This window comes from Gemmobacter sp. (genome assembly GCF_046292685.1).
In the GTDB taxonomy this organism is placed as follows: Bacteria; Pseudomonadota; Alphaproteobacteria; order Rhodobacterales; family Rhodobacteraceae; genus Wagnerdoeblera.
On the sequence record NZ_JBKBQM010000030.1, the window covers coordinates 1 to 42037 of the forward strand.

Here is a 42037-nt window from a genome sequence, read left to right on the forward strand (position 1 = left end):
GACGAGGGGTGGCATCGGGCACCCATACCTCGCCTCGACCAGCACGACGCTCACCGCTGCCGCCCAAACAGAGGGAAAACTGTTCCGCCTCGTGGACTTCTTCAGCAGCCTGCTAGAGGCCAGCGGCGAAGCGGGGGCCAGCCCCCGCACCCCCGGGATATTTGAGGACAGAAAATGTGCATCGTCTCACCCCGGATCGCGCGGTTGCGGGCGGGTGGGTATTTCCATCAGCAGCCCGCCCACGCCCATGCGCTGGATGTCGGCGGCGCCCACCGGCACGCCGCAGGCCAGCCGTTCCAGCACCCAGTCGGCGCCGTTCAGCGCGGGCGAACGCGCGCAGCCCGGCAGGCCGATCAGCGGTTGCCCGCGAAACCGGCCCAGAAACAGCAGGTTGCCCGGGTCCACCGGCATTCCGACATGCTCGACCTGCCCGCCTGCCGCCCGCACCGCTGCGGGGGCCACATCCTGGGGGTCCGAGGTGGCCGACCCGGTCAGGATCAGCACCATCCCCGCCGCCGGCGCCGCGGCCAGCGCGGCCGCCAGGGCCGGCACCCGGTGCGGCACCGCGGCATGATGCGCCAGCCGCAGCCCCAGCCGCGCCAGCCGCTGTTCGGTCGCCTTGCGCCCCTTGGGCAAGGGCGCGGCCCCGCCGATGGTGGTTTCGACCAGCACGGCATCGGCCAGCACCGGCGGGCAATGCGCCAGCGCCCCGGCCGCCGCCGCACAGGCCCGCGCCAGCGCCGCCCCCGCCACCGCCCAGGCGATGATCTTGACCGTGGCCACCATCGTGCCTTCGGCCACCCGCTGCCATTCCGGCACGGTGGCGATGGTCACCATCGGGTCCACGGCATTGGCGGCATGGATGGCGGCAGCGTCGATGCGCACCACGCCGGGGCCGGTCGCGTGGATGTTCACCCGCCCGGTGCCCACCGGCGCCAGCCGCAAGCCCGCCCCGCCCGCCACCAGCGCCTGCGCCAGCGCCAGCGCCGCGGCATCCTCGGCCACGTCGCCGGGGTCCAGCCGCGCCACCGTCACCTCGGCCAGACCGGCCGCGGCCAGCGCCGCGAGGTCGGCCGGGTCCAGCACCCGGCCCTTGCGCAGCCGGCCGCCAGGCACGTCCTGCGAATGCGCCAGCACGGACCCTGCCGCCTTGGCCACAGGCTCGGGCCCGAAGCGCATCAGCCGCCGCGCCGCAGCACTTGGGTGATCTGCGCCAGCACCGATACGGCGATTTCCGCCGGGGTCCTGGCCCCGATGTCGAGGCCCACGGGCGCATGGATGCGGGCGATCTGCGCCTCGCTCACCCCGGCGGCGCGCAACCGCTCCAGCCGTTTGGCATGGGTGCGGGTCGAACCGAGGCAGCCGAGGTAAAAGCAGTCCGAGGCCAGCGCCGCGAGGATCGCGGGGTCGTCCAGCTTGGTGTCATGCGTCAGCGTCACCACCGCGGTGCGCGCATCGGGCGCCAGTGCGGCCATCGCCTCGTCGGGCCAGTCGTGCAGGATGGTTTCGCCGGGGAACCGCGGCCCCGAGCCGAAAGCCTCGCGCGGGTCGATCAGGGTGGGGTCGTAACCCGCCAGCCGCGCCATGGGCAACAGCGCCTGCGCGATGTGCACCGCCCCCACCACGATCAGCCGCAAGGCCGGGTTGTGGATGGCGACGAAGGTATCGCCCTCCACCCCCGACTTGTCGGCGCGCAGCCGGTCGCGCACCGGCGCGGGCGCGGCCTCGGGCGCGATCAGGCGGCGCGACCAGTCGGACAGGTTCACCGCATAGGCCCGCGCCACCCGGCCCGCCCGTGCCGCGACCAGTTCGGCCAGCAGCGATTCGGGCAGGCCCTGCGCGCCGCCCACGGGCTCCACCAGCACCCGGATGGTGCCGCCGCAGGCCAGCCCGACGCTGAAGGCGGTTTCGTCGCTGACCCCGAAGGTCAGCACCCGGCTGTGGCCGTCGGCCAGCGCCTCCAGCGCCTCGGTCACCACCGCGCCTTCGACGCAACCGCCCGAGACCGAGCCCATGATCTCGCCCGCGCCCGACACCGCCAGCTGGCTGCCCGCCTGGCGCGGGGCGGACCCCCAGGTTTCCATCACCGTGGCCAGCACGGCACCGCGCCCGGCGCGGTGCCAGTCCAGCGCGATTTCGGGAATGCGGTCGTGATTTGCGGTTTCGGTCATCGGGGCCCCCTCCTGCCGGGGGCAGTATGGCACGCCCGGGCGGCGGCAGGCCAGTGCGACCTTGGCGGCAGTCGGCCAGCGAAAAGGCGCCGCAGGCGGGACAACCTGCGGCGCCGGAAAGACCGCCCGCGGGATCCGGGCGTTCGGCCGCCGTGCCGGCACCGGGGAGACGATGCCGCCACGCCGCAGCCGGGAAACAACGGCCGCGCGGCTGCACAAGACATGGGAAGGCCCCCCCGGCGTTGCAAGCCCGGCCCCTGCGTCAGCCCGCCGCAGGCACGCGCAACAGCGCCATCAGCCGCGCCTTTTCGCCGTGGTCCGACGGGTCGGACACCGCCGCCGCCAGCGATTCCAGCGAGGCGACGGAATGCGCGGCGCGAAAGGCATCGACATGCGGCAGCATGGCGGCGATGCCGCGGGCGCGTGGGGCAAAACCATCCCAGCGCAGCAGGGGGTTGAGCCAGATCAGCCGCCGGCACGACAGGTGCAGCCGCTCCATCTCGCGCGTCAGCACCGCGGTATCGTCGCGGTCGAGCCCATCGGTGATGACCAGCACCACCGCCCCCTGCCCCAGCACCCGGCGCGACCAGTCGCGGTTGAAGGCGTGCAGGCAGGCGCCGATCCGCGTGCCGCCTTGCCAGTCCTGCGCCTGCCGGCCGGCCGCGGCCAGCGCCGCATCGACATCGCGGGTCTTGAGGTGGCGGGTGATGTTCGTCAGCCGCGTGCCGAAGGTAAAGGCATGCACCTTTGCCCAGCCTTGCCCCTGCCGGTTGGCCACGGCGTGGACGAAATGCAGCACCATGCGGGAATACTGGCTCATCGACCCCGAAATGTCGCAAAGCACGACAAGATTGGGCCAGCGCGTGGCCGGGGCGCGGCGGGCGATGCGGGCGATCTCGCCGCCTTGGCGGACGGCGGCGCGCAAGGTGCGGCGCCAGTCGGGGCGGCGGCCCAGCGGATCGGCCGCGAGGCGCCGGGTCGGGATCGGCGCCACCGGCAGCGACAGGCGCGCCAGCATGCGCCGCGCCGCGGCCGCCTCCTCGGTCGACATCTGCTCGAAGTCGAGGGTCTTGAGCCGCTCGGTCGCCGAGGCGGTCTGGCTGGCGTCGATTTCCACCCGCTCGTCGCCGCCGTCCTCCTCAGGCGCATCGGGCGCCTGCGGCCGGTCGGCACCGTCCAGCAACGCCTCGGCCGCGCGCCGGGCGGCGGCGGCGGCGGCCTGTTCCTCCTGCACGCCGCGCACGGCCGGCAGCATCAGCGCCATCATGTGTTCCATGTAGCGCGGATCGCGCCAGAACAGGCGGAACACCTGGTCGAAGACGGTGCGCTGTTCGGGCCGGTTCACGAAGACCGCGTGCAGCGACCAGTAGAAATCGGCCTTGTTGGTAAAGCCCGCCGCCGCCACCGCCTCGATCGCCACCAGCACGCGCCCCGGACCCACCGGCAACCCCGCCTTGCGCAGCGCGCGGGCGAAATGGGCGATGTTGTGGGCCAGCTTGCCGTCTTCGGGGATGTCGAGGGGGGGGTATTCGGGCATTCCGGGCCTTTGCGCCTGGGGCTGGCCCCGGGGGTTTTGCACCCCCGGACCCCCGCAGGATATTTGAGGACAGAAAATGGTCAGGCGGGTTGCAGCGACTTGCGCGCCTCGTCCAGCAGGCGCCTGGCTTCGGAGCCTTGCAGGCGGGCGATGTCGTCTTGATACTTCAGGATCGCGCCCAGCGTGTCGGCGATGATTTCGGGGCTGAGCGTCAGAACATCGAGCGCGAGCAGGCATTTCGCCCAGTCGATGGTTTCGGCGACGCCGGGTTTCTTGAACAGGTCTTCGGTGCGCAGCCGCTGGACGAAGGCCACCACCTCGCGCGAGAGGGTTGCGGAGGCTTGCGGGGCGCGGGCGTGCAGGATTTCGATTTCGCGGTCGAAGGCGGGGTAATCGACCCAGTGATAAAGGCAGCGCCGTTTCAGCGCATCGTGCACCTCGCGCGTGCGGTTGGAGGTGAGGATGACGATGGGCGGCTCGGGCGCCTTGACGGTGCCGAGTTCGGGGATGGTGACCTGGAAATCCGACAGCGCCTCGAGCAGGAAGGCTTCGAAGGGTTCGTCGGTGCGGTCGATCTCGTCGATCAGCAGCACGGGGGCGCCGCCGGGCTGCGGGCGCATGGCCTGCAGCAGCGGGCGTTCGATCAGGTAGTCGGGGCCGAACAGGCCCGCGCGCAGGTGGTCGGTGTCGGCGGCGGCCTCGGCGGCGCGGATGGCGACCATCTGCGCGGCGAAGTTCCATTCGTAGACTGCCGAGGCGGCATCGAGCCCTTCGTAGCATTGCAGCCGGATCAGCCGCCGGCCAAGCGCCGCGGCCAGGGCCTTGGCGATTTCGGTCTTGCCGGTGCCGGCCTCGCCTTCCAGAAACAGCGGCCGGCCCAAGCGCAGGGCCAGAAAGGTGACCGTGGCCAGCGGGCGGCCGCAGACATAATCCTGGGCCGCCAGCATCTGCTGCACGGCGTCGATCGAGGCGATGGCGGTCACGGTATCCCTCCCCTTTGCGCGGTCAGCCTGCGGCGGCGGCGGGGGCGCGGTCAAGCGCCGGCGCGGCGCGTGCGACCAATGGACTAGGGCGAAGGCCTGCGTCGGGGCCAGCCGCAGGCAAGGGCGCGGCGAAGGCCGGTGTTTCGGCGGCGCTGCGGCGGCGCCCGCGGCCTCAGCTGGCGCTGCGCCGCGCCTCCTGTGCCAAGGTCTCGGCGCGGGCCTTGAGGCCTGCGTTGGCGCGTTCGAACTCGGCACGGAAGGGCTGCACGTCCATCACCCACAGCAGCACGCCGCGAAAGCCTTCGCCCTGGATCAGGCGCGTGCCGCCGTTTTCGGCCGCCAGCAGGAAGTAGTGTTCGCCATCGAACAGCCGCGGCAGGTAGAGCCGGCCCAGCCAGCGCAGCTCGCGGCCCTGGTCGGCCACCAGCACCTCGGGGCGAAAGGTGATTTCGCCGCCCGACGGCGTGCCCATCGTCAGGCTGACCCGCTCGCCTTGGGCAAAGCGGCCCGCGACGCGGTGCATGTTCGGGCTCCAGGCCTGATGCTCGGCCGGGTCGGTCAGCAGCGCCCAGACGGTTTCGGGCGGGGCGTCGATGAAGACCTGGGTTTCGAACCCGTCGCGCGGGGCAAGGGCGACAGCGGCGCCCAAGGCAAGCGCGACGGCGGCGGCGGCGGTGGCAAGGATGGGGGGCATGGCGGGTTTCCTCTGGTGGGGGTGTGGCGCCGGAATACGCCTGGCCCGCCCATTCGGGAATTGCGTAAAGCTCTGCATTGGTTATAGAGAAATGCATGAGCACCGGGCCGATCCAGTGGGAGCACTGGCGCAGTTTCATCGCCGTGGCCGAAGAAGGCAGCCTGTCGGGCGCCGCCCGCGCGCTGCGGCTGACGCAGCCGACCCTGGGCCGGCACATCGACCTTCTGGAACAGGCGGTCGGCGCCGCGCTGTTCTTGCGCGCGCCGCAGGGGATGGCGCTGACCGACCTTGGCCGCGATCTCTTGCCCGAGGCGCGGGCGATGGCGGCGGCGGCGGCGGCGCTGGAACGCACGGCCTCGGCCCCGCTCGACGCCGGGCGGGGCGTGGTGCGCCTGAGCGCAAGCGAGGTGGTGGGCGCCGAGGTGCTGCCCGGCGTGCTGGCGCCGCTCATGGCCGCGCATCCGGGGCTGGAGGTGGAACTGGTCCTGTCGAACCGCAACGAGGATCTCTTGCGGCGCGAGGCCGACCTGGCGGTGCGCATGCTGCGCCCGGTGCAGACCGGGCTTGTGGCGCGCAAGGTCGCCGAGGTGCGGATCGGGCTTTATGCCCATGCGCGCTATCTGGCCGCGCAAGGCGTGCCGCAGACGCCTGCGGACCTGGCCGGGCACATCCTGATCGGGCCGGACCGCGACGCGGGCACACTGGCGGCGATGGCGGCGGCGGGGCTGGACCGGCGGATGCTGCGCCTGCGCTGCGACCGCGAGGCGGCGCAGCTGAACGCCTTGCGCGCAGGCCTCGGCATCGGCGCGGCGCAGGCGGGGGTGGCGCGCGCCTGCCCCGACCTGCGGCCGGTGCTGGCCGGGCATTTCGCCTTTCGGCTGGAATGCTGGCTGGCGATGCACGAGGATCTGCGGGCCAGCGCCCGGGTGCGGCTGGTGTTCGACCACCTCGCCGCGCATCTGCCCGCCGCGCTGGCCGGCTGAGCTCAGCGCCGCAGCAGCGGGAAGGCGGCAAAGGCGATCTGGCCGGCCAGGCCCAGCAGATGCGCGGGCTATGCATAAAGTGCCAGGTGCCCGGCCAGCGTCCGCCCGGAGAGCCCGACCGAGAGCCCCGCCTCGGCCAGCATCAGGAGCCCGAAGGCCACGGCCCCCATCGCCACCGCCTGTGCCGCGCCCAGGCGCCGCCCCCGCAGCAGCCGCCCGCAGATCGCCCAGGCCGCGGTCAGGATCACCGGCAGTTCCACCAGCACCGCGCCAAGCTCGCCAATCCGCGGGATCAGGACCAGCGTGCGGACCGTGCCCAACACGAAGCCCACCGCAAAGACCGCGGCGAAGTAGACAAGGCCAAGGCGCAGCGCCGCCGTCACCGGACCGCCCCCGCCACCCCGGCCGGCCGGGCCCCCGGCCTCCGCCCTCCGGCGCCCGGACCTGTCGCGGCGCGCGCCACACCGGGGCGCCGCCGGGGCGCGCCCAGGCCCACCCCGCCGCACCGGGGCATGCCGGCGCCGGGCCCTTGCAACCGGAACGGGATCGATGTGATCTGCATCAAGGCATTTCCTGTGGCCTTCGCCAGGAAAAGCGATAGCTTGGCGATGGGTCAATGCCCATCCTGACCGGTTTTCGCCGGGAACGGCCACAGGACGAACGCTTGTCGATCATGCCCGAACATTCCTCGCCCCAGGCCATGCCCGCGCAATCCGGGGCACAACCGGACAAGACCACCCTGCCCTCCGTGGTTGCCGCACCAAGGCCGGCGTCGCCCGGCCGCCGGGGGCCCGCGCGCCGCCTGTGGCTGTGGGCCGGCGCGGGTCTGTTCGGCGCGGCCGCCGGCCTTGCCCTGATCCTGCAGCCCTGGGCGCCGCGCGCTGTTCCCGTGGCGGTCGAGACCGCGGCCCTTGCGCCGGCCACGCGGGTTCTGGCCGTCAACGGCCGGATCGCGGCGGAACATTCGGTCGGGGTGCGGCCGCTTGTCAGCGGCCGGATCGCCCGGGTGCAGGTCGCCGAAGGCGACACGGTGCGCCCCGGCGACGAGCTGGTGCAGATCGACGCCAGCGCCCCGCAGGCCGCCTTGCGCCAGGCGGTTGCAGGTCTGGATGCCGCGCTGGTGGCCCAGGCCCAGGCGCAGGCCACGCTGGAACGCAGCCGCGCGCTCGGGCCCAACGTCGCGCGCACCACGCTCGAAACCGCCGAAGCGGCCGCGCGCACGGCCGCGCAGGAGGTGGCACGCATGACCGCGCTGGTCGATCAGGCGCAGATCCAGCTTGCGAACTTCACGGTCCGTGCGCCGATGGCCGGCACGGTGCTGTCGCTGAACGCCGCACCGGGCCAGAGCGTGGACCCCTCGACCCTGCTGATGACGCTGGCCGATCTGGGCCGGCTGGTCGTCGAAACGGACGTGGACGAGGCCTATGCCACGCAGATCCGCGAGGACATGCCCGCCGTCCTGCAACTTGTCGGCGAAACGGCCACCCGCGCCGGCCGCGTGCGCCTTGTCTCGCAACGGGTGGATGCGGCGACGGGCGGCCTTGCGGTCAAGCTGGCCTTCGACGCGCCGGTAACCGCCCCGGTCGGGCTGACGGTCGCGGTCAACATCGTCATCGAGCGGCGCGATGCCGCGCTGACCGTTCCCCGCGCCGCCCTGCGCACCGAGGATGGCCGGCCCGGCGTGCTGGTGGTAACCGACGGGGTGGCCCGGTTGCGCCCGGTGTCCGTGATCGACTGGCCGGCGCCCCGCCTGATCGTGACCGAAGGGCTCGTCCCCGGCGACGTGGTGATCCGCGACGCGACCGGCATCGCCGACGGGCAGCCCGTGCGGGTGGAGCAGCCCTGATGCTCTACGGCCTCAAGATCGCCCTGCGCTACCTGACCGCCAGCAAGGCGCAGACCGCGCTGCTGGTGCTGGGCGTCGCGGCAGGCGTGTTCATCTTCATCTTCATGTCGGCGCTGATCGGCGGGCTGGCGGATTTCATCACGGCGCGCACGGTGGGCGACATCAGCCATGTCACCATCAAGGCCGAAGACGCCGATCCGCCGATCCTGATTGCGCCGGACGGGCATGTGCTGGCCGTCGCCGAACGGGCGCGCACCCGCACCGCCACGCTGGCCGACGCCGCCACCTGGGTTCCGCTGATCGAAACGGTGCCCGGCGTCGTTGCGGTTTCGCCGCAGATCACCGGCGCGGGGTTCCTGGCCCGCGGGGCGCAGTCGGTGCAGGTCAGCGTGACCGGGGTCGAACCCGGGCGCGAATCCGCCATCCTGAACCTCGAACGCTACATGGTCCAGGGGTCGGCCCGGCTGGGGTCGGGGCTGATCGTGCTGGGCCAGACGCTGGCCGACGACCTGTCGCTGCGGCTCGGCCAGACGCTGCGGGTGCAATCCTCGCAAGGCGTGTCGATGGTGCTGACCCTGAGCGGCATCTACAAGACCGGCAACGGCATGATCGACCGCAGCAGCGTCCATGTCGGCCTGTCCACCGCGCGCACGCTGTTTGCCCTGCCCCAGGGCGTGACCCGCATCGAGATCAAGCTGAGCGACCTGAACGCGGCCGATGCCACGGCGCTGCGCATCCGGGCGCTGACGGGACTCGATGCCGTGTCCTGGACCGAAGGCGCCGAACAGCTGATGGAGGCGCTGGATGCGCAGGCCCAGACCGGGTATTTCCTCAAGTCCTTCGCCCTCATCACCATCGTGATCGGGGTGGCCTCGGCGCTGCTCTTGTCCACCTACCGGCGCCGGCCGGAAATCGGGATCATGCGCGCGATGGGCGCCGGGCGCGGCTTCGTGGTCTTCGTGTTCGTGACCCAGGGGGCGCTGGTCGGGCTGTTCGGCGGGGTGACGGGGGCGGCCCTGGGCTATCTGGCGCTGCTGCCCTTTCCCCCGCGCGATGCGTTCCGGCCCGGCACCCTGCCGATGGACATCACGCAAGGCTCCTACGGGCTGGCCATCGCGCTGACCGTCCTCGGCGCGGTTCTGGCCTCGATCCTGCCGGCGCGGGCGGCGGCGCGGGTCGATCCGGTTTCGGCGATCGGGCAATGAGCGCGCTGGTCGAGGTGGCAGGGCTGGTCAAGACCTTCGGCTCGGACGAGGCCGAGACGCGGGTGCTGCGCGGCCTTTCGCTGACGCTGCAAGCCGGCGAGCTGACCGCGCTGCTGGGGCCTTCCGGCTCGGGCAAGAGCACGCTCCTGACGATTCTCGGCACGCTGATGAAGCCCACGTCGGGCAGCCACCGGATGCTTGGGGTCGATCTGGTCGCGGCCGACGACCGGGCGCTGACGGACTTCCGCAACCGGCACATCGGCTTCGTGTTCCAGTTCCACAACCTGCTGCCCGACTTCACGGCGCTGGAAAACGTGATCTTTCCAAGCGCCGTGCGCGCCGGGCGCGAGACGGCCGCCGCGCGGGCCCGCGGGCGCGACCTGCTGGCCCGCATGGGGCTGGCCGACCGGATCGACTTTCCCACCGCCAAGCTTTCGGGCGGCCAGAAACAGCGCGTGGCCGTGGCGCGCGCGCTGATGAACCGGCCCGAACTGGTGCTGGCCGACGAACCCACGGGCAATCTCGACCGTGTTTCGGCGATGCAGGTCATGGCGCTGGTCGCCGAAATCAACCGCGACGAGGGCACGACCTTCCTGATCTCGACGCATGACGACAAGATCGCGGGCTTTTGCCGGCGCCAGGTCGTGGTGGGCGACGGGCTGGTCACCGGCTAGGATGCCGCTGGCCCCTCGGGCGGTTCTGCCGGGTGCCGGTTTCCCCCGTCGCGGGCCCCTGTCGCGGGCCCGGGGCCTGCGCCTTATCGCTTCGGGCCCTGCAGGGCTTCGGCCGCCAGCGTCTTGCGCTCCATCGGCAGCCGGGCGCGAGCTCGGCGCCCTGCCGGCGGATTTCGCCGCCCTGACCGAAGCCCTCAAGGTCGTGCAGGATCTGCGCCCCCGGCTCGACGGGATCGAGGCGAGGGTCAAGCGGAATGTCCGCACCCCTGACCTGGCTTGCGCTCGCGCTCGGCGCGCTGCCGCGCCGCAGCGCCCGCAAGGCGGCACGGCGCCGGCCCCACCCGGGATCCCCGCCCAGGCGCCCTAAGGCGCCGGCCCCACCCGGGCCGCACGCCCGCCGCGGCGGCGGGGGGCAGCCCCCGGGGCCAGCGCCGCGGTCAGCAGCCGGCTCATCGGGTGGTCGGGCCGGCCTTCGGCATGGCGCACCAGCAGCACGCGCAGCGCCTCGGTCTGGTCCACCCCGGCGCGCAGCGACAGCGCCCAGTCGATCAGGATCGACCGGCACTCGGCATCGCCGATGCCAGCGATGTTGTAGGCTTCGCGGATCAGCCCCTTGGGGTCGGCATCGGTCAGGTCCATCAGGCGGCGTCCCATGTGGTTATCCGGCAAGTGCAGCAGAGATGATCCGATCGGCCTCGGCGGCAAGGGTTTCCAGCCGCGCGGCCAGCGCCTCGGCGCTGTCGGCGCCCGTTTCCCGCAGGACGAAGGCCCGCCCGCCCAGCCCCATGCGCGACGGGTCGGGCACGGCCAGCGACAACAGCCGCCCCGCCGCCTGCACCTGCCACAACAGGCGCAAGGCAGCGGCCAGGGCGGCCTCCTCGGCCTTGCCGATCACGCCGGCGCGCAAGCCCGCGCGCAGCTGCGCCTCGGTGCGGCGCGCCGGGTCGCCGGCGATCAGGGCGCAGGTCTGGGCCATCAGCTCGATGTCCAGCAGCCGGCCGGGGCCGGCCTTGGCCTCCCACCCGCCGCCGGGCTTGTGCGCCAGCAGGCGGGCGCGCATGTCGGCCACGTCGGGGCGCACCTGCGCGCCCTTGCCCTTGGCTGCCAGCACCGCGCGCCGGACTGCCTCGACCGCCTCGGCCAGCGCGGGGTTGCCGGCCAGCGGGCGCGCGCGGGTCAGCGCCAGATGTTCCCAGGTCCAGGCTTCGGTTTCCTGATAGTCGCGGAACGCGGCCAGCGCGGTGGCCACCGGCCCTTGCCGCCCCGAAGGCCGCAGGCGCATGTCCACCTCGTAAAGCCGCCCGGCCGGCATCGGCGCCGACAGCGCGGTGACCAGCGCCTGCGTCAGCCGGGCGTAATAGGCCCGCGTCGCCAGCGGCCGCGGCCCGGCCGACTGGTCCACCCCCGCCGGGTCGTAGATCACGATCAGGTCGAGGTCCGACCCTGCGTTCAGCCGCCCGGCGCCCAGGCTGCCCATGCCCACCACCACCGCGCCCGCCCCCGGCAAGGGCCCGTGCTTGCGGCCGAATTCCTCCACCACCACCGGCCAGACGGCGGCCAGCACCGCCTCGGCCAGGTCGGCATATTGCTTGCCGGCCTCGAAGGCGTCGATCAGCCCGCGCAAGTGGTGCACGCCGATGCGGAAATGCCATTCCTTCATCCAGACCCGCGCCAGGTCCAGGCGCTTTTCGTAATCGGCCGCTCCCGCCATCTGTGCCGCCAGCCCCTGCGCCAGCCCCGCCACCCCCGGCCAGGGTGCAAAGAAGCTGCCGCCGATCACCGCGTCCAGCACGGCCGAATTGCGGCTCAGGTGGCGCGCCAGTTCCGGCGCGGTGGCGGCGATATCGACGATCAGGTCGATCAGCGTGGGGTTGGCCTCGAACAGCGAAAACACCTGCACCCCGGCGGGCAGGCCGGCCAGAAAGCCGTCGAAGGCGGCCAGCGCCTCCTCGGGGTTGGCCGCGCGCATCATCCGGGTCAGAATCTGCGGGCGCAGGCGTTTCCAGATTTCCACCGCCCGGGTCGAGCGCAGCGCCGGATAGCTGCGCCAGCCTTCGACCGTTTCGGCCATGCGCGGGGTCAGCTCGGGGCCTTCCTCGGCCTTGCCGGGGGCAAAGAAGCTTTCGGTCAGCTCGGCCACGCGCATCAGCCGGGCCAGCAGCTCGCGCCGGAACCGCGCCGGGTCGGCCTCGCCGCAAAAGCTGGCGATGCGCGCGATGCCTTCGGCGCTGGCGGGCATGCGGTGGGTCTGGGCATCCTGCACCATTTGCAGGCGGTGCTCGATCTCGCGGTGCGCGCGGTAAAGCGCGGTCAGCTCGGCCGCCACCTCGGCCGGCACCCAGCCCTTGGCCGCCAGCGCCGCCAGCCCCCCCACCGTGGTGCGGTCGCGCAACGACGGGTCGCGCCCGCCGGCGATCAGCTGCCGGGTCTGGGTGAAGAACTCGATCTCCCGGATGCCGCCGATGCCCAGCTTCATGTCGTGATCCTCGACCACCACCGGCCCTGCCAGGCCCTTGTGGTCGCGGATGCGCAGCCGCATGTCGTGGGCGTCCTGGATGGCGGCGTAATCCAGGTGCCGGCGCCAGACGAAGGGGGTCAGCGTTTTCAGGAACCGCGCCCCTGCCGCCAGGTCGCCGCCGCAGGGGCGCGCCTTGATATAGGCCGCGCGTTCCCAGGTGCGGCCGACCGATTCGTAATACTGTTCCGCCGCCGCCATCGAAATGCACACCGGCGTGACGCTGGCATCGGGGCGCAGCCGCAGGTCGGTGCGAAAGACATAGCCTTCGCCGGTGATGTCCGACAACAGCGCCGTCAGCTTGCGCGTGACGCGGATGAAGGCGGCGCGCGCCTCGTGTTCCTGCCCGGGATAGCGGGTTTCGTCGAACAGGCAGATCAGGTCGATGTCCGAGGAATAGTTCAGCTCGCCCGCGCCGGTCTTGCCCATCGCCAGCACCACCATGCCGGCCGCGGTGGCGGCATCCTCGGGCACCGCGCCCGGCACCTTGCCGCGGCGGATCTCCTCGGCCACCAGCGCCTGCAGGCCCAGATCCACCGCCCGGTCCGACAGCGCGGTCAAGGCGCCGGTCACCGCCTCCAGCGGCCAGGCCCCGCCCAGGTCGGCCAGCGCGGCAAACAGCGCCACCCGCCGCTTGGCGCGGCGCAAGGCATCGGCCAGATCGCCCGGCGCCACCTCGGCCAGGGGGCACAGCACCCCCGGCACCACTGTTTCGGGCTCGGCCGCCAGGGCTGTGCGCAGCCATTCCGCCTCGCGCCCCATCAGGCCCTTCAGATAGGGGCTGCACCCGGCCGCACCGCCGATCAGCCCGGCGAGCTCTGGGCCCAGGTCGGCAAAGGCGCGCGCCGCATCGGCCCCCGCGTCGCGGTCGAACGGGATCGGCTGGCGGGTCAGGCGGGCGGCAAGCGTCATGCCGGCATCCTGCACGCTGCAGCGCCCGCGTCAACGGCTTGCGCCCTGCGGACCGGCCCGCTACCTCTCGCCCCGTCCCCTCGCGCCCGGAGCCCGCCCCCCGCATGAGCAGCCTTGCCCGCGTCACCGCCGCCCTCGTCGCCGCCGGGCTCGACCCCGACATCCGCGAAATGCCCTCCAGCACCCGCACCGCCGCCGAGGCCGCCGCCGCCGTCGGCTGCGCGCTGGACCAGATCGCCAAGTCGATCGTGTTCCGCGGCGAAACCAGCGGGCACGTCAAGCTGTTCCTCACCGCCGGCGGCAACCAAGTGGATCCCGCCCGCGCCAGCGCCCTGGCCGGCGAACCGCTGGGCAAGGCCGATGCCGCGCTGATCCGTGCCGAAACCGGCTTTGCCATCGGCGGGGTCGCCCCCGTCGGCCACCTCGCGCCGCTGCCGGTCTGGATCGACCCGCGGCTTTTCGATTTCGCCGTGCTCTGGGCCGCGGCCGGCACCCCGCGCCACGTCTTTGCCATCGCGCCCGACACGCTGGCACGGCTGACCGGCGCCATCCGCGCGCCCTTCGCCGCCTGACGCCCCTGCGCGCCCCGGCGGACCCCTGCGCGCCCCGGCGGACCCGGCATGTGAAAATCTTTAACATGCCCTCTTGAAACCCGCCCCGCCCTTTCCGATCTTGGGCATGTGAAAGCCATTCACATCACCGCCCAACCGACAAGGGATACCCGCATGACCGACTACACCCTGCCCGCCCCGCGCCGCTCGTGGCTCGGTCGCGCCCAAGACTGGATGGATGCCCGCGGCCGCGGCGCCTGGATCGCCGCCACGGTTCTGGCCTTCGTGTTCTTCTGGCCGCTCGGCCTCGCCCTCGTCGCCTGGATCACCTACACCAACCGCTGGAGCAAGGACATGTTCAAGATGCACCGCCACACCCACGGCTGCGGCCGCATGGCCCGTCACGGCATGGCCGCGATGCGCCCCTCGGGCAACTCGGCCTTCGACGCCTACAAGGCCGACACCCTGCGCCGGCTGGAAGAGGAACAGGAGGCCTTCGAGGCCTTCCTCCAGCGCCTGCGCGAAGCCAAGGACAAGCAGGAGTTCGACGCCTTCATGGAAGACCGCGCCCGCGCCGCCCGCACCACGCCCCCGGCCGGCACGCCCGAAGGCTCGGGCGCCTACTGACCCCCGCCTTCCGCCCCTTCGCCCCGGGCCGCCGCCGCTGCGGGCCGGGGCCCTTGCCCGACGGATGCCCGCCATGAGCTACGCCCCCACCTCGCCCGGCCTGCCCGACCCCGACCTTGCCCCCGGCTTCTACAGCGGCATCGCCTCCAAGCGCCTCGTCGCCTGGCTCGTCGATCTCGTCATCGTCGGCGGACTGACCGCGCTCGCGGTGCTGCTGACCGCCTTCATGGGCCTGTTCTTCCTGCCGCTGATCTGGCTGGTGGTCGATTTTTCCTACCGCACCGTCACGCTGGCCAACCGCTCGGCGACCTGGGGCCATCGCCTGATGGGGATCGAGTTCCGCGACCGCACCGGCCGCCGGTTCGATCTGGGCATGGCCGGGCTGCACACGCTGGGCTACACGCTGTCGATGTCCTTCGTGCTGCCGCAGGTGGTTTCGGTGGTGCTGATGCTTACCGGCGCGCGGCGCCAGTCGCTGACCGACGTGGTGCTGGGCTCGGCCGCCATCAACCGGCCCGCCGAGGCCTTCTAGCGCGGGCGCGCGGCGCGCTGGCGGCGGCACGCCGCCCCGCCGCGCGCCTCTGCCCCGGGGTGCAGCCTGGCGCGGGCGCGACGAAACGCCAGGGCCCATGCCCGCAAATCCCCCTTGGCGCCGCGCCGCAAGGTTGCTAGCCTGCGCACTTGCAACCCTTCGGTCGTTCATGCGCCACACGCTTCCCATCGCGCCGCAGTTCTATGTGACGGCTCCGCAACCCTGCCCGTATCTCGACGGGCGGATGGAACGCAAGCTGTTCACGGCGCTTCAGGGCGACCAGGCCGACCGGCTGAACGACGCGCTGTCCAAACAGGGGTTCCGCCGCAGCCAGAACGTGCTTTACCGCCCGTCCTGCGCCGAATGTTCGGCCTGCCTGTCGGCGCGCATCCGCGTGGCCGATTTCCAGCCCAGCCGCACCCAGCGCCGCACGCTGAAGCGCAACGCCGCCTTGCGGCGCAACGCCACCTCGCCCTGGGCCACCGAAGACCAGTATGCCCTGTTCCGCCGCTATCTCGACAGCCGCCATGCCGATGGCGGCATGGCCGACATGGACGTGTTCGAGTTTGCGGCGATGATCGAGGAAACCCCGGTCCGCACCCGCGTGGTCGAATATTCCCGCCCGCCCGAACCCGGCGAACGCGGGCGCCCGCTGACGGCCGTGTGCCTGACCGACATCCTCGATGACGGGCTGAGCATGGTCTATTCCTTCTACGATCCCGACCGCACCCACCTCAGCCTCGGCACCTGGGTCATCCTCGACCATATCGCCATCGCGCGCGAGGCCGGCCTGCCTTACGTCTATCTTGGCTACTGGGTGCCCGGCAGCCGCAAGATGGGCTACAAGGCGCAGTTCTCCGCGCTGGAAATCTACAAGGGCGGGCGCTGGCAACCCATCGGCGACCCCGCTTCGCACGATGCCGCGCTGCACCCGCTGTCGGTGGACCCCATCGCCGAACAGGTCGCCCGCATCCAGCTGCCCGACAGCCTGGCCAACCGCTGACCGCGGCGCCGCCCCGGCCCTCCGGCCTCGGCCGGCTGCAAGGATCGGCGATGGCGCCGCCCCAGCCCGCGCGCCTCGGCCTGCCACGCGCCCCGCCGCTGGCGCCGCTTCATTCCCAGCGTCTCGGCCGACCCGAGCGCGCATCGCCGCTGGTGCCGCCCCGGCCCTCAGCCGGCGCGGGCGTCGGCGAGGGCGCCGGCTTGCGCCTCCAGCGCCTCGGCCAGGGCCTCGGCCTCGTCCGCCAGCCGGCCGATGCGGTCGGCAAGGCCGGGGGGCAGCACGGCAATTTCCACCGGCACCTCGACCAGGCGTTCCACCACCCGCTCCACCGGCACCTCCACGCGCACCTCGACCGGCTCGGGGGCGGGGCGCGGGCGGCCCTCGATCTCGCGCAGGCGCGCTTCGGCGCCGCGCAACTGGTCTTCCAGCCCCGCCAAGCGGTCGGCCAGCATCAACCCCGCCATCAGCAGCATCCGCGCTTCGGGCATCCGGCCGGCCTGCGCCATCAGGGGCCGCGCCTCGGCATCCAGCAAGGCGGCGGCGGCGCGCAGGAACCCTTCCTCGCCCGGCTGGCAGGCCACCTGAAAGCTGCGCCCGCCGATGGTGATGTCAAGTTCGGGCATCGGGTTCCTCCGGGGCGGGGGCGGCATCGGCGGGGGCGGCATCGGCATCGGCGGGGGCGGGGGCGGAGTCGGTGGCCGCCGCGGTGGCCGTTTCGGCCGCGGCCACATGCGGCTCCAGCGCCGCCAGCAGCGTGTCGAGCTCGGCCACCTCGATCGCGCGGGCGGTGCGCAGCGCCTCGACCTCGGCCTGCAAGGCGCGGTTGATCTGCGCGGGCTCCGCCACGCCGGCGGCCAGCGATTCGCGCAAACTGCGCAGCGCCTCGCGCAGCTGCACGTTCACCATGCGCAGTCGCTGCACCTCGATGCCTTGCGAATCGATCTGCTGCGTCAGCGCGGCGATGCGCGCCTCCAGCGTGGCCACGGTGGCGGCCTGCCGGTCGCGCGCGGTGTCCATCCGGCGCTGCACCTCGGCGGTTTCGGCGCGCGCCTCCTCCAGCAGCCGGGCCAGCCGCGCGGCCTCCACCTCGGCGGCGCTGTCGGGGGCTTCGGCACCCGCACCGTCGGGCGGCGCCTCGGCCAGGCGTTCGGCCGCCGCACCGATGCGCGCCAGCGCCGCGGCAAGCCGCCGTTCGTGTTCGTCGATCTGGCTCATGCGCTGCCCTGCCGGTTCTGCCTGCCCGTGTCCGGTGCCGAAAGCCTTGCCCGCGCCCCGGCCCGGGCCCTTGCGCGCCATGATGCCCGCCCCGGCCGCCCGCCGCAAGACCCCGCCCGCGCCAGCGCGCTTGCAACCGCGCGCCACGCTGCTATCACGGCCCAAAGCCCCAGGCCCCGGACAGGAGACCCTCATGGACATCGCCACCCTGCGCGACCGCCACCCCGACCACTGGTCCCGCGCAACCGCCATCCGCGTGCTGGCGATGGATGCCGTGCAGGCCGCCAACTCGGGCCACCCCGGCATGCCGATGGGCATGGCCGATGTCGCCACCGTGCTGTTCTCGCGCCACCTCAAGTTCGATGCCACCGCCCCGCACTGGCCCGACCGCGACCGCTTCATCCTGTCGGCGGGCCACGGCTCGATGCTGCTGTACGCGCTGCTGCACCTGACCGGCTACGCCGACATGACGCTGGACCAGATCCGCAACTTCCGCCAGTGGGGCGCCATCACCGCCGGCCACCCGGAATACGGCCATGCCGCCGGCGTAGAAACCACCACCGGCCCGCTGGGCCAGGGCATCGCCAATGCCGTCGGCTTTGCCATCGCCGAGGAATCGCTGCGCGCCCGCTTCGGCTCCAGGGTCGTCGATCACCGCACCTGGGTCATCGCCGGCGACGGCTGCCTGATGGAAGGCATCAGCCACGAGGCGATCGGCCTGGCCGGCATGCAGCGGCTCAGGAACCTGATCGTGCTGTGGGACAACAACGACATCTCCATCGACGGGCGCATCTCGCTGTCCGACATCACCGACCAGCGCAAGCGCTTTGCCGCCGCCGGCTGGAAGGTTCTGTCCTGCGACGGCCACGACCCCGACGACATCGACCGCGCCTTGACCGAGGCCAAGGCCTCGAACCGCCCCGTGCTGGTCGATTGCAAGACCCACATCGGCTTCGGCAGCCCGAAAAAGCAGGATAGCGCCGCCGCACACGGCTCGCCGCTGGGCGATGCCGAAATCGCCGCGGTGCGCGACATCTACGGCTGGCCGCACGCCCCCTTCACGATCCCGGCCGACATCAAGGCCGCGTGGGAGGCGATCGGCCTGCGCGGTGCCGCCGACCGCGCCGCGTGGGAGGCCCGCATCGCCGCCTTGCCCGCCGCCCGCCGGGCCGAATTCGAACGCACCCTGTCCGGCACGGCGCCGCGGAAACTGGCCGGCGCCGTGCGCGCGCTGAAAAAGGATCTGGCCGAAAAGGCGCCCAAGGTCGCCACCCGCAAGGCCAGCGAAATGGCCCTCGCCGCCCTCAACCCGGTGCTGCCCGAAACCCTGGGCGGCTCGGCCGACCTGTCGGGGTCGAACCTGACGAAAACCGCCGATCTGTCGGTCTTTGCCCCCGACAACCGCAAGGGGCGCTACATCCACTACGGGATCCGCGAACATGGCATGGCGGCGGCGATGAACGGCATGGCGCTGCACGGCGGCATCCGCGCCTATGGCGGCACCTTCCTGTGCTTTACCGACTATGCCCGCGGTGCCATGCGGCTTTCGGCGCTGATGGGCCTGCCGGTGGCCTATGTGATGACGCACGATTCCATCGGCCTCGGCGAAGACGGCCCCACCCACCAGCCGGTCGAACATCTGGCGATCTGCCGCGCCACGCCCAACACGCTGGTGTTCCGCCCTGCCGATGCGGTGGAAACGCTGGAAGCCTGGGAACTGGCGCTGACCCAGTCGAACCGACCTTCGGTGCTGGCGCTGTCGCGCCAGAACCTGCCCACGCTGCGCACCGCCTTCAGCGCAAGGAACCTCACCGCGCAAGGCGCCTATGTGCTGGCCGAAGCCTCGGGCAAGCCGCAGGTCATCCTGATCGCCACCGGGTCCGAGGTGGAAATCGCCGTTGCCGCCCGCGCCACGCTGGAATCGGCCGGCATCGCCACCCGCGTGGTGTCGATGCCCTCGATGGAACTGTTCGCCGCCCAGCCCGAATCCTACCGCCGCCGCGTCCTGCCCGCCGGCCCCGTCCGCATCGGCATCGAGGCCGCGGTGCGCGCCGGCGGCTGGGACCGCTGGCTTCTGGGCGAACGCGGGCGCGAATCGAAGGCCGCCTTCATCGGCATGCAGGGCTTCGGCGCCTCGGCCCCGGCCGAACGGCTCTATGCCGAATTCGGCATCACCGCCGACGCCGTGGTGGCCCGGGCCAAGGCGCTGCTCTAGGCCGGCCCGCCCGCCCGGGGTGGCCGGAAAACCGCAACCGGCCCGGCGGCTTGCCGGGCCGGTTCGCTTTTGCTTGATCGCGGGCCAGACCCGGGCCAGACTTGCGCGGCGCCGCCCCGCATCCCGCCACGGCGCGCCCAGCCGCAGGGTCGTCGATGGATTTGCGTTATGCCCTTTTCCACACCGCCCTTCGGGCCAAGGCGCCGTTTTCCCGCCGGCATCGGCAGCAGCGCATGGACCTGTTCCTGCGCACCATGAACCTGCAAGGCGGCGAACGGGTGCTGGACCTTGGCGGCACCGCCGCCTTCTGGCGCGATTGCCCGCTGCCCTTGCGGCTGACCATCGTGAACCTGCCCGGCTCGGGCATGCAGGACGCCGGCCCCTCGATCCATGACATGACCCTGATCGAAGGCGATGCCTGCGCCATGCCCTTTGTCGCCGACCGCAGCTTCGACATCGCCTTTTCCAACAGCGTGATCGAACACGTGGGCCCGGTGGCAAAGCAAGAGGCCTTCGCCCGCGAGGTGCGCCGCGCCGCGCCGCGCTACTGGGTGCAGACCCCCTCGATCTGGTTCCCGATCGAGGCGCACAACCACATGCCGTTCTGGTGGTTCTGGCCCGCGCCGCTGCAACGCAGCACCATCGCGCGCTGGCGCCGCAAGCTGCCCGAATGGACCGAGATGATCGAAGGCACCACGGTGATCCTGCGCGCGGAGCTGCAGCGGATGTTCCCCGAGGCGACGCTCTGGACCGAACGCTTTGCGGGCTTTCCGAAATCCTACGTCGCCTGGTGCAACGGTCCGGCGCGCAACGGTCCGGCGCGCAACGGTCCGGCGCGCAACGGTGCGGCGCAGGAGGGCGCGGGCGGGGGCAATCGTTGACGATTCGTTAAAACGCCGGCGCAAGCCCTTGAAAAGGTTGGGCCTGCCCCCTGTCCCTCGCAGGGACGGTCACTTCCAGGTGCGTTCCAGCAGGCCCACCCAGTTGTCGCAGGTCAGCTTTTTCATCAGCGCGCCGCCATAGCCGTGCGCCTCCATCGCCGCCGTCAGGTTGGGCAGGCCGGTCACGTCGCCGATCCCCTCGGGCAGCGTGGCCCCGTCGAAGTCGGACCCGAAGCCGACATGATCTTCGCCCAGCCGCTCCAGCAGGTGATCGAGGTGGCGCAGGATCGGATCCCAGCCCATGTCGGGCGATTGGCGCCCGTCCTCGCGCAGGAAGACGGTGGCAAAGTTCAGCCCCACCATGCCCCGGCTGTCGCGGATGACGCTCAGCTGCCGGTCGGTCAGGTTGCGGCTCGACGGGGTGATCGCCCAGGCGTTGGAATGGGTGGCCACCAGCGGCGCATCCGACAACGCCGCCACATCGTCGAAACCCGCCTCGTTCAGGTGGCTCAGGTCGATCATGATGCCCAGCCGGTTGCATTCCCGCACCAGCCGCTTGCCTGCCTCGGTCAACCCCGGCCCGGTGTCGGGCGTGCCCGGAAAGCAGAACGGCACCCCATGCCCGAAGATCGTCGGCCGCGACCATACGGGGCCCAGGCTGCGCAGCCCCAGCGCGTGAAAGGCCTGCAACGCCTCCAGCCCCTCGTCGATCGCCTCGGCGCCTTCCATGTGCAGGATGCCGGCGATGACCCCGGTATCGAGGCAGGCCTTCACCTCGGCCAGCGTGCGGCACACCTTGAAGGCGCCCTGGCTGGACCGCTCCATCCACAACAGATGCGCCGCCATCGCGTGCGCCACCGGCTGCGCCTCCTCGGCGCCGATCAGCTCGGGCAAGGGCAGCGCGTAAGGCGGGCTGTCCATCAGCGCCATGTAATCGGGCGCGTCATGCGCGACGGGCGAGGGGATGTAGATCGCAAAGAACCCGGCCGCGAAACCGCTGGCCTGCATGCGCGGCAGGTCCAGGTGCCCCTTGCCTTCGCCCGTCAGCCAGATCGCCTCGCGCCGCTCGGGCGCCTGCAACAGCCGCAGCAGGATATCGTTGTGACCGTCGAACACTTTCCAGACCATGCCTGCCCCCTTGCCGCTGCGCGCCAGTCTGGCCGCGCGGGCCGGCGGCTGCAAGGGCCGATCAGCGCCTGACCCACGCCAGCACCGGGCCGATCACGCCCGCGACCAGCGGAACCAGCGCCAGCCCCAGCAGGAGCCCGAACACCCCGTCGAGGCCCGCCGTCACCGCCCAGGCCACCGCCGCCTCGGCCACGGGCCAGGCATGGGCCGCCGCCTCGGCGAGGGTGTGGATGGTGTGGGAAAGCCAGGGCTGGCCCAGCACCTCCAGCCCGTGCACCACGATCGAGCCTCCGACCCACAGCATCGCCGCCGTCCCCACCGTCGACAGCACCGCCATCAGCACCGGCATGCCCTTGACCAGCCCGCGCCCCAGGCTGCGCGTGGGTGCCAGCCGGCCGGTGACCGCCAGATGCAGGCCGACGTCGTCCATCTTCACGATCAGCGCCACCGCGCCATAGACTGCCATGGTGATCGCCGCCCCCACCACCGCCAGCGCCGCCGCCGTTTGCCACAGCCCGCCGTCAGGCAAGGCGGCCATCGCGATGGTCATGATCTCGGCCGAGAGGATGAAGTCGGTCTTGATCGCGCCGGCGACCTTTTCTTCCTCCAGGTGGGCGGGATCCTGCAGGTCGGCCGCCGCGTCGGCCCTGTGGCTGTCCTGCGGCAGCAGCGCGTGCAGCACCTTTTCGGCGCCTTCAAAGCACAGATAGGCCCCGCCCAGCATCAGAAGCGGCGTGATCGCCCAAGGCGCGAAGGAATCGAGCAGCAGCGCCAGCGGCAGCAGGATGACCAGCTTGTTGCGCAGCGACCCCAGCGCGATGCGCCCGATGATCGGCAGCTCGCGCGCTGCGTCGAAGCCGTGCACATACTTGGGCGTCACCGCGGCATCGTCGATCACCACGCCGGCGGCCTTGGTGCCGGCCTTGGCCGCCGCCCCGGCAATGTCATCGACCGAGGCGGCCGCCACCTTGGCGATCGCCGCCACATCGTCCAGCAAGGCCAACAGACCGCTCATGCCCCGACTCCACGCTTGCACCTGCCGCGTCACTGTCGCGCAACGCGGGCGGCGGGCAAGAGGGAATCGGCGCGGCCCGGGCCGGCGTCAGGCGCGCACCAGCCGGCGCGCGATCGCCACCCCGCCCCAGCCCGAGGCGCCGGTCAGCACCCCGCCCCAGAGCGTGTCGATCACCGCCATCGACCAGTGCCAGTCGGCGATGATCGCCCAGGAGGTGAACTCGAACGTGCCATAGCACATCAGGCCCAGCACCACCGACCGCAAGAGCACCGGCCCGCCGCTGCGCAGCGCCGGGCCGGTGACCAGCGCGATCAGCCCGGACACATAACCCAGGTAGAACACCACCGCCGGCCCCAGCCGGAACGGGTCGGCCATCAGCGGCCCGATGTGGCGTTCGAACAGCGGCGCCATCACCTGCGTCAGCATGATGGCATCCAGCACCAGGAACACGGCCGAGGTGGCCAGAAACAGCACGACAAGCGGCATGGCAATCTCCCCTTTGCGCCACAGCTAGCACGCGGGCCCGGCGCGGAAAGCCCCGTCGCGCGGCGCCTGCGCGCAAGGCGCGCGTTGCATTCCTGCCCCGGCGCGGCGCCGCAGCGCGGAAAGACACCGCAAGCCGCTGGCCATGCCGGCCATTGCCCGCTAAAGCGTCGCGCAGGCCCAAGGTCCAACCCCCGGAGACCCCCATGTCCACGATCATCGACATTCATGCCCGCGAAATCCTCGACAGCCGCGGCAACCCCACCATCGAGGTGGATGTCACGCTGGAAGACGGCTCGGAAGGCCGCGCGGCGGTGCCTTCGGGCGCCTCGACCGGCGCGCACGAGGCGGTGGAGCGCCGCGACGGCGACAAGGCGCGTTACCTGGGCAAGGGCGTGCTGGAAGCGGTGGCCGCGGTGAACGGCGAAATCGCGCAAGGGCTGGTCGGCTTCGACGCCACCGAACAGATCGCCATCGACCGCGCCCTGATCGAGATGGACGGCACCGAAAACAAGTCGCGCCTCGGCGCCAACGCCATTCTGGGCGTGTCGCTGGCGGTGGCCAAGGCGGCGGCGATGGCCTGCGGCCAGCCGCTTTACCGCTATGTCGGCGGCACGGGGGCGCGGCTGTTGCCGGTGCCGATGATGAACATCATCAACGGCGGCCAGCACGCCGACAACCCGATCGACATTCAGGAATTCATGATCATGCCGGTGTCGGCCGCCAATGTCCGCGACGCGGTGCGGATGGGCGCCGAGGTGTTCCACGTGCTGAAGAAGGAGCTCAAGCGCGCCGGCCACAACACCAACGTCGGCGACGAGGGCGGCTTTGCGCCCAACCTCGCCTCGGCGCGCGAGGCGCTGGATTTCGTGCTGCGTTCGGTGGAGATTGCCGGCTACAAGCCGGGCGACGACTTCATGTTCGCGCTGGACTGCGCCTCGACCGAGTATTTCCGCGACGGGCTTTACCAGATGCACGGCGAAGGGCTGAAGCTGACGGCCGAACAGAACGTCGATTTCCTGGAACGGCTGTGCGCCGACTACCCGATCCTGTCGATCGAGGACGGCTGCGCCGAAGACGACTGGGAAGGCTGGCAGATGCTGACCGACCGGCTGGGCGGGTCGATGCAGCTGGTGGGCGACGATCTGTTCGTCACCAACCCCGCGCGCCTGGCCGAAGGAATCGAGCGCGGTTGCGCCAACAGCCTGCTGGTGAAGGTGAACCAGATCGGCACGCTGACCGAAACGCTGGATGCCGTGCGCATGGCCGACCGGGCCGGCTATACCAGCGTGATGAGCCACCGTTCCGGCGAAACCGAGGACAGCACCATCGCCGACCTGGCGGTCGCCACCAACTGCGGCCAGATCAAGACCGGGAGCCTTGCGCGGTCGGACCGGCTGGCGAAATACAACCAGCTGATCCGTATCGAGGAAATGCTGGGCGACATCGCCGAATATGCCGGTCAGAGCATCCTGCGCGGCTGAGGCCAGGGGCGGGCCAGAGGCCCGCCCTTTTTCGTTCCGGTGCCGGTGTCGGGCCGTTTGCCGCCGGCGGTGGCGGCGTCAGTTGCCGCCGGCCGCGGCGATGGCCGGGCGGATCGTGCGTTCGTATTCCTGCCGGGTGATCGGGCCGGCGTGGCGCAGCAGCACCTTGCCGTTGCCGTCGATCAGGTAGGTTTCCGGCACGCCGTAGACCCCCCATTCGATCCCGGTGCGCCCGGCGGCATCGGCGCCCAGCGTGGCATAGGGGTTGCCCAGCTCGGCCAGGAACGACGCCGCCTGCGCCGGCTGGTCCTTGTAGTTGATGCCGTGGATCGGGATGCCCTGCCCGGCCAGTTCCACAAGGAACGGGTGCTCTGCCCGGCACGGCGCGCACCAGCTGGCCCAGAAGTTCACGAGCTTGAGCCCCGGAGCGGTCAGCGCCTCGGGCGTGGTCAGGGGGGCTTGCGGCATCTCGACGAGCTGCAGGCCCGGCGCCGCGCGCCCGACAACGGTCGAAGGCAGCGCGTCGGGATTGTCGCGGAACATGCCGGTCAGGAACAGCCCGACCAGCAGCCCGAACACCGCCGGGGGAATGAAGATCAGCCAGCGTCCCTTAGCCATCGGTCGGTTTCCCTTGGCGCGCCTCGATCTGGCGCAGCGCGGCCTTGACCCGCGCGCCGCGCCACAGCGTATAGGCGACCAGCGCCGCCAGCAGCGCCAGCGACACTGCATAGGATCCCAGTACCGCAGCGGCGTATTTTCCCAGATCGGGCCACATGGTCAGGCCAGCCTTTCGCGCGCTTCCAGCGCCTGGATCCGGCGCAGGCGGATTTCGGTGCGGGTGCGTTGCAGCACCAGCGCCACGAACAGCAGAACGAAGCCCGCGATGCACACCAGCAGCGGCACCCAGAACACGTTGGCCACGTTTTCCTGCTTGTCGAGGCTGAGCGAGGCGCCCTGGTGCAGGCCCTGGTTCCAGAAGTTCACCGCATAGCGGCTGAGCAGCGCAAAGACCGAGCCCACCAGGCACAGCACGCCGGTCAGGTCGGCGGCGGTATCGGGGTTTTCGATCGCGGCCCACAAGGCGATGTAGCCGAGGTAGAACAGGAACAGGATCAGGAACGAGGTCAGGCGCGGATCCCATTCCCACCAGGTGCCCCACATCGGCTGGCCCCAGAGAGCGCCGGTGGCCAGCGCGATCAGCGTGAACACCATGCCCACCGGCGCCGCCGCCCTTGCCGCCAGCGCCGAAACGTGGTGGCGCCGCACGATCCAGATCAGCGAGGCGACCAGCATCATCGCCCAGGCGTTGATCGCCATCATGGCGGCCGGCACGTGCAGGTAGATGATCTTGACGGTGGAACCCTGCTTGTAATCGTCGGGCGTGAAGAAGAAGCCCCAGACAAGCCCGGCCACCAGGCACAGGGCTGCCAGCCCCCAGACCCAGGGCAGGATCCGGGCCGAGGCGGACATGAACCTCTTGGGGTTGGCGTATTCCCACAGCGACATGACGATGTTCCTAGCGGGTTGCGGCGCGGGGCTCAACAGGGGCAGACTGTCGCATCACCGCAGGTTGATCCGCAAGGCGGCCGCGGCGGCAAAGGGCAAGGCGGCGATGCAGCCGGCGGTGATGCCGGCCAGCAGCAACAGAGGGGTGACGGTGGCCATGCCGTCGGCGGCGCGGCGCACCGCCTCGGCCCCGAAGATCAGCGTGGGCACGTAAAGCGGCAGCACCAGCAGCGACAGCAGCAACCCGCCGCGCCGCAGCCCCACCGTCAGCGCCGCGCCGAAGGCGCCGATCACGCTGAGCGCCGGCGTGCCCAGCAGGAGCGACAGCACCAGCGTGCCGTAGGCCGGCCCCGGCAGGTGCAGCAGCACCGCAAGCACCGGAGCGGCCAGCACCAGCGGCAGGCCGGTGACGATCCAGTGCGCCAGCGCCTTGACCGCCACCGCGCCTTCGAGCGGCAGGGGCGCGGTGGCCAGCAGGTCGAGCGAGCCGTCTTCCCAGTCGAGGGCAAAGAGGCGGTCGAGCGAGAGCAGGCAGGCGAGCAAGGCCCCGACCCAGAGGATGCCCGGCGCCACGGGCGCGAGCCGCCCGGCCTCGGGCCCCACCCCCAGCGGGATCAGCACGCAGAGGATGAGGTAGAACCCGAGCCCCTGCCCGAAGCCGCCCCCGGCCCGCAAGGCCAGCCGCAGGTCGCGGGTCAGCAGGGCGCGCATGATCGGCCCGATCCTGCGGGACAGGCCCCGGGGCGCTGCCCCGGACCCCGGGATATTTCGGTCAAGGTGAAAGCGGGCCGCGCGGTCATGCGAAAGCCTCGTCGAAGGCGCCGGCCTGGCCGCCGGCGGCGGGGGCGCGGGCCTTGAAGGGGGCAAGGTCGAGGGTTTCGGCCTCGGCCAGGCCGAGGTCGATGTGGGTGGCCAGAACCGCGGCGCCGCCGCCCGACAGATGCGCGCGGATCATGGCGGCGAACAGCGCGACCGAAGCGGCATCGAGCGAGACGGTGGGTTCGTCGAGCGCCCAGACCGGCCGCCCGGTCACCGCCATGCGCGCAAGGCCGAGGCGGCGCTTTTGCCCGGCCGACAGGTTTTGCGCCGGGCGGGCGGCAAGGCTGCGCAGGTTCATGGCGCCCAAGGCGCGCTCGACCCCGGCGGCGCCGGTGCCGAAGATTTCGGCCCAGAAGCCCAGGTTTTCGGCCACGTTCAGCGTGGGTTTCAGCCCGTCGGCGTGGCTGGCATAGGCCAGCGATTCCGGCGCCAGCGACAGGGTGCCGGCCAGCGGCGGCTGCAACCCGGCCAGCGTGCGCAAGAGCGTGGTCTTGCCGCAGCCGTTCGGGCCGCGCAGCACGAGGGCGCGCCCCGGTTCGACGCGGAAGGACAGGTTTTCCAGCACGGCAATGCCGCCCCGGGCCACCGAAAGGCCCTGCACCGCCAGCATGTCAGACCGGCAGCAGGGCAGCGGCCACCCGGCGCCCTTCGGAAAGGCAGACGTTGTAGGTGCGCGCCGCGGCGGGGGTGTTCATCACCTCGACCCCGAGGCCGAGGGATTCGAGCTCGGAGCGCAGGGGGCGCGGCAGGTGGGCGATTTCCGCCCCCATGCCGCAGAACAGCACGTCCACCGCACCGGCCAGCGCCAGCAGCGGTGCAGTATCGGCAAGCCCGCCCCAGGGCATGGCGCGGTCGGGCAGCACCAGCGTGGGGCCGGCCATCACCCGGCCGCCGACGCGGAACATGCCGGGGCCGTAGCCATCGACCGGCATGAGGGTGCCGAACTGGATTTCGGTGAGCTTCATCGCTTGCGCCTTTTCCCGCTTCAGCCGTTCCACAAGGGCAGACCCGCCAGCGCCGACCCGGCAATCAGCGACCAGGACAGCGCCTTGTAGCTACCCGACCGTTCGGGGCGGAACAAGGCGGAACCGACCGCATTGGCCAGGCTGAACGGCACCAGCAGCAGCGCCGACACCAGCGCGAAGGTCAGCGAAAGCTGCCCCGCCGCCCCCAGCACCGCCGCCATCGCCAGATCGACCGCCACCAGAAACAGCATCAGGTTGGCCCGCACCTGCGCCACCGGCAAGGGCGAGGCCATGTAGTAAAGGATCACCGGCGGCCCCGGCAGCGCGGTGGCGCCGCCGACGATGCCGGAGACGAAGCCCGCCGCCGCCGCCGTGCGCGGCCCGCGCGCGCCGCGCCAGCGCCAGCCGGACACCAGCGCGGCCACCGTGACCAGCGCCATCAGGCTGACGCCCCAGCGGAACACCTGCGGATCCACCCAGAACAGTGCGGCAAGCCCGACCGGCAGACCCGGCAGCAGCCCGAGCCCGAGCCAGCCGAGCTCGACCGGCGCGCCGGTGCGCCAGGCGCCCGGCACATTGGCGAGCGGGCCGATCAGATCCATCAGCACCAGCACCGCGACCGCCTGCGCGGGCGGCAGCACCGCCCCGGCGATCGGCATGTAAACGAGCCCCGAGCCGAAGCCGGAAAAGCCGCGCACCAACCCCGCGAGCGCCGCCGCCAGCACGAGCCAGGGCAGACCCGCCAGCGCCAGCGCGGCGGCAAGCGCCTCGGCCACCGCTCAACCGCCGAACCGGGTGCCGGCAGGACCGTCGGTATCGGTCGTGGTCCAGTCGCGCCGCGTGCCCATGTAGAGCACGAGGTTCTTGGCCATGAACACCGAGGACCAGGTGCCGACGATGACCCCGAAGGTCATCGCAAAGACGAAGCCGCGGATCACGTCGCCGCCCAGCACCAGCATGGCGAGCAGCGCGATCAGCGTGGTGCCCGAGGTCATCACCGTGCGGCTGAGCGTTTCGTTGACCGACAGGTTCATCACGTCGCGCAGCGGCATCTTCTTGTATTTGATGAGGTTTTCGCGCAGCCGGTCGAAGACGACGACCGTGTCGTTGATCGAGTAGCCCACGATGGTCAGCAGCGCCGCGATGATGGCCAGATCGAAGCGGATCTGGAACAGCGAGAAGACCCCGATGGTCACCACCACGTCATGCACCAGCGCGGCCACCGCGCCGATGGCGAACTGCCATTCGAAGCGCAGCCAGATGTAGATGCCCACCCCGACCAGCGCCAGCATCACCGCGATGATGGCCGACTGCACCAGCTCGCCCGACACCTTGGGGCCGACGCTTTCGACCTGGGGGAAGGTGACCGAAGGATCCACCGCCTTGAGCGCGGCCTCGACGGCGGCGATCTGTTCGGGGGTGATCGCCTCTTGCCCGTCCTGGGCCTGGATGCGGATCAGCATCACGTGCTGGTTGGCCGCGAAGGTGGGGTCGAACACCTCGGAAATCACCACGTCGCCCAGACCGAGCGGGCTGATCGCCTCGCGGTATTGCGCGACGGTGACCGGCGAGGTGGTTTCCGACCGGATCGTGGTGCCGCCGCGGAAGTCGATGCCGAAGTTCAGCCCCATCGTGAGAAAGATGATGACCGAGGCGATCATCATCGCCACCGACACCCCCAGCGTCGCCCATTGATACTTGAAGAAGTCGATGGTCGTGTTGTCGGGAACGATTTTCAGCCTGCGCATGTCCGGCCCCCCTCAGACGGTGATGGTTTTCGGCCGCGCGCGGTCGAACCAGGTGACAAGGATCAGGCGGGTGACGAAGATGGCGGTGAAGACCGAGGTGAAGATCCCGATCCCCAGCGTGACCGAAAAGCCGCGCACCGGGCCCGACCCCATCACGAACAGGATGACCGCGATCAGGAAGGTGGTGATGTTGGCGTCCAGAATGGCCGACATCGCGCGCTCGTAGCCCAGTTCGATCGCCCGGGCGGGGCCGCGCGCGCTGCGCAACTCCTCGCGGATGCGCTCGAACACCAGCACGTTGGCGTCCACGGCCATGCCGATGGTCAGGACGATGCCGGCGATGCCCGGCAAGGTCAGCGTGGCGCCGATGGCCGACAGGATGCCGAAGATGAGCCCGACGTTGATCAGAAGGGCGACCGCCGCGAACACGCCGAACAACCCGTAGGAGGCGATCATGTAGACCACGACCAGCGACATGCCGACGATGGCCGCGATGCGCCCGGCCTCGATGCTGTCCTGGCCGAGTTCGGGGCCGATGGTGCGTTCTTCAAGGAACACCATCGCGGCCGGCAAGGCCCCGGCGCGCAGCAGCACGGCAAGCTCGGTGCTTTGTTCCACCGTGAAGCGCCCGGTGATGATGCCGGACCCGCCGGGGATGTGGCTCTGGATGACCGGGGCGGAAATCACCTTGTCGTCCAGCACGATGGCAAAGGGTTTGCCGATGTTGTTGGCGGTATAGTCGCCGAACTTGCGCGCCCCGGTGGGGTTGAAGCGGAAGTTGACCGCCGGGCGGCTGTTCTGGTCGAAGGCCGGCTGGGCATCGACAAGCTCTTCGCCGGTGACGACGGGGGCATCCTCGATGATGTAGTAGATGCCCGGCTCGTCGGCGGCCGGCACCAGCCGGTGCCGCGGCGGCACCGGGGTGGCGGAATCCGAGGTCTGGCTCAGCACCGGGTGAAAGGTCAGCCGCGCGGTGGTGCCGATCAGCGCCTTCAGCTCGTCCGCCGAGCCGATGCCGGGCACCTGGATCAGGATGCGGTCGGTGCCCTGACGCTGGATCGTGGGTTCGCGGGTGCCGACCTCGTCTACACGACGACGGATGATCTCCAGCGACTGCTGCATCGTGCGTTCATCTGTGGCGATCCGCTCGGCCTCCGACAGGGTCACCACGATGGCATCGCCTTCGCGCCGCACCTCCAGATCGTTCTGGCCGATGCCGGTCAGCGTGACCACCGGCCGCGCCAGCCCGCGCACGACCTCCAGCGCGCGGTCCATGCCGGCAGGTTCCGAAACCGTCAGCCGCAACTCCCCTTCGGGCGCATCCAGCCGGCGCACGTTGCCCACCGTATCGCGTTCGGCGCGCAAGGCATCGCGCACCTCGGGCCAGAGGCCGTCGAGCCGCTGCTTGTAGACATCGGCCACCTTGACCTCGGCCAGAAGATGCGCGCCGCCGCGCAGGTCAAGACCGAGGTTCACCAGCGTCGACGGCAGGAACGACGGCCAGGCCGCGATCGCGAATTCCTGTTCGGTGTTGGGCACGCCCCCTTGCGCCGCCACCGCCGCCAGCGCGTCGTTGTGGCCTTCGACGCGGGAATAGAACAGGTTGGGCATGGCGAACAGCAGGCCCAGGGCACAAAGGCCCCAGATCAGGATCCGCTTCCAGATCGGGATTTGCAGCATGGCTCAGGGTCCGGTCAGAGGCGGCTGCCCGGCGGGCAGCGTCAGGCCGGGCCTGGCGCCCGGCCGCAAAGGGCGCGGCGCCGATCAGGCGGCGGCGGCCGGCTCGGTCTTGGACAGCACCTGCGCAATGGTCGCCTTGATGACGCGCACCTTCACGCCTTCGGCGATTTCCACCTCGATCTCGCCGTCGTCCTTGACCTTGACGACCTTGCCGATGATCCCGCCTTGCGTCAGCACGGTGTCGCCGCGGCGCACGGCCTCGACCATCGCCTTGTGTTCCTTCAACTTTTTCTGCTGCGGACGGATCAGCAGGAAATACATGATCGCAAAGATCAGGATCAGCGGCACGAAGCTGGTGAAGGCACTGGCGGCACCGCCTCCGGCGGCCTGGGCGAAAGCGGGGGAAACGAACATCGGTGTCCTCTCTGCGGGGCCGGTTGCGGCCTTGTCTGGTGGCCTGCCGGGCGGCAGGCGATGGCGGCGCGCACCCTAGCGCCCAAGGGGCAGCCAGGCAAGGCAGCCGGGTGGCGCCCATATAGTCACCCCGCGCCGCCGCGCCAAGGGGCGATCATTCCAGCCGCGCCGGAAAGCCGGGGGCGCGCAGGTCGGTGCGCAGCAGGTCTTCCAGCAATCTGGCGATCATCGGCGATTGCGCCTCGCCGCCATAGGCCGCACGGGCGGCGACATAGGTCTGTTCGGTCGCGGCCGCCAGATCCAGCGGCACCCCGAACTCGCGCCCGAAATCCAGCGCAAAGCCCAGATCCTTCAGCGCAAGGTCCACCGAAAAGGCAATGTCGTAGCTGCCGTTCAGGATCAGCGCGCCTTCGGTTTCGTGCACGAAGCTGGTGCCCGAGGATTCCTTGATCGCATGCCAGGCCTGGCCCAGGTCCAGCCCGCCGCGTTTCGCCAGCATCAGCGCCTCGGCACAGGCCTTGAGATGGATGAAGGCCAGCATGTTGGTGATGACCTTGATGATCGCCGCCGAGCCGAGCGGCCCCATGTGGAAGTGCCGGTTGCCGATGGCGCGCAAGGCCGGCATGTGCAGGTCGAACACCGCCTTGTCGCCGCCCGCCAGAACGGTGATTTCGCCGCGCGCCGCCAGATGCACCCCCCCCGTGACCGGGCATTCCAGCACCTGCATGCCCGCCCCTTCCGCCAGCGCACCCAGGCGGCGGATGTCGTCGCGCCCCAGGGTGGAATTCTCGATCCAGGTCGCCCCCGGCTTCATCGCCGGCAAAAGGCGGCGCAACACCGCCTCGGACACCGCCGGCGAAGGCAGGCAGGTCACCACATGATCCGCCGCCGCCGCCACCGCCTCGGGGCTGTCGGCCCAGGTCGCGCCCATCGCCACCAGCCGGTCGGCCAGCGCAGGGTTCAGGTCGTGGACCGTCACGCGGAACCCTGCCCGCAACAGGCAGGCCGCGATGTGCCCGCCCAGATTGCCCAGTCCGATATAGCCATAGTGCATGGCTGCACTCCTTCACCTTGATCCAAATATCCTCGGGGGGTGAATGGCCCGGAACGGGCCAGAGGGGGGCAGACGGCCCCCCTTACCCATGCCCGACCAGCGCCTTGACCTCGCAGAAGTCATGGATGCCCCAGTCGGCATATTCGCGCCCGTTGCCCGATTGCTTGTACCCGCCGAAGGGCGCGTGCACGTCCCAGGGCGGGTTGTTCAGGCTCACCTGCCCTGCCCGCAGACGCCGGCCCACGGCGCGGGCCTCGGCCTCGGGGCCCTGCACATAGGCCGCCAGCCCATAGACGGTGTCGTTGGCAATGCGCACCGCCTCGTCCAGGCTGTCATAGCCCATCACCGCCAGCACGGGGCCGAAGATTTCCTCGCGCGCAATCGTCATGTCGGGGGTCACATCGCCGAACACCGTTGCCCGCGCGAAATGGCCCGCGTTCAGGCCCTGCGGCCGTCCGGGCCCGCCGGCCACCAGCCGCGCGCCTTCGGCGATGCCCGCGGCGATCAGCCCCTGCACCTTGTCCCAGTGCATCCGGCCGATCAGCGGCCCCATCGTGGTGGCGGGGTCCAGCGGGTCGCCGGGGCGCTGCGCCTCGGCCGCGGCGGCAGCAATCTCCAGCGCCTCGGCCATGCGGGCGCGCGGCACCAGCATTCGTGTCGGCGCATCGCAAGACTGGCCGGCATTGGCCATGCAGCCCTCGACCCCGGCCCTGACGGCAGCGGCGAAATCGCAACCCGGCAGCAGGATGTTGGGCGACTTGCCGCCCAGCTCCTGCGCCACCCGCTTCACCGTCGGCGCCGCCGCCTGCGCCACCGCCACGCCGGCGCGGGTCGAGCCGGTGAAGCTCACCATATCCACCGCAGGGTGGCTGGCCAGCACCTGCCCCACCTCGGCGCCCGTGCCGTTCACCAGGTTGAACACGCCGGGCGGGCATCCCGCTTCCTGCATGATTTCCGCAAACAGCGCCGCCGAAAGCGGCGCCAGCTCCGACGGTTTCAGCACCATCGTGCAGCCGGCCACCAGCGCCGGCGCCACCTTGCAGGCGATCTGGTTCATCGGCCAGTTCCACGGGGTGATCAGCCCACAGACCCCGATGCCTTCGCGGATGATGCGCGTGGTGCCGCGCTGCTCCTCCCAGTGAAAGCGCTGCGCCGCCTCCAGCGTGGCTTCCAGATGCACCTCGCCGGCCCAGGCCTGCGCCTCGCGCGCCCATGCGGCAGGCGCCCCCATTTCCAGCCGCATCGCATCGGCAAAGTCCTGGATGCGTTCGCGGTAAAGCGCCAGCACCCGCTCCAGCAGCGCGATGCGCTCGGCCACCGGGGTTGCCGTCCAGCCGTCAAAGGCCGCGCGGGCGGCCAGGATCGCCGCCTCGGCATCGGCGGCCGTGCCCAGGGCCACCTCGGCCAGCATGGCTTCGGTCGCCGGGTTCTCGACCCCCATCCGGCTTGCACCGGGCCCGGGCTCCACCCAGGCGCCACCGATCAGGAATTGCCCGAGATGCTGCGAAATCATGGCCTTATCCTTCGTTCCTGAAGTGAATCCTGAACTTCGACCGGATCAGCGCATCCAGCTCGGGGTCGATGGTGTTGCCCATCTTGCGCAACAGCTCGTTCTTGCGCGCAATCGCCTTGTCCAGCAATTCGGGCCGCCCGGCCTCGTTCCATTCCTTCGGGCTCATGCGGTTGCCGACGACCGGATAGATGTATTCCGTCTGCATCAGCCCCAGCGTCTGCATCGAGCCGAGGTAATGCCCCGGCCCGCCCAGGCAAACCTCCTTCATCGCCTCGATGCTGGTCGAATCCGGCGTCACGTCGATGCCGCGCACGCAGCGCAACACCTGGCCCAGAATGTCGTCGCCCAGCACCAGCGATTCCAGACAGAAGCCCAGCAAGGATGCGTGCATCCCCACCGCCTCATACACCATGTTCAGCCCCGACAATCCGGCCAGCACATTGGTGATGCCCTGTTCCCAGCCCGCCTGCATGTCGGGCAGCTTGCTGTCCGAAATCCCCGCCGCCGCCCCGCCGGGCAGGCCATAGAACTGGTGCATCTGCGCGCAACCGGCGGTCAGCAACGCCTGTTCCGCGCTGCCCCCCGACATCGCCCCCGTGCGCAGGTCGGAAACGAACGGCCAGGTGCCGAAAATCGCGGGGCATCCGGGGCTTATCGCGTTCACATAAACCAGCCCCGCAAGGCATTCCGCCACCGCCTGCACGATGGCCAGCGCAATCGGCGCCGGCGCCGTGGCCCCCGCCTGGCCTGCCGACAGCAGCAGCACCGGCATGCCGCGGCGCACGCAATCCTCCATCACCATGCAGGATTCTTCGGCAAACTTCATCGGCGGCACGACGAAGCAGTTGGAATTGCTGACAAAGGGCCGCGCGCGCCACTTCTCCTCGCCCCCCGCCACCATGTGCAACAGCTCAAAGCACCCCGCCACATGCGACGGGTCGGAAAACGAGGTTCCGACATGCTTGGTCGTGCCCGCAAGACAGGCATACAAGGTGTTGATGTCCATTTCGAAATTGTCCAGCACGTCGCGGCACACCATCGCGCGCTGGAAGAAATGCACATTGTCCAGACCTTGCGTGATGCGCGCCGCATCGAACAGGTCCTGCGCGGTGGAATCGCGGTATTCCTTGCGCTCCACGTCCACCACATGCACCGCCGCCCCGGCGGTGCCGAAATGCACCTTCGTCCCGGTCAGATGCAGGTCGTACTTCGGATCACGGCCATACAGCGTGATCCCGCGCGCCGCCTTGGCCAGCATGTCCTCGACCAGCGCCCGGGGGAAACGGATGCGCCCGTCTTCGCCCTGCACAGCACCTGCCCCGGTCAGGATCTTCACCCCCGAAGCCGGCGCATTGGCAAAGCCGATCACCTCCAGCGCCTCCAGTGCCGCGGCGTGGATCTGCGCCATGCCGGCATCCGTCAGCGGCCGATACTGCCCGCCCGGCAGGCCGGGGCGCACCGGGCGCAAGCCTTCGGCGAGGGGCGCCGCCCGCTCGGCCACCCGCGCCGCCCGCCCGCCGCGCGCGCCCCGCGCCCGCACCGGGGCGCATTGTTCCAGACCGTCCACCAGATCGCTCATTTTCTGTCCCCAAATATCCCGGGGCCGCCGATCGTTCGCCATCGGTTCAAGAACCGATCGGCGGCGGGGCTGGCCCCCGGTCCCCCCCGCATCACAGGCGCGCCCGCTCGGCCTTCGCGTCATACATCGGCGTCAGCGAGGCCACCGCCTTGTGCCGCCGCCCGGCCACCTCGATCTCGTAGCCCGAGGCCAGCACCGCCTCGGCCGTCTCGCCGGCACAAGGCACCCAGCCAAGCCCGATCGCCCCGCCCAGGAAATGCCCGTAATTCCCGCTGGTGATCGTGCCGACGATGCGACCGTCGCGCACCACAGCCTCGTTGTGGAACAGCAGGGGCTCGGGATCCTCCAGCCGGAACTGCACCAGACGGCGCCGCAACCCTTCCTCGCGCCGCCGCAGCACCGCCTCGCGCCCGATGAAATCGCCCTTGGCCGTCTTGACGGCAAAGCCCAGGCCCGCCTCCAGGATGTGATCCTCGTCGGTGATGTCATGGCCGAAATGCCGGAACCCCTTCTCGATGCGGCAACTGTCCAGCGCGTGCAACCCGCACAGCTTCACCTCCGGCGCCGCCGCCATCAGCGCTTCGAACACATGCGCGGCCTGATCGGTGGAAACATACAGCTCCCAGCCCAGCTCGCCCACATAGGTCACCCGATGCGCACGGGCCAATCCCATGCCCACCTCGATCTCCTTCGCCGTGCCGAAGGGGAAGGCGTCGTTGTCCAGGCGGTCGGGCGCGATCCGCCCCAGCACCTCGCGCGCCTGCGGCCCCATCAGGCAGAACACTGCCTCCCCGGCCGTCACATCGGTGATGACGGCAAAGGCATCGCCGACATGGCGGCGCAGCCAGGCCAGATCGCGTTGCAGGTTGGCGCCTGCCGTGACCATCAGGAAGGCGGTTTCCGACAACCGCGCCACGGTCACATCCGCCTCGATCCCGCCGCGGGCGTTCAGCATCTGGGTATAGACGATCCGCCCCGGCGCCACATCGACATCATTGGCGCACATCCGCTGCAGGAACGCGCAAGCCTCGCGCCCTTCCACCCGGATCTTGCCGAAACTGGTCATGTCGAACAGGCCAACCCCCGTCCGCACAGCCATGTGCTCGGCCCGCTGGTTGGCAAACCAGTTCTGCCGCCCCCAGGAATAGCGGTATTCCCGTTCCTGCCCCGGGGTCGCAAACCAGTTCGCCCGCTCCCACCCTGCCACCTCGCCGAACACCGCACCGCGTTCGGCCAGATGCGCATGAACGGGCGAGCGGCGCACCCCGCGCGCCGTCACCACCTGGCGATAGGGCCAGTGGTCGGCATACAGCAGGCCCAGCGTCTCGCTCACCCGCTCCTTCAGATAGGCGCGGTTGCGCTGGAACGGCTGCGCGCGGCGGATGTCCACGTCATTGAGGTCAAAGGGCGGCGCCCCTTCGGTGATCCAGTGCGCCACCGCCATGCCGGCCCCGCCCGAAGACTGGATCCCGACCGAGTTGAACCCCGCCACCACCCAGTAGCCGCCCAGCTCCGGTGCCTCGCCCAGGTAATAGCGGTTGTCGGGGGTAAAGCTTTCCGGCCCGTTGAAGAAGGTGTGGATGCCGGCGGTCTGGAACAGCGGCATCCGGTTCATCGCCGCCTCCAGGATGGGCTGGAAATGGTCCCAGTCTTCGGGCAGCGTGTCGAACTCGAAATCCGCCCGGATGCCGCCCATGCCCCAGGGCTTGGCCTTGGGCTCGAAGGCCCCCAGCATCATCTTCCCGGCATCCGACTTGTAATAGGCGCATTCGTCCGGCACCCGCAGCACCGGCAGATGGCCCAGCCCCTCGACCGGCTCGGTCACCAGGTAGAAATGCTCGCAAGCGTGCAAGGGCAGCGTCACCCCCGATTGCGCGGCCAGATCGCGCCCCCACATGCCCGCGCAGTTGATGACGACATCGGCGGCGATATGCCCCGTCTCCTCGCCTGCCTGCCAGGTCACGCCGGTCACGCGGCCCCCGGCCCGGGTCACGCCGGTCACGGCGACATTCTCCAGCACCTTCGCCCCGCGCATCCGCGCGCCCTTGGCCAGCGCCATCGCGATGTTGGCCGGGTCCGCCTGCCCGTCCAGCGGCAGATGCACCGCCCCCACCACGTCCGAAACGTTCAGATGCGGATACATCGCCTTGACCTCGGAGGGCGAAATCTCGGTCACATCCACATCGAAGGCCCGCGCCGTGGTGGCCGAGCGCAAGAGCTCGTGATGCCGCCCTTCGGTCAGCGCCACCGAAATCGACCCCACCTGCCGAAAGCCGGTGGCAACCCCCGTCTCGGCCTCCAGCCGGGTGTAAAGATCGGCCGAATACTTCGCCAACCGCGTCATGTTGGCATTGCCGCGCAATTGCCCGATCAGCCCCGCCGCGTGCCAGGTCGTCCCGCTGGTCAGGCGCTTTCGTTCCAGCAGCACGATGTCGCTCCAGCCCGCCTTGGCCAGGTGATAGGCCACCGAACAGCCCGCCACACCGCCCCCGATGATGACCGCCTGCGCCTTGTCCGGCACCCGTCCGGCCTGCCCTGCATCGCTCATTTTCTGTCCTCAAATATCCCACGGGGGTCCGGGGGTGTGAAACCCCCGGTCCGCGCCTTCAGCTGCGAATCCGTTCGTTGGCCGGGTCCCACAGCGGCCCGTCGCCCGTGACCACCGCCGCGAACCGGTCCCCGAAGATCTCCACCTCCAGGCGCGTACCCGGCACGGCCAGGTCTGCCCGCAGCATCCCCAGCGCCACACAGGCCCCGACGCGAAAGCCCCAGGCCCCGCTGGTCGTTTCCCCCACCACCGCACCATCGTGCCAAAGCGTGGACATATAGGGCGGGTCGCAGTCTCCGGCCTCGACGCGCAGCACCACAAAGCGCCTGGCAACCCCGGCCTGGCGTTCCGCCATCAAGGCGGCGCGCCCGCGGAAATCGGGCTTGGACCAGTCCACGAACCGCTCCAGCCCGCCTTGCAGCACGGTGTAATCGGTCGAAAGGTCGCCCTTCCACGCGCGATAGCCCTTTTCGATGCGCAAGCTGTCCAGCGCGAACATCCCGAAGGGCTTCAGGCCCAGAGGCGCCCCCGCCGCCATCACCGCATCCCAGACGGCGGGCGTATCGGCCAGGCGGGAATGGATCTCCCACCCCAGTTCGCCGGCAAAGCTCACCCGCATCAGCACCACATCGCGCCCCGCGATGCGCGCGGCCTGATGCGTCAGCCAGCCCCTCGCCAGATCCGCCTCGGCGCCCGCCGCCTGCAACACCGCCCGCGCCTTCGGCCCGGTCAGGATCTGGCACGACCAGTCGGCGCTTTCGTCGGTCAGGTTCAACCCCGGCGCCAGGTGCTGCTCCAGCCAGCCGCGGTCATGCAGTTGCGCGGTGGCGGCGGTGATCAGCAGGAACTCTGCCTCGCCCATGCGCGCCACCGACATCTCGGTCACGATCCGCCCCTTGTCGTCGGCGAAATAGGCCAAACCCAGCCGCCCGACCGCCGGCAGTTTCCCGGTGATCTGGCGCGCCAGCCAGTCGGCCGCCCCCGCCCCCGTCAGGCGAAAGCGCGAAAACCCCGGCAGGTCGAGGATGCCGCAGGCATCGCGCACCGCCGCGCATTCGGCCTGCACCGCCCCGAACCACGGCCCTTCGCGGCGCCATGTCCGCTGCGCCTCGCCCGAGGTGTCGTCGCCCGGCCGGGCATACCACAGCGCGCGCTCGTAACCGTTGTAGGGGCCGAACTGTGCCCCCAACGCGGCAGTGCGGTCATGCACCGCCGACAGCCGCTTCATCCGGCCTTCGGGCCAGACGTGATGCGGGAAATGGATGGCGTATTCGTGCCCGTAAACCTCCATCCCCTTGGCCACGCAGTAATCGTGATCCTCCCACCCGGTAAACCGCCGCGGATCGCAGGACCACATGTCCCACTCGGTCGCGCCTTCGGTCACCCATTCCGCCAGAACCTTGCCCGCGCCCCCGGCCTGACAGATGCCGAAGGTGAACACGCAAGCCTCGAAGGCATTGGGCACCCCCGGCATCGGCCCGATCAGCGGGTTGCCGTCGGGGGTATAGGGGATGGGGCCGTTGATGACCTTCTGCAGGTTGGCCTGCGCCAGCAGCGGCACCCGCGCCATCGCATCGTGGATGTGCCATTCGATCCGGCCCAGATCGTCGGGGAACAGCTGAAAGCTGAAATCCGCCGGCATCGGGTCGTCCGGCGTCGCCCAATGCGCGCGGCAGGGGTTTTCGTAAGGGCCAAGGTTGAAGCCCATCTTCTCCTGCCGCAGGTAGTAGGAGGAATCCACGTCGCGCAGCAACGGCAGCTTGTGGCCGACCTCGCGGCTCCACTGTTCCAGCTCGGGGATGGTGTCGAACAGAAGATACTGGTGGCTCATCACCATCATCGGCACCCGGCGGCCGAACATCGCCCCCACGGCGGCGGCGTAATACCCGCCGGCGTTGACGACATATTCGCAGCGCACCTCGCCCTTGGGCGTGCTCAGCACCCATTCGCGGCCCGTCCAGCGCGCCGCCGTCACCGGGCAGAACCGTTCGATCCGCGCCCCCAGCGCCCGCGCGCCCGTGGCCAGCGCCTGCGTCAGCTGCGCCGGATCGATGTCGCCGTCGTAGGGGTCATACAGCGCGCCGCTCAGGTCGTGGGTTTCCACGAACGGATACTTGCTGCGGATCTCCTCGGGCCCCAGCACCTCGAGATCCATGCCCTGATAGCGCCCCATGCCCTTGACGCGCTGGAACTCGCGCAACCGCTCCAGCGTGTGCCCCAGCCGGACCGACCCGGTGACATGGTAGTTCATCGGGTAATCGACCGCCGCCCCGAGCCCGCGATAGAGCTGCGCCGAATAGCGCTGCATGTTCATGATCGACCAGCTCGACGAAAACGTCGGCACGTTGCCCGCCGCGTGCCAGGTGCTGCCGGCCGTCAGCTCGTTCTTTTCCAGCAGCATGCAGTCCGTCCAGCCCGCCCTGGCCAGATGATACAGCGCCGAAGCCCCGACCGCCCCCCCGCCGATGATCACCACCCGCGCCTGCCCCGGAACGTTGCTCATGCCGCCCTCATTTTCTGTCCTTCAAATATCCCCCCCGGAGGGCCGCGTTCCGCCAGGCCGTCCCGCCGGGGCTTGAGGCACTATCGGCCGAAGCCTGCCCGGTTTCAATTCGGCAGACCTTGCGCTAACGATCGAAAAACCCGATCAGAACGCCGATGCAGCCCGACCAGATCGCCACCTTCCTCGACCTTGCGGAAACGCGCAGCTTCCATCGCACCGCCGACCGGCTGGGGGTGACGCAATCCACGGTTTCGGCGCGGATCAAGGCGCTGGAGGCCGCCCTGGGGGTGATGCTTTTCAACCGCAACCGGGCGGGGGCCGACCTGACCACCGAAGGGCTGCGGTTCGAGCCGCACGCCCGCGCCTTGCGCGCCGAATGGGCCGCGGCGATGCGCGCCGCAGGCGGGGCCGGGACGGCGGCGCTGGTGGTGCGGGTGGGCATGCAGCACGATCTGGTCGGCGGACGGCTGGCCGAATGGGTCGCGCGGTTCCGGGCCGAACTGCCCGACGCGGCGCTTTACGTCGAACTCGACTATTCGGCGCAGATGTGCGCCGACCTGATGACCGGCGCGCTGGATTTCGCGGTGATGTTTTCGCCGCGCGCCCATCCCGACCTGCATTTCGTGACGCTGGGCGACATGCGGTTCCGCATGGTCAGCACCCATGCCGCGCGGGTGGCAGAGGTGGAACCGGGCCGCTACATCTTCGGCAACTACGCCCCCGCCTTTGCCGCGGCACATCGGGCGGCCTTGCCGCATCTGCACGAGGCGCCGGTGACGGTCGGACAGGCGGCGGCGGTGGCCGGGCTGGTCGCGGGCCTGGGCGGGTCGGCCTATGTCGCCCAGGAAGCCGCCGATGCGATGGTGGCCGCCGGCAAGGTGCAGCTTGTAGCGGACGCCCCGGTCCTGACCCAGCCTGTGCACGCCGGGATGGCGCTGCGCCAGCGCACGGCAAGGCTGCAGGGCCGGTTGCTGGGCATCGTACGGCATCAGTTCGGAACCCGGCGATGATGGCCAGGACGGCGCCCTGCGCCCCCGTCGAGGGGGCGCAGGGC

40 protein-coding genes are annotated in these 42037 nt (G+C 70.6%); 12 read left to right on the forward strand and 28 right to left on the reverse strand.

Translation table 11 applies throughout. The annotated features are described in order from the left end of the window. Nucleotides 1-186: 186 nt before the first annotated feature. From ACK4S2_RS09715 to ACK4S2_RS09735, 5 genes are all read right to left on the reverse strand, one after another. The gene (locus tag ACK4S2_RS09715; protein WP_409623511.1) at nucleotides 187-1179 is read right to left on the reverse strand and encodes a molybdopterin-binding protein; all 993 of its coding nucleotides are present in this window, start codon (nucleotides 1177-1179) and stop codon (nucleotides 187-189) included. Then, complete coding sequence (locus ACK4S2_RS09720) at nucleotides 1179-2171, reverse strand: XdhC family protein (RefSeq protein WP_409623513.1); 993 nt, start codon at nucleotides 2169-2171, stop codon at nucleotides 1179-1181. Before ACK4S2_RS09720 ends, ACK4S2_RS09715 begins: the two co-directional genes overlap by 1 nt. Before the next feature lie 262 nt (nucleotides 2172-2433). Next, nucleotides 2434-3708 (reverse strand): vWA domain-containing protein, encoded by a 1275-nt coding sequence (locus ACK4S2_RS09725; protein WP_409623515.1) that lies wholly within the window; start codon nucleotides 3706-3708, stop codon nucleotides 2434-2436. Between the two features lie 80 nt (nucleotides 3709-3788). Then, nucleotides 3789-4655, reverse strand: a complete 867-nt coding sequence (locus ACK4S2_RS09730) for an AAA family ATPase (RefSeq protein ID WP_409623582.1) — start codon at nucleotides 4653-4655, stop codon at nucleotides 3789-3791. A 208-nt stretch (nucleotides 4656-4863) separates the two neighbouring features. Beyond that, the gene (locus tag ACK4S2_RS09735; protein WP_409623517.1) at nucleotides 4864-5385 is read right to left on the reverse strand and encodes an SRPBCC family protein; all 522 of its coding nucleotides are present in this window, start codon (nucleotides 5383-5385) and stop codon (nucleotides 4864-4866) included. A 95-nt stretch (nucleotides 5386-5480) separates the two neighbouring features. On the opposite strand from ACK4S2_RS09735, the gene ACK4S2_RS09740 reads away from it, so the two are divergent. After that, the gene (locus ACK4S2_RS09740; RefSeq protein ID WP_409623519.1) at nucleotides 5481-6368 is read left to right on the forward strand and encodes a LysR family transcriptional regulator; all 888 of its coding nucleotides are present in this window, start codon (nucleotides 5481-5483) and stop codon (nucleotides 6366-6368) included. A 68-nt stretch (nucleotides 6369-6436) separates the two neighbouring features. Here ACK4S2_RS09740 and ACK4S2_RS09745 read toward each other — a convergent pair whose 3' ends face one another. After that, nucleotides 6437-6751, reverse strand: coding sequence for a hypothetical protein (locus ACK4S2_RS09745; protein ID WP_409623521.1), 315 nt, complete (start codon nucleotides 6749-6751; stop codon nucleotides 6437-6439). 290 nt (nucleotides 6752-7041) lie between these two features. On the opposite strand from ACK4S2_RS09745, the gene ACK4S2_RS09750 reads away from it, so the two are divergent. The 3 genes from ACK4S2_RS09750 to ACK4S2_RS09760 are packed head-to-tail and all read left to right on the forward strand — an operon-like array spanning nucleotide 7042 to nucleotide 10093. Beyond that, nucleotides 7042-8214 carry an efflux RND transporter periplasmic adaptor subunit gene (locus tag ACK4S2_RS09750; RefSeq protein WP_409623584.1) on the forward strand — a complete coding sequence of 391 codons (1173 nt, stop codon included), beginning with the start codon at nucleotides 7042-7044 and terminating at the stop codon, nucleotides 8212-8214. Continuing rightward, nucleotides 8214-9419 carry an ABC transporter permease gene (locus ACK4S2_RS09755; RefSeq protein ID WP_409623522.1) on the forward strand — a complete coding sequence of 402 codons (1206 nt, stop codon included), beginning with the start codon at nucleotides 8214-8216 and terminating at the stop codon, nucleotides 9417-9419. The genes ACK4S2_RS09750 and ACK4S2_RS09755 overlap by 1 nt, the downstream gene beginning before the upstream one ends. Next, nucleotides 9416-10093: an ABC transporter ATP-binding protein gene (locus tag ACK4S2_RS09760; protein ID WP_409623524.1), complete on the forward strand. Its 678-nt coding sequence runs from the start codon at nucleotides 9416-9418 to the stop codon at nucleotides 10091-10093. Before ACK4S2_RS09755 ends, ACK4S2_RS09760 begins: the two co-directional genes overlap by 4 nt. 363 nt (nucleotides 10094-10456) lie before the next feature. Here the strand turns inward: ACK4S2_RS09760 and ACK4S2_RS09765 are convergent, their stop codons facing one another. After that, on the reverse strand, nucleotides 10457-10732 hold the full coding sequence (locus tag ACK4S2_RS09765) for a hypothetical protein (protein ID WP_409623586.1): 276 nt from the start codon (nucleotides 10730-10732) through the stop codon (nucleotides 10457-10459). Between the two features lie 19 nt (nucleotides 10733-10751). Further along, nucleotides 10752-13520: a glutamine-synthetase adenylyltransferase gene (locus ACK4S2_RS09770; protein WP_409623526.1), complete on the reverse strand. Its 2769-nt coding sequence runs from the start codon at nucleotides 13518-13520 to the stop codon at nucleotides 10752-10754. A 104-nt stretch (nucleotides 13521-13624) separates the two neighbouring features. Between ACK4S2_RS09770 and ACK4S2_RS09775 the strand changes: the two genes are divergently transcribed. From ACK4S2_RS09775 to ACK4S2_RS09790, 4 genes are all read left to right on the forward strand, one after another. Further along, nucleotides 13625-14092 carry a YbaK/EbsC family protein gene (locus ACK4S2_RS09775; protein WP_409623528.1) on the forward strand — a complete coding sequence of 156 codons (468 nt, stop codon included), beginning with the start codon at nucleotides 13625-13627 and terminating at the stop codon, nucleotides 14090-14092. A 153-nt stretch (nucleotides 14093-14245) separates the two neighbouring features. Further along, nucleotides 14246-14698 carry a DUF2852 domain-containing protein gene (locus tag ACK4S2_RS09780; RefSeq protein WP_409623530.1) on the forward strand — a complete coding sequence of 151 codons (453 nt, stop codon included), beginning with the start codon at nucleotides 14246-14248 and terminating at the stop codon, nucleotides 14696-14698. Between the two features lie 73 nt (nucleotides 14699-14771). Further along, nucleotides 14772-15230, forward strand: coding sequence for an RDD family protein (locus tag ACK4S2_RS09785; protein ID WP_409623532.1), 459 nt, complete (start codon nucleotides 14772-14774; stop codon nucleotides 15228-15230). Between the two features lie 169 nt (nucleotides 15231-15399). Beyond that, nucleotides 15400-16233 carry an arginyltransferase gene (locus tag ACK4S2_RS09790; RefSeq protein ID WP_409623534.1) on the forward strand — a complete coding sequence of 278 codons (834 nt, stop codon included), beginning with the start codon at nucleotides 15400-15402 and terminating at the stop codon, nucleotides 16231-16233. Between the two features lie 167 nt (nucleotides 16234-16400). Here the strand turns inward: ACK4S2_RS09790 and ACK4S2_RS09795 are convergent, their stop codons facing one another. Both ACK4S2_RS09795 and ACK4S2_RS09800 read right to left on the reverse strand, forming a co-directional pair. Next, a complete protein-coding gene (locus tag ACK4S2_RS09795; RefSeq protein ID WP_409623536.1) occupies nucleotides 16401-16856 on the reverse strand; it encodes a cell division protein ZapA in 456 nt (151 codons plus the stop codon). Continuing rightward, nucleotides 16843-17448 (reverse strand): hypothetical protein, encoded by a 606-nt coding sequence (locus tag ACK4S2_RS09800; protein WP_409623538.1) that lies wholly within the window; start codon nucleotides 17446-17448, stop codon nucleotides 16843-16845. Before ACK4S2_RS09800 ends, ACK4S2_RS09795 begins: the two co-directional genes overlap by 14 nt. 193 nt (nucleotides 17449-17641) lie before the next feature. Between ACK4S2_RS09800 and tkt the strand changes: the two genes are divergently transcribed. Both tkt and ACK4S2_RS09810 read left to right on the forward strand, forming a co-directional pair. Beyond that, the gene (gene tkt / locus ACK4S2_RS09805) at nucleotides 17642-19663 is read left to right on the forward strand and encodes a transketolase (protein WP_409623540.1); all 2022 of its coding nucleotides are present in this window, start codon (nucleotides 17642-17644) and stop codon (nucleotides 19661-19663) included. 233 nt (nucleotides 19664-19896) lie between these two features. Beyond that, nucleotides 19897-20544, forward strand: coding sequence for a class I SAM-dependent methyltransferase (locus ACK4S2_RS09810; protein ID WP_409623542.1), 648 nt, complete (start codon nucleotides 19897-19899; stop codon nucleotides 20542-20544). Between the two features lie 69 nt (nucleotides 20545-20613). Here the strand turns inward: ACK4S2_RS09810 and ACK4S2_RS09815 are convergent, their stop codons facing one another. The 3 genes from ACK4S2_RS09815 to ACK4S2_RS09825 form a co-directional block, all read right to left on the reverse strand. Beyond that, nucleotides 20614-21672, reverse strand: coding sequence for a dipeptidase (locus ACK4S2_RS09815; RefSeq protein ID WP_409623544.1), 1059 nt, complete (start codon nucleotides 21670-21672; stop codon nucleotides 20614-20616). Nucleotides 21673-21733: 61 nt separating this feature from the next. Further along, nucleotides 21734-22687 carry a DUF808 domain-containing protein gene (locus tag ACK4S2_RS09820; protein ID WP_409623546.1) on the reverse strand — a complete coding sequence of 318 codons (954 nt, stop codon included), beginning with the start codon at nucleotides 22685-22687 and terminating at the stop codon, nucleotides 21734-21736. Between the two features lie 87 nt (nucleotides 22688-22774). Next, nucleotides 22775-23173, reverse strand: a complete 399-nt coding sequence (locus ACK4S2_RS09825; protein WP_409623548.1) for a DUF2177 family protein — start codon at nucleotides 23171-23173, stop codon at nucleotides 22775-22777. A gap of 203 nt (nucleotides 23174-23376) precedes the next feature. Here ACK4S2_RS09825 and eno point away from each other — a divergent pair, with 203 nt between their 5' ends. Beyond that, complete coding sequence (gene eno, locus ACK4S2_RS09830) at nucleotides 23377-24654, forward strand: phosphopyruvate hydratase (RefSeq protein ID WP_409623550.1); 1278 nt, start codon at nucleotides 23377-23379, stop codon at nucleotides 24652-24654. A gap of 78 nt (nucleotides 24655-24732) precedes the next feature. On the opposite strand, the gene ACK4S2_RS09835 is transcribed toward eno, so the two are convergent. From ACK4S2_RS09835 to ACK4S2_RS09905, 15 genes are all read right to left on the reverse strand, one after another. Next, nucleotides 24733-25272 (reverse strand): DsbE family thiol:disulfide interchange protein, encoded by a 540-nt coding sequence (locus ACK4S2_RS09835; RefSeq protein ID WP_409623551.1) that lies wholly within the window; start codon nucleotides 25270-25272, stop codon nucleotides 24733-24735. Beyond that, entirely contained in the window at nucleotides 25265-25429 is a 165-nt protein-coding gene (gene ccmD, locus ACK4S2_RS09840; protein ID WP_409623553.1) for a heme exporter protein CcmD, read from the reverse strand. Before ccmD ends, ACK4S2_RS09835 begins: the two co-directional genes overlap by 8 nt. Nucleotides 25430-25431: 2 nt before the next feature. After that, nucleotides 25432-26160, reverse strand: coding sequence for a heme ABC transporter permease (locus ACK4S2_RS09845; protein ID WP_409623555.1), 729 nt, complete (start codon nucleotides 26158-26160; stop codon nucleotides 25432-25434). Between the two features lie 54 nt (nucleotides 26161-26214). Beyond that, a complete protein-coding gene (gene ccmB / locus ACK4S2_RS09850; RefSeq protein ID WP_409623557.1) occupies nucleotides 26215-26871 on the reverse strand; it encodes a heme exporter protein CcmB in 657 nt (218 codons plus the stop codon). An 85-nt stretch (nucleotides 26872-26956) separates the two neighbouring features. Next, nucleotides 26957-27589 carry a heme ABC exporter ATP-binding protein CcmA gene (gene ccmA, locus ACK4S2_RS09855; protein WP_409623559.1) on the reverse strand — a complete coding sequence of 211 codons (633 nt, stop codon included), beginning with the start codon at nucleotides 27587-27589 and terminating at the stop codon, nucleotides 26957-26959. 1 nt (nucleotide 27590) lies between these two features. After that, the gene (locus ACK4S2_RS09860; protein ID WP_409623561.1) at nucleotides 27591-27944 is read right to left on the reverse strand and encodes an Mth938-like domain-containing protein; all 354 of its coding nucleotides are present in this window, start codon (nucleotides 27942-27944) and stop codon (nucleotides 27591-27593) included. A gap of 20 nt (nucleotides 27945-27964) precedes the next feature. Further along, entirely contained in the window at nucleotides 27965-28720 is a 756-nt protein-coding gene (locus ACK4S2_RS09865) for a sulfite exporter TauE/SafE family protein (protein WP_409623563.1), read from the reverse strand. A gap of 3 nt (nucleotides 28721-28723) precedes the next feature. Then, on the reverse strand, nucleotides 28724-29692 hold the full coding sequence (gene secF, locus ACK4S2_RS09870; RefSeq protein WP_409623565.1) for a protein translocase subunit SecF: 969 nt from the start codon (nucleotides 29690-29692) through the stop codon (nucleotides 28724-28726). A 12-nt stretch (nucleotides 29693-29704) separates the two neighbouring features. Beyond that, nucleotides 29705-31372, reverse strand: a complete 1668-nt coding sequence (secD, locus tag ACK4S2_RS09875; RefSeq protein ID WP_409623567.1) for a protein translocase subunit SecD — start codon at nucleotides 31370-31372, stop codon at nucleotides 29705-29707. Nucleotides 31373-31456: 84 nt separating this feature from the next. Next, entirely contained in the window at nucleotides 31457-31786 is a 330-nt protein-coding gene (gene yajC / locus ACK4S2_RS09880; protein WP_409623568.1) for a preprotein translocase subunit YajC, read from the reverse strand. A gap of 154 nt (nucleotides 31787-31940) precedes the next feature. Beyond that, entirely contained in the window at nucleotides 31941-32840 is a 900-nt protein-coding gene (locus ACK4S2_RS09885; RefSeq protein WP_409623570.1) for an NAD(P)-dependent oxidoreductase, read from the reverse strand. A gap of 82 nt (nucleotides 32841-32922) precedes the next feature. Continuing rightward, nucleotides 32923-34353 (reverse strand): aldehyde dehydrogenase family protein, encoded by a 1431-nt coding sequence (locus tag ACK4S2_RS09890; RefSeq protein ID WP_409623572.1) that lies wholly within the window; start codon nucleotides 34351-34353, stop codon nucleotides 32923-32925. 4 nt (nucleotides 34354-34357) lie between these two features. After that, entirely contained in the window at nucleotides 34358-35932 is a 1575-nt protein-coding gene (locus ACK4S2_RS09895; protein WP_409623574.1) for a trimethylamine methyltransferase family protein, read from the reverse strand. A 91-nt stretch (nucleotides 35933-36023) separates the two neighbouring features. Continuing rightward, nucleotides 36024-38480 (reverse strand): FAD-dependent oxidoreductase, encoded by a 2457-nt coding sequence (locus tag ACK4S2_RS09900; RefSeq protein WP_409623576.1) that lies wholly within the window; start codon nucleotides 38478-38480, stop codon nucleotides 36024-36026. A gap of 58 nt (nucleotides 38481-38538) precedes the next feature. Further along, nucleotides 38539-40983, reverse strand: a complete 2445-nt coding sequence (locus ACK4S2_RS09905; RefSeq protein WP_409623578.1) for an FAD-dependent oxidoreductase — start codon at nucleotides 40981-40983, stop codon at nucleotides 38539-38541. A gap of 155 nt (nucleotides 40984-41138) precedes the next feature. Here ACK4S2_RS09905 and ACK4S2_RS09910 point away from each other — a divergent pair, with 155 nt between their 5' ends. Beyond that, nucleotides 41139-41993: a LysR family transcriptional regulator gene (locus ACK4S2_RS09910; RefSeq protein ID WP_409623580.1), complete on the forward strand. Its 855-nt coding sequence runs from the start codon at nucleotides 41139-41141 to the stop codon at nucleotides 41991-41993. Nucleotides 41994-42037 lie beyond the last annotated feature (44 nt).

What these genes read in the sequence shown, in the direction of transcription:
- eno (WP_409623550.1), top strand. Translation starts at nt 23,377, where the DNA reads ATGTCCACGATCATCGACATTCATGCCCGCGAAATCCTCGACAGCCGC.
- ACK4S2_RS09785 (WP_409623532.1), top strand. Translation starts at nt 14,772, where the DNA reads ATGAGCTACGCCCCCACCTCGCCCGGCCTGCCCGACCCCGACCTTGCC.
- ACK4S2_RS09905 (WP_409623578.1), bottom strand. Translation starts at nt 40,983, where the DNA reads ATGAGCAACGTTCCGGGGCAGGCGCGGGTGGTGATCATCGGCGGGGGG.
- ACK4S2_RS09755 (WP_409623522.1), top strand. Translation starts at nt 8,214, where the DNA reads ATGCTCTACGGCCTCAAGATCGCCCTGCGCTACCTGACCGCCAGCAAG.
- ACK4S2_RS09730 (WP_409623582.1), bottom strand. Translation starts at nt 4,655, where the DNA reads ATGCTGGCGGCCCAGGATTATGTCTGCGGCCGCCCGCTGGCCACGGTC.
- yajC (WP_409623568.1), bottom strand. Translation starts at nt 31,786, where the DNA reads ATGTTCGTTTCCCCCGCTTTCGCCCAGGCCGCCGGAGGCGGTGCCGCC.
- ACK4S2_RS09725 (WP_409623515.1), bottom strand. Translation starts at nt 3,708, where the DNA reads ATGCCCGAATACCCCCCCCTCGACATCCCCGAAGACGGCAAGCTGGCC.
- ACK4S2_RS09820 (WP_409623546.1), bottom strand. Translation starts at nt 22,687, where the DNA reads ATGAGCGGTCTGTTGGCCTTGCTGGACGATGTGGCGGCGATCGCCAAG.
- ACK4S2_RS09800 (WP_409623538.1), bottom strand. Translation starts at nt 17,448, where the DNA reads ATGAGCCAGATCGACGAACACGAACGGCGGCTTGCCGCGGCGCTGGCG.
- ACK4S2_RS09735 (WP_409623517.1), bottom strand. Translation starts at nt 5,385, where the DNA reads ATGCCCCCCATCCTTGCCACCGCCGCCGCCGCCGTCGCGCTTGCCTTG.
- ACK4S2_RS09740 (WP_409623519.1), top strand. Translation starts at nt 5,481, where the DNA reads ATGAGCACCGGGCCGATCCAGTGGGAGCACTGGCGCAGTTTCATCGCC.
- ACK4S2_RS09770 (WP_409623526.1), bottom strand. Translation starts at nt 13,520, where the DNA reads ATGACGCTTGCCGCCCGCCTGACCCGCCAGCCGATCCCGTTCGACCGC.
- ccmD (WP_409623553.1), bottom strand. Translation starts at nt 25,429, where the DNA reads ATGTGGCCCGATCTGGGAAAATACGCCGCTGCGGTACTGGGATCCTAT.
- ACK4S2_RS09860 (WP_409623561.1), bottom strand. Translation starts at nt 27,944, where the DNA reads ATGAAGCTCACCGAAATCCAGTTCGGCACCCTCATGCCGGTCGATGGC.
- ACK4S2_RS09835 (WP_409623551.1), bottom strand. Translation starts at nt 25,272, where the DNA reads ATGGCTAAGGGACGCTGGCTGATCTTCATTCCCCCGGCGGTGTTCGGG.
- ACK4S2_RS09775 (WP_409623528.1), top strand. Translation starts at nt 13,625, where the DNA reads ATGAGCAGCCTTGCCCGCGTCACCGCCGCCCTCGTCGCCGCCGGGCTC.
- ACK4S2_RS09720 (WP_409623513.1), bottom strand. Translation starts at nt 2,171, where the DNA reads ATGACCGAAACCGCAAATCACGACCGCATTCCCGAAATCGCGCTGGAC.
- ACK4S2_RS09780 (WP_409623530.1), top strand. Translation starts at nt 14,246, where the DNA reads ATGACCGACTACACCCTGCCCGCCCCGCGCCGCTCGTGGCTCGGTCGC.
- ACK4S2_RS09895 (WP_409623574.1), bottom strand. Translation starts at nt 35,932, where the DNA reads ATGAGCGATCTGGTGGACGGTCTGGAACAATGCGCCCCGGTGCGGGCG.
- ACK4S2_RS09810 (WP_409623542.1), top strand. Translation starts at nt 19,897, where the DNA reads ATGGACCTGTTCCTGCGCACCATGAACCTGCAAGGCGGCGAACGGGTG.
- ACK4S2_RS09765 (WP_409623586.1), bottom strand. Translation starts at nt 10,732, where the DNA reads ATGGACCTGACCGATGCCGACCCCAAGGGGCTGATCCGCGAAGCCTAC.
- ACK4S2_RS09845 (WP_409623555.1), bottom strand. Translation starts at nt 26,160, where the DNA reads ATGTCGCTGTGGGAATACGCCAACCCCAAGAGGTTCATGTCCGCCTCG.
- tkt (WP_409623540.1), top strand. Translation starts at nt 17,642, where the DNA reads ATGGACATCGCCACCCTGCGCGACCGCCACCCCGACCACTGGTCCCGC.
- ACK4S2_RS09815 (WP_409623544.1), bottom strand. Translation starts at nt 21,672, where the DNA reads ATGGTCTGGAAAGTGTTCGACGGTCACAACGATATCCTGCTGCGGCTG.
- ACK4S2_RS09760 (WP_409623524.1), top strand. Translation starts at nt 9,416, where the DNA reads ATGAGCGCGCTGGTCGAGGTGGCAGGGCTGGTCAAGACCTTCGGCTCG.
- ccmA (WP_409623559.1), bottom strand. Translation starts at nt 27,589, where the DNA reads ATGCTGGCGGTGCAGGGCCTTTCGGTGGCCCGGGGCGGCATTGCCGTG.
- ACK4S2_RS09885 (WP_409623570.1), bottom strand. Translation starts at nt 32,840, where the DNA reads ATGCACTATGGCTATATCGGACTGGGCAATCTGGGCGGGCACATCGCG.
- ccmB (WP_409623557.1), bottom strand. Translation starts at nt 26,871, where the DNA reads ATGCGCGCCCTGCTGACCCGCGACCTGCGGCTGGCCTTGCGGGCCGGG.
- ACK4S2_RS09750 (WP_409623584.1), top strand. Translation starts at nt 7,042, where the DNA reads ATGCCCGAACATTCCTCGCCCCAGGCCATGCCCGCGCAATCCGGGGCA.
- ACK4S2_RS09795 (WP_409623536.1), bottom strand. Translation starts at nt 16,856, where the DNA reads ATGCCCGAACTTGACATCACCATCGGCGGGCGCAGCTTTCAGGTGGCC.
- ACK4S2_RS09900 (WP_409623576.1), bottom strand. Translation starts at nt 38,480, where the DNA reads ATGAGCGATGCAGGGCAGGCCGGACGGGTGCCGGACAAGGCGCAGGCG.
- secD (WP_409623567.1), bottom strand. Translation starts at nt 31,372, where the DNA reads ATGCTGCAAATCCCGATCTGGAAGCGGATCCTGATCTGGGGCCTTTGT.
- ACK4S2_RS09715 (WP_409623511.1), bottom strand. Translation starts at nt 1,179, where the DNA reads ATGCGCTTCGGGCCCGAGCCTGTGGCCAAGGCGGCAGGGTCCGTGCTG.
- ACK4S2_RS09790 (WP_409623534.1), top strand. Translation starts at nt 15,400, where the DNA reads ATGCGCCACACGCTTCCCATCGCGCCGCAGTTCTATGTGACGGCTCCG.
- secF (WP_409623565.1), bottom strand. Translation starts at nt 29,692, where the DNA reads ATGCGCAGGCTGAAAATCGTTCCCGACAACACGACCATCGACTTCTTC.
- ACK4S2_RS09910 (WP_409623580.1), top strand. Translation starts at nt 41,139, where the DNA reads ATGCAGCCCGACCAGATCGCCACCTTCCTCGACCTTGCGGAAACGCGC.
- ACK4S2_RS09825 (WP_409623548.1), bottom strand. Translation starts at nt 23,173, where the DNA reads ATGCCGCTTGTCGTGCTGTTTCTGGCCACCTCGGCCGTGTTCCTGGTG.
- ACK4S2_RS09890 (WP_409623572.1), bottom strand. Translation starts at nt 34,353, where the DNA reads ATGATTTCGCAGCATCTCGGGCAATTCCTGATCGGTGGCGCCTGGGTG.